Consider the following 57,671-nt stretch of genomic DNA (forward strand, 5'->3'; position numbering starts at 1 on the left):
CATATCCCTGCGGATCGGCATTGTCCCAGCCATTGGTGTTGCCCCAGCTGTGAATTTCCAATTTGCGGTGTAAGCCAAAGGGTATGAATAACTCTTCTACTGTATCAAACGGGCTGTTGTTGACATCATATACCTTTGGTGAGGGCTCCCAAGTGTCGATAACGCCCACTACCGTATAGGGTTCGTCGTTGAGTTTTATTGTCTTTCCAACGCTATTTTGACCAGAGAAAAGCTTGTCATTTGTCGGCTTGGAAAGCACAACTACTTGAGTAGGAGAGCTATCAGCAGACTTTTCCCAAGTGCCACCATAAATAAAGGGCACATCGAACAAAGCGAAAAAGTCTCGGGTAGTTACCCGGGTATGTGATTCAAAAGGTCTAATAGCAGAATTTTCAATCTCAACGGTAAAACCGTAGCGATGCATGGCAACTTGGCGGGTGGGAATATCTGAGCGCAATAACGCTTCGGCGTCCCGATAGGTCAGCTGCCAGGGTATTTCATTCTTACTTTTGTAAGCTTTATTAACATCCCAACTGTCTAGCTGTACGGCAAAGAGAACGTCGTCTTTGTGCTTTAAAGCATTCTGGGACATAGTGTAGTTCAGGGTCAGCACCGTCATAGAGGCGCCGACACCGACTGCAATAGCGGCAACCATTAAGCTGCTTAAAATCGGGGTTCCGCGCAAACTTCGTAGGGCCAGGGAAATATAGTATCCAAACATGGTGCAGTCTCCTTAAGCAGTAACGGCAGCAGGCTGCTCGGGGACCGCACGTAAATCGCAAACCTGTCCATCTACAATCTGGATGTTGCGGTGGGCACGGCGTGCGAGTTCTGGATCGTGGGTAACCATTACGATGGTGGTTCCCCACTCGTTAATAAACTCCAGTAGCTCCATTACCTGGCGGGCCATTAAGGAGTCGAGGTTACCGGTGGGCTCATCCGCAAGTAGAAAACGGGGTTCGCCAGCTAAAGCGCGGGCGATAGCGATACGTTGCTGCTGTCCACCGGAGAGCTGTGCCGGCAGGTGTTTAGCGCGTGCAGAAAGGCCTACCTGCTCGAGCACTTTTTCAATACGCTTGCGACGTTCTTTTGCATTGAAACCACGATAGCGCAGGGGAACGTCGATATTGTCGAATAAAGTTAGGTCGGGAATCAGGTTAAACCCCTGGAAAATAAAGCCTATTTTTTCGTTGCGCAGATGTGAGCGCTGGCGGTCATTGAGATTACTAACATTCTCACCGTCGAGCAGGTACTCTCCACTGGTGGGCGTTTCCAGTAGGCCGGCGATGTTGAGAAAGGTGGTTTTACCGGAGCCACTGGGGCCGGTCACAGAAACAAACTCACCCTCTTTAACTTCAAGGCTGAAATCGCGCAGCGCATGAGTTTCGATAGTATCGGTACGGAAACTTTTACGGATATTGTTCATTTTCAACATTGCGATATTCCCTTTTTCTTAAACTTTAAATTATTGATTGATTTACTAAAGAGCTTTACTGAGCTCCAATTTGAATTTGGGGTTAATCTGTCAGCGCAATTAGCTGGGCATTTTCGAGTTCCTCGGAAGAGGAGATAATGATTCTGTCTCCCTCTTGTAGACCTGAGATAATCTCTACCTGTTTTAAGCCAAAGGCGCCTATCTGGATGGAAACTCGCTCTGCCTGTTGTTCGCTGTTCAAACGAAAGGCATGGTTGCCACCGCTTTGATCGAGGAAGCCACCGCGTTTGACCAGTAGCACGTTATTGCGGTTTTCCAGCAGTATGCGGGCGGTGAGGCGGAGATTTTGTCGAAGCTTTTTCGGCTGCCCCTCAGTGAAACGAACCCGTGCGACCACCTGGCCGTTTATAACCTCGGGGGAGATTGCAGTAATTTCCCCTGGTAGCTCTTTTCCACCGAGTTTGATTACCACGGCCATGCTGATACCCAGGTCGTCGGCATAGTTTTCCGGCACTTTGGCCTCGAGTTCAAAACTGGTGAGATCGACAACTGTAATAAGTGGCGCATTGGCGCCCACGGCGCTGCGCTGTGCCACAGCTAAGCTACCGATGGTGCCGTTGACCGGTGAGATAATGTTCAGCTCGCGCACTCGGCGCTCAGTTTCTTCTACCTGAAGGCGTTGTTGTGAGACCTGGAGTTCCAGGTTCTGGGTTTCAAAGGTCAGTGATTCTTTTTCCAGTCCCGCATTTTGTACGGCTTGTTCGTACTCCAGCTGGGCGCGGGCCATATCGTCCTTGGTTTTTTCAAAATCCAGCCGCGAGATAATTTGCTTTTCCATCGACAACTCTGCTCGCCTCAATTCTCGTTTGGCAGCGGTGAGGTTGACTTTGGCCAGGTCGGCCTTTTGCTGGTTTTCCATATGCTGGCGTTTGGCCTGGATTTTTTGGCGCTGCAGGTTCACCGTCAGCTGGTTGAGTTGAGCGTTTTCCTGGGCCAGCTGATTGGATAGTTCCGGGCTGTCGACGGTGGCCAACAACTGCCCTTCGTCAACGGTATCCCCAGCTTTCACTGCAAACTTCACAATGCCCTGGGCAGGGCTGAAAAGTGTGGGGCTGTTTGCGGCGACCACTTGGCCCTGAACCACCAGATCTCGCACCAGGTCTCCTCGCTGGACCTGGGCGATATTGACTTGAGACAGGGAGAGGGTGCTGTCGACAGAGCTATTGCTGTGCCAGGAGCTAATACCCCAGGTCAGGAATGCCAATGTCAAACCGGCAAATACCGAGGCTTTGACGACCTTTTTGTTCTTCCAAACCGGCACGGCTTCTATCTTGGTATCTTGTCCGGAAGTATCTCTAATCATTGCGGCTTTCCGTTTCTCTTGCTGTTTTGCCTGTCATTGCTATTTGGATGCAGGCTTTTGGAAATTTGGATTCAGAGCTAAGAATCTGCTTGTTAGGAGGGGTATCGCAATAAGCATGCCAACAGTTAAATTTTATTTAACCTGTTGATATAAAAAGACTTTTTTAGTTTTTTGTGTTTTTTTGTTTTCTTAATGGTGTCCGCAAAAAGTGTCCGGTGTCCGCCTTGTCCGCGGTCGGACAGCTGTGGACAGTTCTGATATTTATCAGGGGAAAAGTGGGGAGAGGGAGGCTGCGCCATGCGGGGTTACTGCCGTTTATGTTAGAGTGCGCGGCCTTTTTTTGATCAATCTCAATTTAATTAGCTGTCTCCTATGTTTCCTTCGCTGCTCTCATCGACCAAAGCCGACTGGTTCGGCAACATACGTCGGGATGTTCTCGCCGGCCTGGTAGTGGCCCTGGCTTTGATACCCGAAGCCATCGCTTTCTCGATCATTGCGGGCGTTGACCCCAGGGTCGGGCTCTACGCCTCTTTCTGTATCGCTGTTGTGATTGCATTTGTCGGCGGTCGCCCGGGAATGATCTCCGCTGCCACCGGGGCCATGGCTCTGCTGATGGTGACTCTGGTGAAAGAACACGGGTTGCAGTATCTGCTTGCGGCAACCTTATTGACTGGGGTACTGCAGATTATTGCGGGTTACCTGAAGCTGGGGAGCTTAATGAGTTTTGTCTCCCGGGCTGTGGTGACAGGGTTCGTCAATGCCCTGGCAATATTGATATTCCTGGCGCAAATGCCGGAATTGATCGGCGGCACCTGGGAAGTCTATGCAATGACTGCGGCGGGTCTGGGGATTATTTACCTGTTCCCTTATATCCCCGTGATTGGCAAGGCTGTGCCATCACCGCTGGTGTGTATTCTGCTCCTCACCGCAGTGGCAGTGACGATGGGATTGGATATTCGCACTGTCGGCGATATGGGTGAGCTGCCGGATACTTTGCCTGTTTTCCTCTGGCCAGAAGTTCCGCTTAACTTTGAAACCTTACAGATTATCTTTCCCTACTCCGCAGGTCTGGCCGTCGTGGGCTTGCTGGAATCCCTGATGACCGCGACGATTGTCGACGACCTGACGGATACTACCAGTGACAAGAACCGCGAGTGTAAAGGTCAGGGTATTGCCAATATTGCTGCGGGTACCCTGGGTGGTATGGCTGGCTGTGCGATGATCGGCCAGTCTGTTATTAATGTGAAATCCGGTGGCCGCGGCCGTCTTTCCACTCTGGTGGCCGGTATCGGTCTGCTGACACTGGTAGTGTTTATCAGTGACTGGGTTGCTGTGATCCCCATGGCGGCGCTGGTGGCAGTCATGATTATGGTCTCTATCGGCACCTTTGACTGGGGCTCCATCCGCAACCTGAAGCACTACCCACTCTCTACAAATTTGGTCATGCTGGCCACTGTGGTTGTGGTAGTGTGGACTCACAACCTGGCCTATGGTGTATTTGTCGGTGTGCTGTTGGCATCGCTGTTCTTTGCCAACAAAGTCAGTCACTTTATGTATGTGAGCAGCTCCCTGGATGAAAAGCAGAGTCGCCGCACTTACAAGGTCATTGGGCAGGTATTTTTCAATTCAGCCGATAAGTTTACCGCTTCATTTGATTTCAAAGAGGTGGTGGATACGGTGGTGATCGACCTCAACCGCGCGCATTTCTGGGATGTTTCCGGGGTTAATGCGCTAGACAAGGTGGTGCTTAAGTTCCGCCGCGAGGGAGCACAAGTTGAGCTGGTAGGACTGAATGAGGCCAGTGAAACGATCGTCGACCGTTTTGGCGTACACGATAAGCCCGAGGAAATTGAGCGGGTTCTTGGAGGACATTGATGGCCGTAAGCAACAGCGAAAATAACAATGAGAACACAGGTAATGGCGGCAAAGCGCCATTGATACTCTCTTGTATCGATGGCTCTCATTACACTGGAGCGGTGTGTGATTACTCGGCCTGGCTGGCCAGGAGCCTGCAAGCACCGCTGAAGCTGTTGCACAACATCGAAAGAAGCAGTGTCCCTGCGGTAACCGATTTTACCGGCAGTATTGGCCTGGGAAGTCAGGAGGAGTTGCTGGAAGAGTTAACTGCGCTGGAGCAGCAGCGGGCGCAGTTAATGGTGCAGCAGGGCAAGCTGATGCTACAGGCCGCCCGCAGCCGCGCCGAAGATGCCGGTGTGCAAAATATCAAAGCCTGCCAGCGTCACGACAGCCTGACAGAATCAGTGGTGGAAATGGAAGACTCCATTCGCGCGCTGGTGTTGGGAATTCGCGGTGAAGAGCACGGGGATTCTGAGCGTGGACTTGGCGCTCACCTGGAGACAGTAGTGCGCTCACTGCACAAGCCGATTTTGGTGGTCAATCGGGACTTCACAGAGCCCAGCAGGGTGATGCTTGCCTACGATGGCAGTGAGGCCTCGTGCAAGGCATTGGCGATGGTTGCAGAGAGCCCATTATTTCGCGAACTCTCCTGTCACCTTGTCTATGTAGGGCCCGCTGAAACTGCGGAGAATTTGTTGGCTGAAGCCTCGGCCAAACTGGATTCTGCAGGACTCACTTGCACTGCCAGTAATCTCACCGGCAATACCGTTGAAGCTTTGGTGGCCTACCAAACCGAGCACCAGATTGACCTAACCGTGATGGGAGCTTTCAGTCACAACCGCCTGCACGACCTTCTGATGGGAAGCATCACCGTTAAAATGTTGTTGAAAGCCCGCCAGCCTCTGTTGCTGTTGCGGTAGAAGCCCCTTCGCTTCCCACTTAAAGTGCCAGTGCCGCTTCCCGGGGGCTGGCAAACCAGCGTAGGGGTTCTGCCTCATCGGGTAGTCTTAAATCGTAGAAATGGGCTTCGCGAGCAACTTTGCGAAGCTCTTTTTCTCCCATCATTAAATAGCTCTTAAGATCTAAGTTGCAACGGTTTTCCTGCTCTTGTTGCGTGTCTTTATCAGTAAATGTCAGCTGAGAAATATCAAGCGATGTCCTCATTTTCTTATCCTGATATCTCCATACGCCGGTGAGCGGGTCAAAACGGTAAAACGGCAACAATCTCCAGCCGTAGTTGGCGACCAGGGCCACTGCCTCCAATAAGTATTCGAAGACCTCCTCGCTGATAAAATAGTTAAAATTGAGTCTTATCCAACCGGGTCTCAGTACCTTCTGACCTTGCAGGATTTGTTCTTCCAGGGATTTACTGTGGGCCATATCGATGCCCAATAAAGCGTGTCCATAGGGACCGGCACAGGAGCAGCCTCCGCGAACCTGAATACCAAACAGGTCATTGAGCAATGCCACCACAAAACCGTAGTGAAGGTCCTTATTGTTCCATTTAATTCGCAGGGAGATGATGGATAGTCGTGCGGAGTCAGTATTGCCGAGTATCTCAATGGCCTCCTCCTCCGACCAGCGTTGCAGTGCCCGCTGTAAAAATTGGGTTTCGCGTCGACCAATCTCTTTTGCGCCCACCGTCTGTTGAAGTTTGAAAACCATACCGGCCCTGATCGACTCGATAATGGCTGGAGTGCCGCCCTCTTCACTGCGCTCGGCGTCTTCCAGATAGCGGTGATCCTCCGGTGTGACATAAAGGACGGTACCGCCTCCCGGTGTAGCAGGTACCGAGTTTTTCAGCAGGTCTTCGTGTACAACCAGAATACCTGGAGTGCCGGGTCCTCCGATGAATTTGTGCGGGGAGATAAATACGGCATCCTTTTGGTAGTGGCTATCCGGCGTTGCTGGCCCTTGCATATTAATTTGCACATAGGGTGCTGCGGCGGCGTAGTCCCAAAATGATAAAGCTCCATGTTTTTTAAGGAGTGCAGTCACTGCCTCTACATCTGTTTTGATTCCGGTTACGTTAGAGGCCGCAGAAAAACTGCCGATTTTAAATGGTCTATGGGCATGGGCGCGCAGTTCTGATTCCAGTACTTCAAGGTCAAGTTTGCCTCTTTTATCCAGTGGAATAGCGATTAAATCGGCAATGCTCTCTCGCCAGGGGAGTTCATTGGAATGGTGCTCGTATGGGCCGATAAATATTACCGGGCGATCATGTTCGGGAATTCTACTTAAGAGCTGGTGTTGCCTATCCAGGTCTGCGGGCAGGCGCAAGTTGAGAATATCGATCAATTTGTTGATCGCGGCTGTTGCACCAGAACCACAAAAAATCACTTTATGGTTATCACTGGCGTTGACTGCCTGACGAATTTCTTCACGGGCCTGCTCCCGTAGCGCGGTGGTATGGGCACCGGTATAGGAGCTCTCGCTGTGGGTATTGGCATAGAAGGGCAGTACCTGCTGGCGGATAGTCTCTTCGATAAATGTCAGCGCACGACCGGAAGCTGTGTAGTCGGCGTACACCAGAGGACGTTTTCCAAACGGCGTTACGATTGCTTGCATATCGCCGATTACTGAGTCGCGGATGTGCTTTATCAGGTCTGTCATGATTTCCTTTCCCCTGTTTTGTGGGGCTCACTTTAGTCCCGAATGCTTGAAACAATGTCTCTACTTGTATCCTTTATTGTGTGATTTATGAATGATTGTGCCGATAATAAGATTTAAATCGTAAAACTGTGCCATAAAGCGTTATTTTTGTGTGATTGGGCGAGGCGGGGACTGAGTGATGACTGAAGGATTAAGCAAATTGGATAGGGCAATACTCGAGCTGTTGCAGGCTGATGCGACCCTGTCAGTGGGGGAAATTGCCGAGCGGGTTGGGATGTCCAAGTCGGCATGTTGGCGCCGCATTCACCGTCTTGAGAATGAGGGGGTGATTTGCGACAGGGTTACCCTCCTCGATCAGCAAAAACTGAACTTGCCGCTGACGGTCTATATTTCAATTCGTACCAACCAGCATAATGATCAGTGGGCCGCCCGTTTTAGCGAATTGATACAGGGGGTGGCTGAAATTCTTGAGGTCCATCGTATGAGTGGAGATTTGGACTATCTGATCAAAGCGGTAGTCACCGATATGCCTGGCTACGATCGTCTCTACAAGGAACTAATCAAGGCCGACCTGTTTGATGTCAGCTCCAGTTTTGTGATGGAGACGATGAAGCAGACAACCCGTTTACCGCTAAATCATGCATTGTCGAAATAGGGGTGGATTCTAGCCGCGTCGATTACTCCACCAGTGGCGCAATCGGGTTTCTCCCAGGGCGCTGTCACCCGAGGGGGCCTTAAGGCTGTTGCGAATCTCACTCCAGGCGTTGGAGTTCAACCACAGGTTCAGGGCGAGTACCACCAGCATGGTGGTGATAGAGCCGAGCCCCGCCAGCAGCATGTCTTTCTGCGCGTCCCAGATATCTCCCTGGGAGCCGAGGAAGGCTGCGCCCAATTCTGGAGAGACAGCTTTTGCCGCTTGCCACTCAATGATTTCGTAGATTGATGAGAGCGCAAAAGTCACGTCTACCGGGAAGAAATAGGCCCAGAATCCACGCAGCTGAGCCAGGCGCACAAGAATCTCTCGCACCGGATAGGCCAGGAGAAGGCCAAAGCTGAAATGCACCAGGCGGTCGTACATATTGCGATCGGAGCCCAGCCATTCCTGCAAGGTGTAGCCAAAAGGCGTTTCGGCATAGGTGTAGTGAGAGCCGATCACATGAAGGCACATGAAGATGGTGATCAATGTATAGGAGATATTTGATAAGGGAAAACTCCGTGCACTGATCAAAATGATCGGTAGAGCGGCAAATACCAGATAGTTCTCAAGCAACCAGTCATCGGGGTGCAGGGGGTTCCAGGCAGACCAGGCCCAGGTAATGGCAAATGTGGTCAATAAGAACAGGTGGAACCAGTGTTGGCGAAGGAAAGTCTGCATATGTTTGGCGCCTCTACGTCGGGCTAGAGATTGGCGCCAGGATACACCATTGGAGGGGAATAGGAATTGCGTTGAATTACGGTCCGCTAATGCAATGCCGCGCGGTGTGGGAGTGCGGCAGTAATCGCGGCTTCCTCGTCGAGTAATTCAGATAGCCTCGCTTCCACTTTTTCGCGGGGAAAGTACTCCAGGGCGAGTTCGACAAATAGTTCGTGGTGGCGAGCTTCACTATCGGTGATGACCTGGTAGAAGGTTTTCAGGGGGCCAGCTGGCAGTGCCTCAGCCACCAGTCCAAAGCGCTCGCACCCCCGCGCTTCGATGATCGCTGCGGTGAGCAGGCGGTCCATCAAGTATTCATCTGGCCCCCGGCGAATCAGTTGGCGCAGGGCGTTGATATACGGATCTTTCTCATCCGGTGCCTGGTAGATCCCTCGATCATGCATAATCTTAATAACCTGGCGGAAGTGGTTCATTTCTTCCAGTGCCAGGTTGATCATGGCTTCCACTAAAACGGGCTTGTCGGGATAGTGGGAGAACATGGATACCGCCATGCCGGAGGCCTTTTTCTCTGCGGCAGCATGGTCCTGCAGGAATCGATCAAAGTCGGCGAGCACCACTTGAGCCCAGGGTTTGGGGGTGTGAAATCGCAGTTCAAACATAGTCGATGGCGGTTAGTGCAAAGCGTCAGTATACCGCCACCGTTTCACTGCTCTAGAGCGTTATTGCTCCGGGGTAGAGTCAGCTGGCAATTCTGCGTTCGCGAACCTCCCGCTCTTGTTGAGTAACAATTCGGGCCTGTTCCAGAGACATGCCGGCCTTTGCGTGAGGGGTGGGCTTGCCATTTGCGTCCAGCGCGACAAAAACAATTTGGTCCACTTGCACAATCAGCTGCTGCGACTGTTTGTTGCGAACCTCGCAGTGGACTGTGAGCGAGGTTTGGCCGATACCAACCACTTCGAATCCAAACTCCACCACATCACCGCAGCCAGCGGAGCTGACGAAGTCAATTTCCGACATCAGTTTGGTGACCAGCATTGGAGTACCCATCTGGCAGCCGGCAAAGATTGCTGCTTCCTCATCAATCCAGGACAGTAGCTGTCCGCCAAACAGGCGCTGGGCAGGATTGAGGTCTCCGGGTTTCACACAGTGTCGCGAATAGTATTTCACTCTGACCTTCCTAACTTACTACAGGTTTAACAACGCTCGAGCCATCCCTGGCTTGCTGTATGACAGCGAAAAGCTTCCTTCACTGGTGAGACTGCATACAGCGTGCCAAGCCAGAAAAAGCGCGGTTGATGAGTTTTCCTGTGGAAATATGTCAATTAGCCCTTTTGTGGCACCGGCTTGGCGCGACATTAATCACTGTAGCCCCTTTTATGTGCAGGAAAGTCAGGAAATATCGATTTCCTGTTTGGGTTTTGAACAGGATGTGGCGCTTTGGCCGGGATAGTAGATATTTTGGACGTCATCTATCGATTGTGGGAAATACCGCTATGGGACTCCTCGGCGACAGAGATTAGAATGGCCCACGAACCTGACCCAGGCGTCGCACTCACGACCTTGGGTTGATAGTTCTCCGGAGCGCCACCAGCGTATCTGTAATCAGGTAACAACGATTCCCAAAAGACGAAGGGAGAGACTGTAAGGATGATCATCCAGCCGAAAGTACGCGGTTTTATTTGTACCAATGCCCACCCGCAGGGCTGCGCTGCTAACGTACGCGAGCAGATTGAGTATATTCAGTCCCAGCCAGCGGTCGAAAATGGGCCCAAAAAGGTGCTGGTGATAGGTGCCTCCACAGGCTACGGCCTGGCATCACGAATTACAGCTGCTTTTGGTTGCGGCGCAAGCACCCTTGGTGTGTTTTTCGAGAAGCCGCCTACTGAAAAGCGCACGGCTTCTGCGGGTTATTACAATTCCGCAGCTTTTGAGCAGGAGGCCCACAAAGCGGGGCTTTACGCAAAGAGTATCAATGGCGATGCCTTTTCAGATGAGGTGAAAGCCCAGACTGTAGATATGATCAAAGAAGACCTCGGTCAGGTTGATCTCGTGGTTTACAGCTTGGCATCCCCGCGTCGCACAGATCCGAAAAGCGGTGAGCTGTATAGCTCTGTACTCAAGCCCATTAACAAATCTTACACTGCCAAGAATCTGAACACTGACAAGCTGGAGATCTCCGATATTACTTTGGAGCCGGCGAGCGACGAAGAGATCGCAAATACCGTCAAGGTTATGGGTGGTGAAGACTGGGAACTGTGGATGCAGGCCCTCGGTGATGCCGGGGTATTGGCTGATAACTGCAAGACTGTGGCTTATACCTATATCGGTGAAAAGTTGACCTGGCCGATTTATGGTCACGCGACTATCGGTAAAGCTAAAGAAGATCTTGATCGCGCGGCAAAAGCGATCACCGATAACGGTAAGGCTGCGGCTAACGTTGCCGTTTTGAAGGCGCTGGTGACCCAATCCAGCTCTGCTATTCCGGTGATGCCACTCTATATCTCTCTTGCGTACAAAATCATGAAAGAAGAGGGGACTCATGAGGGCTGTATCGAACAGCTATACCGCCTCTACACTGAGGGGCTCTATACCGATACTCCACGTCTCGATGATGTGAACCGTTTACGTATGGACGAGAAAGAGCTGCGCCCTGAGACCCAGGCGAAGATCGAAAAGTTGTGGCCAGAGGTAACTGCTGAGAACCTGTTCGACTTGACTGACTTCAAGGGCTATCAGGCGGATTTCCTCAAGCTGTTTGGATTTGGTGTTGATGGTATTGATTACGATGCCGACACCTCACCCATTGTAGATACCAAATTTGGCTGATTTTATGCGGGACTCCATTTGGGAGTCCCGTTTCCCCTTCCGTAACGCACTCCTACAACTCTTCCTAGCAAAGCTGCATAATCCGGTTTTTCGGTTTATGGGGGCTTTTCAATGGAGTATCGCCAACTCGGCACCACCAACCTTAAGGTAAGCCAGATTTGCCTGGGCACCATGACTTATGGTGAACAAAATAATGAAGCTGAATCCGCTGAGCAACTCGACTATGCAATATCTCAAGGGGTTAACTTCATTGATTGCGCGGAAATGTATCCCGTACCGCCACGGCCAGAAACCCAGGGCCGAACCGAGGAATATATCGGCAACTGGTTGGCTGCGCGAGGAGGCAGGCACCAGGTTGTTGTCGCAACTAAAGTGGCGGGCCGCAGTGCCGCCAATTCAGGTGTTGGCCATATTCGCTCGGGTCCCCGTCTGAACCGAGAGCAGATTTTGCAGGCCTGTGACGATTCCTTAAAACGTTTGCGCACTGACTACATTGACCTCTACCAGGTCCACTGGCCTGAAAGGCAAACTAATTTCTTCGGGCGCCTGGACTATACCCACGGCAGCGACGATGGTGTGTCTATAGCTGAAACATTGGGCGCACTCGAGGAGTTGGTTGAGCAGGGCAAGGTTCGTCATATCGGTGTTTCCAATGAGACCCCCTGGGGTATGTTTGAGTACCTGCAGCAGTCGATTGCCTACGGGAAGCCAAGGATTGTATCGATTCAAAACCCCTACAGTCTTTTAAACAGGGCTTTTGAAGTTGGCTGCGCTGAAATTGCTATTCGCGAGAGATGTGGCCTATTGGCGTACTCCCCCCTCGCATTTGGGGTTCTTTCGGGTAAGTATCTGGGGGGAAGGAAGCCTGAGGGTGCGCGACTTACCCGCTATGATCGCTTTCAGCGCTACGCCGGAGAGCGAACCCTGGCTGCGACCCAGGCCTATGTGGATTTGGCCCGGGAGTTTGGTCTGGACCCTGCGCAGATGGCACTGGCATTCGTGAATCAGCAGCCATTTGTCACTTCAAATATCATTGGCGCCACAACTATCGAGCAATTGCGTTCCAATATTTCCAGCGTTGAAATTACCCTGGACAGTGAGCAATTAGCGGCTATCGAAGCTATACACCAGGGGAATCCCAACCCGGCGCCCTAAAAGGGCAGAGTCTGAATTCTATTGATGAAAGCCTGTGATGCCTCTGAAAGCCCCGCAGGAATAATGCGGGATGAATCAGGGGCTGCCCAACTATAATTGGGGTAGTCGCCATGAAAATATGGCTGCCAGAATAGATAGCGGTAATCGTTATGGAAACTACTGGACATCACACACTGAAGGACCTGTTTTCCCAGTTGGGGCTGGCGTCTGAAGATGCACAGATCCATGAATTTCTGGTCACGCACTATTTGCACCGTCACGAGAAGCTTTCCTCCGCCTCCTTTTGGAGCGATGGGCAACGAGAGTTCCTGGAGAATGCCATCTTGGATGATTCGGATTGGTGTGTCGCAGTGGATGAGTTGGACACCCTGTTAAGGCACTGACCTCCTGTGGTTGTTACTCAGTCCCCGCTCTCCTCGCATAGGGTATACTACGTCGTTTTCAACCGACTTAGGTTGCGCCTCGGCGCCACACCCTGATATAGATCTGATGGAAAAACCCCGATTTCGCGCGGCATTGCTGCATCCTCGCTACTGGCTGACCTGGCTGCTTTTTGCACTATGGTTTTTGATCGCGCAACTGCCCTATCGCTGGCAGTTGGCCATGGGCCGTGCGTTTGGCCGCCTAATGCTAAGAGTAGCTACCAGTCGACGCACGATTGCTGAACGCAATCTTGCGCTGTGCTTCCCCGAGCTGGGGGAAGGTGAGCGAGCTGAACTTCTTAGGCGTAATTTTGAGTCCAGTGGAATCGCCTTAATGGAAACCGGCATGGCCTGGTTTCGCTCTGCCGTATGGTTACGAAAACGCTTTACCTTTGAAGGGCTGGAAGCCCTGCAGGCCATCCAGGCCCAAGGCCAGGGCGTTCTCCTGATGGCTATGCATTTCACTACCCTGGAAATCGGCGCCGCCATGATGGGGATGAGCATTACTCTCGATGGCATGTATCGGCCGCACAAAAATCCGGTTTATGACTACATGCAGCGCAAAGGGCGAGAGCGCCATACTGAGAATGGCAGTGTTTATCAGCGTAAAGATGTGCGCGGGGTATTGCGAGCCCTGCAGCGCGGGCGTGCGGTCTGGTATGCTCCGGATCAGGATTATGGGATTAAGCAGGGGATCTTTGCTCCTTTCTTCGATGTTCCGGCGGCGACTGTTACGGGAACCTCACGGTTCGCCAGGGTCGGCAAGGCCAAAGTGGTGCCCTATGTGGTGACACGACTGGATGATGGCTCAGGTTACCGTTTGAAGATTTACGATCCTATTGATCAGATCCCTTCGGGAGATGAGCTGCAAGATGCCATTTTGGTGAACCAGTTTATCGAAGCGCGTATTCGCGAGGCCCCAGAACAATACATGTGGGTGCATCGCCGTTTTAAGACCCGTCCTGAAGGGGCAGAAAATGTGTATCACGGGGTACGCAAAAAGAAAAAGAAACGCAAAAGAGTGGCGAGCTAGTCGCACTGGCGCAGATACCCTGGCCTAAGTAACATACTGAACTGACTCTGGCGGTGGTATTCCGGGTGGAGTGCAAAAAATAAGGAGTGAGGATGTTAACCGGTAGTATGGTGGCCCTGGCCACCCCAATGTACGCAGACGGAAGCCCGGATTGGGACAGTCTGCACAACCTCGTTGAGTGGCATATCGAGCAGGGGACCCGAGCACTGGTTGCTGTGGGGACTACCGGTGAATCTGCAACCTTGGACTTCAATGAGCATATTGAGGTTATTCGACGTGTTGTGGACCAAGTGGCAGGTCGAGTGCCAGTGATTGCTGGAACTGGCGCAAACTCTACTTCTGAAGCGATTGACCTTACAGAGAATGCCGCCCGATGTGGTGCAGATGCCTGCCTACTGGTTACACCTTATTACAATAAGCCCACCCAAGAAGGCCTCTACCAGCACTATCGTGCGGTGGCCAAAGCTGTCTCCATTCCCCAAATTCTCTACAATGTTCCCGGCCGCACAGCAGTAGATATGCTGCCAGAAACGGTACAGCGCCTGGCGTTGGTCGGCAATATCGTAGGCATTAAGGAGGCCACTGGTGACCTGGAGCGGGCTAAGGTTTTAATAGATACTCTGCCCGAAGGGTTTGCCGTTTACTCTGGCGACGATAGTACCGCGGTTGAACTAATGTTACTGGGTGGTCATGGAAATATTAGTGTAACCGCTAATGTGGCCCCCGCAGCAGTGGCCCAAATGTGTGAAGCGGCGCTGGCCGGTGATGCGGTGACTGCACGGACAATTGACCAGCGAATACAAATATTGCACAAAGTGCTGTTTTTGGAGTCCAACCCGATACCGGTGAAATGGGCTCTCCGGGAGATGGGTCGTGTCGACGGTGGAATACGCCTGCCTCTGACAAGTTTATCCCCTGAGCACCACGGAACAGTGCGCGAAGCTCTGCGCAGTGCCGGTGTACTCTAAACCCGCGAACTGAGAATTAACCAGGATAGCTTTAATGAAAAAATTGACCGTTGGAGCCGGGCTCTTTATCTCCAGTATTACACTGGCGGGGTGCGGTGTGTTCGGCAACGATGGCTATTTCCGCGATCGCAGTAATGATTACCAGCATGCCGATAGCCTGACGCCTCTGCGGATACCTGAAGGTGTTAATACCAAGCACCAGGAGGAACTCTATGAGATTCCGCAGATTGCAGGAGAGCAGCTGGCCCAGGGGGATTTTGAAGTTCCGCGTCCTCAAGCGCTTTCAGTGAATGCGGGTCTGGAGAGAGTAAAGATTCAAAAGCTCGGCGGAAATCGCTGGGTGCTGGTATCCCAGCCTCCTGAAGAGGTGTGGCCCCAGTTGCACCAATTCCTTCGCAGCTCAGGCTTGAATATAGAAATGTCAGATGCCAATGCGGGTGTGATGGAAACTGCCTGGATGGCCTTTAAAGAGAGTCCTGACACTAAAGATAAGTATCGCTTGCAGGTAGAAACCGGTGTGCAACCCGATACGACAGAGATTCATGTGCGCCACTTGTCTGTGCCTTCTGCAGCCCCGGTTGGCGGTAGCGTTAATTGGCCTGATCGCTCTTCGAGCCCTGAGCGTGAAGGGTGGATGATTGATGAAATGTCCACGGCACTGGCGTCAGAAACAGCTGCTGCTACAGCGTCTTTGGTTGCCCAGGCAATTGGTAGCAGCTCACTTAAGGTCCAGTTGAGGGAGCCTGCTGGTCACGAGCCCTATATTGCAATGGGGCTCGAAATGGATCGGGCCTGGGCTACTGTCGCTCATGCTGTGAATTCTGGTGCTTATCGCCTGCACCGTGAAGATTCCGATATTGGACTTTTTTACGTCACCTACGATGAAGACCGTGCACTTGCTTCTGATGAGGAAGATGGCGACGGAGGCTGGTTCTCCTGGGGTAGCAAGAGCGATGAAGATGAGCTGGCAGAGAGCGCTGATCAGGTAAGCCTACAGCAGATCTTGGCTGGAATTGATATGACTGAGGGGGCTGAACCTGCTCTCTTCAAGGAAATCAAAGGCCTGGGAGTAGGAACCGCTACAAGCGAGGCTTATCCCGGTTATCTGATTGTTATTCGTGGTAATGACGATGAGATTGAAGTGCGCGTGCGCGATACTCGCGGACAGCCGCTTTCAAAGAATGAAGCTTCCCAGCTGCTTCAATCTATCCAGCAGAACCTTATTTAATGGGCCTGCGCTTCGCCTCTTTGGGAAGCGGCAGTAAAGGCAATGGAACAGTGGTCGCCAGTGGCGACCACTTTCTTTTGGTTGACTGCGGTTTTACCATCAAGGAAACCGAACGCCGTATGGCGCGGCTCGGTATGTCTCCCGCTGATATCTCTGCGATTGTGGTTACCCACGAACACAGTGATCACCTCTCTGGTGTAGGTCCACTTGCGCGCAGATATGGCCTGCCTGTCTACCTGACGCCCGGTACTTTTAAGGCGCGTGATATTGGCAAGTTACCGGAGTTGCACTTAATTGAGGGGCACCAGCCTTTTGTTGTCGCTGATATTGAAATAACCCCGGTCGCGGTTCCCCACGATGCTCGTGAGGCGGCGCAGTTTGTGTTTCGCTGTCGCGGTAGCAGTCTGGGCTTGTTGACGGACTTGGGGACTATCACCCCTCATGTTGAAGCGCACTTTGGTGATTGTGATGCCTTGGTTCTAGAGGCAAATCACGACCCTCTGATGCTCGCTCAAGGGCCCTATCCACCTTCGTTGAAGCGACGCGTTGGAGGTGCCTATGGCCATCTGAGTAATCAGCAGGCTGCTGGCTTTCTACAGCGCGTTGGCTATGAACAGCTACAGCACCTGGTTGTAGCCCATATCAGTGAAAAAAATAACAGCCTTGCCCTGGCAAAGGAGGCCCTGGCAGAGGTTGCCGAAACAGTGGAGAGCTGTATTTTTGCCTGTCAGCAGGAAGGGTTTGACTGGCTTACAGTGGAAAGCCGAAGTTAAGGTCGCTATCTATCCCCAGCTTATATCTGTTTAAATGCGACAAAATTGTTTGTCGTATTTAAACGGGGTGGGCTATGGAAATACTACTGGTTTATTTGTTGGTCGGTGCCGCTGCTGGAACTATTGCCGGACTATTTGGCGTAGGTGGTGGCCTGATCATTGTCCCTGCCTTGGTTTTTGTTTACACCGCTATGGGGATATCCCCTGAAATCCTCACCCACATGGCTGTGGGTACCTCCCTAGCAACAATCATTGTCACATCAATAAGTTCAGTGCGCGCCCACAATAAGAAAAGGGCGGTGGACTGGAAGATCTTTGGGATTATGGTCCCCGGTATTTTGGTTGGCTCTTGGATCGGAGGCGCAACGGCTGAATTACTGCCTGGAGCCTGGTTGCAGTTGTTGATCGGCATTTTTGCGATTGTGATCGCGGTGCGCATGTGGCTGAGCGGTATTCGTCACGCCCAGGTAGCTGAAGGGGCTGGAAACCTGCCCGGTGCGCCCGCGCTGGTCTCTGCGAGTGGAGTGATAGGTTGGGCATCTGCGATTTTTGGTATTGGTGGCGGTTCATTGACGGTGCCATTTCTGTCCCACTGTCACGTACAAATGCAGCGGGCTGTCGCTACGTCTGCTGCGTGCGGGCTACCCATCGCCATCGCCGGCGCCCTCAGTTTTGTCTACCAGGGGTGGAATAACGAACTGCTGCCTGAGTGGAGCAGTGGCTATATTTACTGGCCGGCCTTTGTCGGTATTGTTATCACCAGTACCCTATTTGCCCGTTTCGGCGCAAACCTCGCCCACCGGCTTTCAGCGAAAATGCTGAAGCATTGTTTTGCGCTTTTACTGTGTGTGATCGGCCTGCGTTTTATCTGGTTGAATATGGGGCTGCTGCAAGGGTTGATTTAATCGCGCCTATAGGGGCTCAACAGTAGACCAATAAAAAAGGCCACTGCAATGCAGTGGCCTTTTGGGTTTTGCGTCATTGCCGCGATTAGCGGATACCGCACATTCCTTTTTTCAGGAACGGGGAGATGATAATCATCAGAGCACCCACACCGAGGCCCCACCACATCAGATACTCATACAAACTGGTATAAGTGGTCAGGGTTGAGGCCAGGTCTGTGGCTTCACCCTGTGGAACGGCAGCCATCTTACCGATTCGCGTTGCAACGGTTTCAGATAGGGCGGTCGCCAGGAACCAGGTACCCATGCTGACGCTGACCACTTTACCAATAGACAACTTGGTTACAGCAGACAGGCCAACAGGGGACAAGCACAGCTCACCGGAGGTGTGCAGCAGATAGGCCAATACCAGCCAGATCATTGCAACCTTGCCCGCCTCTGTGGGGAACTCCGCACCGAGAACCAGGGCGCCAAAGCCGAGGCCAGCCTGGATAATACCGAGGCCGAATTTTACCGGGGTGCTGGGTTCCCAGCCGCGCTTGCCGAGCCATACCCACAGGGCGGCGAATGGAATCGCCAGGAGCATGATAAAGCCAGCGTTCAAGGAGCCGAACATGGAAGCGCGAACTTCGCCATCGCCGATAGAGCGATCCAGTACGCGGTCTGCATAGAGAGTCATGGAGCCGGCAGACTGTTCGAACAGCGCCCAGAATACGATGGTGGAGGTAATCAGAACCATCAATACCACAGTGCGGGAGAACTCTTCGCTATAGTGGCGAACAAAGCCATAGCCAATAAAGCCAACCAGTGCCAGCAGCATTCCACCGAGCCAGATGTCATTGCCGCTAAACGCCCAAATTAGGCCGAGGGCAGCGGTGAGCGCAGCCATACCGATAGCAATAAAGTCTTTGCCTTTATTGTCTTTATACAGCATGGAGAACAGGATCAGGCCGACAATTGCCACGATAAGAAGGCTGTTTTGCGCAAGGTGAACGGCGGGCTCACTTTGTACGAGGTACCAGACCGCACCCAAAGACAGGATGGCGCCAAGGTACACTGCCCACTCTTTGTTGATAGGGCCGAGGGCTTTCTCTTTGAGCACTTCGGGGCGGCTTGGCTCTGCCAGGCCATCCAGGTACTTTTGTCCCCAGACGAAGGTGATCAGGCCGAATACCATGCCGATACCAGCGAGGCCAAAGCCATAGCCCCAGCCGTAGGTTTCCCCAAGCCAGCCGCACAGCAGGGTAGCGATAAAGGAACCGACGTTAATACCCATATAGAAAATGGTAAACCCGGCATCGCGGCGGGAGTCATTTTTGGGGTATAGCTGACCTACAATTGTCGAGATATTTGGCTTCAGGAAGCCCACACCAACGGTGATCAGGGCCAGAGCCATAAAGAAGACTTTGAGTGCAACAACATCCTGAATCACCACTTTTTCTGTGAGGGTGGTGCCCGCAGCGATGACCGTGCCATCATTTAATGTAATTGCCTCACTGAGAACAGTGCCGGCGGCGTAGGAAATCGCCTGGTGGCCTTCGACCGCCATCAACAAGTGCCCCAAGCAGAGCAAAATGCCGCCGAACAGGACAGCCTTTCTCATGCCCAGGTAGCGGTCAGCCAAAAGACCACCAATCAGGGGGAGCGCATAAACGAGGCCAGCGTAAGCCCCGAGGACATCATAGCCAGCACTGTCCGTAAAGAGGTGATACTTTGTGAGATAAAGTAGCAGTAAGTACTTCATCCCATAGAAAGAGAAGCGTTCCCACAGTTCTGTCGCAAAACAGATGTAGAGACCCTTGGGGTGCCCAAGCAACTCGCCTGAGCTAGGTGTGGCCGCCGTGGTGACGTCCGCGACATTAGAAGACATAGAGGTTCCTCTGTCTGTAATAGTTATTGGGGAACCTCAGGCAAGGCTAGTCATGCAAGGGGGGAGCAAGACTGGGCGTCCAGAGTTTCCAGTACAACGGGCAGAGTTTACCAGCTGTCTATTTAACAGGGGAACTGTTGTGAGGTTATTCATAAAAATGGCAATAGGGTACTTTGTGAGTCTGTAAATTAGAGTTAAATCCTATTGTGATCCTAATCTTGAGGGGAAATAACTGTGAAGCTTCTATTCGGACTTACTCTGGTTCTACTGGCCACTGGTTGCTCCCAGTCTCCAAGCCGTCATGTGGAAATTGCAGATAGCGATCTTGTCTTGAGTGGTAAAGCAGTTTTCGGCAGGCCAGTTGAGAAATTTGAGCTCCCAAGCGAGGGATTATTAGATCTTGATAACGATATAGAATCTTACCTCAGTACGATTTCTCCCGGCTCAGCTCCCGATGTGCGGTTAAAGGGGCTGCTTGGCGCCTTCCGTCAGGGAGATATGCAATTTGAATACGATGCCGATAGTACCCTTCCCGCAATAGAGGCTTATCACCGAAAGCGTGGCAATTGCCTGACATTTACCTTATTGATGGTAGCTATGGCTAGACAATTGGGTGCCCAAGCTTATTTTAATGAGGTAGATGTACCTCCAGTTTGGAACCAGGATGAGGCCGAAATCTTCGTTGTCTACCGCCATGTGAACATGGTGTCCGAGCATGCACGGGGCCGGCGGGTGATTGACTTCAACTTGGCTGCTTATGACCCTATCTACAAGCAGCAAAAGCTCGAGGATAGAGTTGCTTTTGCGCTCTATTACAGCAATCGGGGGGTTGAGTTGATGCGCGAGGGAGAAGAGAGGCAAGCATTTTTGTACCTGCGCAAAGCTATTCAGTTACACCCGAATAGGGCGGACCTATGGTCAAACCTAGGAGCTTTCTACAGCCACTTTAACCATCTTGACGAAGCTGAACAGAGTTATTTACAGGCGTTAAACCTGCAAAAGGGAAACCTTGTTGCGAATAGTAATTTAGAGCGTTTGTATCGTAGCACAGGTAGGGAAGTGCTGGCTGATGGCTACGCAGATAGGGTTCGCTATCATCGTGAGAGAAACCCTTATTACATTTACTATCAGGCGCGGAAAGCCTATGAAAATGGCAAGTTTAAGCTGGCTGAAAAGCGCCTTCGAAGGGCTATAAGAGCCGATAGCAGTGATCACCGGTTTCATTTTTTGTTGGGATTAACTCGATACCAGCTTGGGGATGTGGTGTCTTCCAGGGAGAGCTTTACGGAGGCATTTTCACTGGTAAATAATTTATCCGTTAAAAATAGATATATGAATAAGTTAGAGTTCTTAATGGGCGCTGGGGAGTAGTTAGTGTAAGAGCGGTTGTAACTTTATTTGCGAATACTTAACTAGAAAAAATAAGGGCGCCAAATAGCGCCCTTATCGATTTGACTTAGTAAAGTCAGTACTTAGAACTGGTAGCTAACACCAGCCCAGGCGTAGCGGCCTTGGAAGTCGTAAGTACCATTCCAGTCGCTACCAGAGGTAGTAGACGGTTCGCGATCGGTGACGTTGTCGATACCTGCAGTAAGACGCATGGAATCGTTAACATCCCAACCTGCTTTCAAGTTCAGGTAGGTGTGTGAAGGCATATCCATATAGGGGCTATGGCCATCACCGATATACTGAATGTCTGCTCCAAAGTCCCAGCTGTCGGCATACCAGGTTGCACTGGCCAGCCCGCGCCATTTGGTGTATGCGTCGCCAGTAGTGCCTATGTAGTCTACATAGTCAGTAGTTTGGTCAGTCTGGGTGTTGTACTCCTCATACTCAAGCAGGTGGGTCGCTTGAGCGCGCAGAGCCAGCTTACCAGCATCGTAGTAAAGGTTTTGAACTACGTCGATATCAATACCACTGGTATTAATTTCGCCAATATTCAGCAGAGAGCCTTCCAGGTAGTTAATTTGCCCACTGGTACCACGGCTAACAAGCTCACAGGCAGAGCTGATACCGTCTCTGTAGCAATCATCCAAAATCTGCTGGGTGTCGGCATCTGTGATGGCGTCTTTGATTTGGATATCGAAGTAGTCCAGGGTAATGGACAGGTCTTCTACAAAGCTAGGAGTCCAAACAATACCAGCGGTGAAACTTGTTGATTCTTCAGGCTGAAGATCTTCGTTACCACCGATGTTTGTCGGTACCTGGGAGCCGGCTTGGGTGAAGCCCGCGCTTACCATGTCGCAGTTTGCGCCCTGGCCAGCAGAGTTGTTGCTGCTAGTGTCACATGGGTCGATGAGATACTCGTAGCTCTGTGAAGAACCGCTGTAGAGCTCATAAATGCCTGGAGCACGGAATGCAGTAGACAAGCTGGTACGGAAGCGCAGGTTTTCAGTCGGCGCATAGACTGCACCGAGCTTGTAAGTCGCTTGGCCGCCAAATGTGTCGTAGTCGGAATAACGAACAGCGGCGTCAACAGACAGCTCATCCGCATACTTTAAGCCAGCCAGGATAGGCAGGTTAAACTCGGCAAATACTTCAGTTACAGCGAAGTCTCCGGATGTCGCATCTTGCTGGTTGCTAAATGTGGCACCGGATTGAGTTTCTTCACTGGGGTTAAATTCGCCAGACTCCTCTCGATATTCAAGACCAGCAGCAAACCCTAAGGCACCGCCTTGGAATTGAATCTGTTCGATGTCTCCAGTCAAGCTCGCGCCGACATTGAGCATGTCGTACTCGTTGTCTTCGCGATCGGTGTAGCTGATGTAGTCGATAACTTCATCGCTCATGCCACCGAGGAACTGAATATCCTCGTCAGCAATTCCACTTTCCCCATCCAGGATTTCCTGCAGCATTGTTTTGCTGATGGAATTTCCGACAGTGTTTTCACCTTCGTTTTTACCGTAGCTTACGAAAGCGTCCCAGCCCCAACCATTGGCAAGATCTCCGCGTAAGCCGCCGAGGATACGGTAGGTTTCAGTTTTCTGTTCGGAGTCACGAGTTCCACCGGCTACAGGGCGCAGGCGAACATCAGAGAGGCCGTCTGACCAGCTGTCCCCGTGGGTTGCAGTTGGTGCTGTAGGCTCAAGATCCTCAGGGCTACCTTGTGCTTCCCACTCTGCAACTGCAGCATTGTAAGCTGCAAGTTCAATCTGGTAAGCATCTTCAGCTACCTGCCATGCTTCTGCCAATTGCTCTTGAACTTCATCAGAGAGGTGGTCAGCGGTCAGGTTGAGGCCATTGCCAGCGTACATGGGCTGAGCGGCAAGCTGCTGATTGGTAGTTTTCAGGGTGTAAGAACCTTCCCCGTAAAACTCAATGTCGTCGGTAATGGAGTATGAGCCACTTCCGGTGAAGCTGGTGCGCTCCATGGAACCGGAAAGCCACATGTATTGGCCGATATCATAGCTGGAGTAATCACCCAAAGTGACACCGTCATCGGCAACGCTGAAGGAGCCGTAGTTGGTAAAGATATTACCGGTGGGAGACATTGAGCTTTGCAGGCCCGCCCAGTCGCGGTCGCTATAAGCGATTTCGTCGCGCTTACTGTGAGTCACGTTAGCGATAAACTGGCCACGGTCGAACTCTTTACCAAAAGTGACAGAAAGTTCGCCATTCTCACCACCGCCAGCTTCGGTTGCTCCCGCACGAGCATTTATACGAACGCCGTCGAAAGAGTCTTTCAGGACTACGTTAATTACGCCTGCAACCGCGTCGGAACCGTATACAGCAGACGCACCGTCGGTCAGTACTTCGATGCGGTCGATCATGTCTACAGGGATATTGTTCATATCTACTGCAGAGGCTACGCCAGAGCTGGACGATACGAAGCGACGACCGTTAACGAGAACCAGGGTACGTGCAGAACCTAGGTTGCGAAGATCTACAAATGAAAGACCAGCACCGCCGTTGTTGTCATTTGCATTGATGCCGGTGGTGCCCATAGAAGGAAGTTGGTTCAGCAGCTCATCAATAGTGCCTACACCAGAGCGTTGAATCGCTTCGGAATCAACCAGGGTGATTGGTCCGGTAGTGGACAGTGGGTCACGAGCAATGCGCGAGCCAGTAACAATTACTTCTTCTACCTCTGCGCCAACATCAGCAGATTCCTGAGCAAAAGCGCCAGTGCTGGCGATGGTGCCCAGAGCAGCGATGGCGATGCTCAATTTGGTCTTGATCATAGTGGAACCTTCTTATACTTAAGGTGCTTATTAGGCTTTATTCGATAAAAAGCTTTAAGTGACATGAGTGACTTTAATGCATATTTGCTTATTATGGAACTATTGTGACATTTCATGCACCCAATAATTTGGCCTAGAAGATAGATTAGGATTGGCTGATATTGGGTTAAACAGTATTTTTTTAGGTTTTTTGTCCTATTTACAGGTTTATGCCGTTAATTTATTGCGTAGCCGAGTCTTTTATTAATATAAAAATTTTTAGCGCTGAGGCTGGGGATTTGCCTGAGGAATAGTGGAAATTTCTTCCAGAAATAAAGGTGAGAGGAATAGTTAATGTAGTGAGGTGGGTATCAAGCTGGAGGTGTTTGGGGGAAAGTGTGCACTGTATGCAGCTTTGAGTTGCTTGCCTGCGAGGAGTTTTCACAGGCAGTAAGTGCAATCGTGAGAAATTGATATGATTTATTTGTCGTGAAACCAGCCGCTTATAGCGAGTCGTAACTTGGGTGCAAATGGAGCAACACAAGTTACGGAATGAATATGTTTGACATGAAATAAGCAAAGGCTGTTGTAAGTGGGAGACCAAGACTTAGTGGGAGTGCCATCATCTTTGTAAAACTGCAAGAGTCCCCCCCAGTCAGGATGCCAATTTTCGGATAAGTTATAAACAAAAGCCACTCTTCTTTTTTCTGCCGAAACATCGTCTCTATGGCGAGTTAAAAAATCCCCAGGAGCAAAAGCTGTTATTTGGGCGCTTGGGTATGCTAACGATGAAATTCCTGTAATAGTCCTAATATTCTTTATCATCTCTTCGCTAGAAAGCCAGCTGTAGATATTGGCTAGATGAGGGGTTGAGCTCTGACTCAACTCTTGCCTTCCATACCAAAAGCCAACTCCATCGCTAGCTAACTTATGTACGTTTTGTACTAGTGTGCGGCGATCATTAAGATCTAACTGTGCAAATTCATCTTTTGATATCTCAGAGTATTTCCCATTGGAAATATGTGCCTGCTTAAAACTCGCATATTTTAAGATTTCTTTTTTCAAAGTGTGGGCTGAATCGTTACTTAATAAGTTTGTAACTCGGCAGCTCAGGTCTTGATTAAACTCATTGCTCCAGTAAAGGGAGTCAAGTTCACGATTAATTATATATTGCATATCTCAACTTCCCGTATTAGATGTTTGATGCTTTAGGGCTCTTTTTGATTCGTTGTTTAAGGCTGCGAGGAGGTCTTCGGCAGCCTCAGAAAATTTGCTCCATTTCTTGGCTTCTGAAGGATCTATAGGTTTTCGTACTTGCAGCTCGCTAAACGTAAAATTGTTAGATTTTCCCCTCAGGGACAGTATGTTGTCGCTCCATCTAAGGCCTAAAAAGGAGTATAGTTTTTGGGCAGTTTCTTTTTGTGTGGATAGAAATTCATCAAAATTCAGGTTGAAAATACTCTTTGGGAAGGTTTTGCCCCAAAATTGCATTAGTCTCATTGATTGGTAGTAATAGTGAGCGACATCTTCTGCTTTGCACGCATATGTATGCCCTTCGGGAAAGGGCTTTGAAAGAATTGACATGCATACATCGAAAGGATTTCTGGCTACTTGAATAATGCGGGCATTGGGGAATAAAGATAAAATCAATCCAACGTTTAGTAGGTTGCTGGGCATTTTGTCCACAGTGTCTTTTTCTGCTTCCGTTTCGAGTTTCATGTAATGCTCAGCAAGCTGGTTCCAGTCGGTAGAGCTTAATTTGTGAATGTTCTCATAGGCTTTCCCCTGAAATTTCAATTGCAGCTGGGATACCGTTCTAGGTATTTCTTCACTTTCTCCGAGACTGTAAACACTATTGGAATTTTCTATAATTTTATTTATTAAAGTTGTTCCTGATCTTGGCATTCCCACTATAAATATAGGGCTGTTTTGGTTGGAACTCTTGTTGTGCGCATGCGATGATAGGCTGTATGTCTCTATTATTTTCGAGAACAATTCTTCTGTTTTTCGAGGGTCGTAGGTGTTATTTGCCCTTTTTAGTAGTTCAAGCTTGATTTTGTTGGCTATTCCAATTTGCTTGTAGGATTTTTGGTATTTGTTTTGTTTTATATAGATTTCTGAAAGTGCAAAGTTACATATTTCCGCATCGATCGATGGTTCTAATAGAGATTTAATGGCCGAATTTAGTTTGTTTACTAGAGCTTGGCTAATGTCACTTGGAGGGGTGAGTTCAGCAATAATTTGCCATCCAGCGCTGAGTTTGGGGTTCTTTGAAGTGGCTAGTGTTGCATGCTTAATTGAGTCGCTATAGTTCCCATTTAGTCTTTTTATTTTAGCCTTCAATAGATCAGCCTGAGCGGATGTTTCCCCCATGCTTATTGCTTTCTCGAGCTGGACTTGGCTTTCTTCAGTTTTTCTTGCCATTAGTAATAGATCTGCATACTTTAAACGGTCGGAGGCTGAGGGCGATACTAACTGAATATATCTAGAGTATGCAGTGATGGCGGTTTCATAATCCCGGAACTCCGCTGCGACCAATGATAGCTCGCGGGCAATAGCCAGATTGTTCTGTAAATGAGAAAATAATTTTTTATAGATTGGAAAAGCTTTCCCTATATTCCCTAACTTAAAGTGAGAAAGACCGAGCAAATGGAATGTTTGCCCATCCATTGGTTCAATTCTCTCAATTGCTGCGACTGCATAATGGTGTTTTTCTAGGGCTACATATTCTGTTGCTATAAATTTGAGATCAGCTGCTGTGATACCGTTTGTAGTTTCAGCTTCCTTTAGCTGGCTAAGTGCTTCGGACCTCTTTTTTAGCTGTCTTGACGTAAAGGCAAGCATCAACAATTTTTGAATTTGCCTGGAGGAGGTCGAGGTTGGCAGATTAAGAAGTTGTGTATGTGCAGAAGTATAATTTTTCTGTTTTAGATCAAGTTCAATTGAGGCAATAGAGGTCTCCCATTGAGAGGGTTTGGGGCTTTTGGGTGGGGTGTGATGCTTCATATGACAGATTTATCTCGGTATACTTCCCTAAGTGTTTTAAATTGCCGACCTTGAGTGAAATTTAATTGTCTTATAGGCATCTCTTCTGATCGATGCTTACTGGGAGTTGTAATGTATTGTATATCATCTGATCTCGATGTTGATAGGCTGCGGGAGGAGTTCTTAAGGTCATCAGTTGTACAGGTACCTAATTTTCTTCATAGTCAGTCGGCTAGTGATATTTTTTCTTTTTTGAGGGAGCAGAAGGAATGGAACCTGTCTTTCAATAAGCTTGGTGTTCATACGGATATTAGCTTTTCTGATTATTGTGGTTGGAGTGCTGATCAGAAAGGTATGTTGAACGATATCGTGTGGTCTCAGGCTGGGACAGAGTTTCAATACCTTTACAAGAGCATCCCTATATTTGATTTTTGTAGTCGTGGTAGTGGTCAGGATAAGCGGTTTATGTCTATTTTTCAGTTGGTTAACAGCGAGTCATTTTTATCCTTAATGCGCTCAGTTGTTGGGGACAATAGTATTGCTTTCGCCGACGTTCAAGCGACATGTTTTGACCGTGGGCATTTTCTAAAGGAGCATGATGATGGTGTTTCCGGGAAGAATAGAGTTGCAGCATATGTTATTAATTTAACCCCAAACTGGAATTTAGACTGGGGCGGAGTTTTGCATTTTTATGGGAAGGATGGAGGGGCAATCAAGGGACTGGTGCCAACATTTAATGCTGTAAACGTATTTAAAGTCCCTCAGAAGCATTCAGTTTCATATGTTGCTCCATTTGCGCCTGAGAGCCGCTATTCAATTACTGGCTGGTTAAGGCGTGGGGAAATGGCGTAATGCGTTCACAGTTAATTATTAATTGCTAGGGATTACATCAAACGGCGTGGTTACTCTCAGATGCGTGGATTCTTCTGGTAGGGGGATTGTTCCGTGCCAAGTGTATGAAGGAAATAAAACTAGTGATCCTTTAGAGGGCGTTATTTGCTTTTCCACAAAATCTCTCTCTCCAAGTTCATATGGAGACTTCCCGAAAAAGATGTCACCTGGATTTGTTGGGGCTCCTTCATTTTCTGGTGGTGGTAATTCTACATAAAAAGCGGAGCTAATCCAGCCTTGGGGATGCACATGGCTAACATGGTGTCCACCACCTTTTAGCATTACGGACCATGATCCAGAAAATTTAAAATTTGATGACGTTCTTCCTAAAAATGGGTGTTTCTCATCTTCAGGTGAGTTTGATATGTAATCGCTAATGACCTCTTTAAGGCTTTCCTTTAAGGAGCATATTACAGGATGACTTTTGTGAAGCAGTCTGCCAGGTGTTTGAACTCCAGAGCGTACCGATTGAAAAAGGGGGCGCTCCTTCAGTTTGTGCATGTCTAATAGATTTGCTTTTAACTCCAGAAGGAACTCGTTAAGGCTGGAATACCCATTTGGGGTTGGTATTACATACTCTTGAATATAGCTACTATTTTGAGTGAGCCATTGGTAGCGCTCATTCCCCATCATTTTCCAGCACGTCCCTTGAATAGCCCAAAGAAGTTGGTCATTTGGGGCTTGTTTTAAGGCCTGCTTAACAAGTTTATCAGCCACTTCGAATTCATAGTTTCTAACAAGGGTTATTAAGTACTGCTTTGTAATGCTGAGGTCAGGTTGCACTGAAAAAACAGTTTCATAGAATTTCAAGGCAAGCTTTAAATCTCCTTCCTCTTCGGCAATTTTGCCTCTGAGAAATAGAAGTTCGAAGCTTGTGTCAACATCTGGACGTGACTCAAGTACGCTTTGTGCCTCTTTAATTAACCCTGCTGCGATTAAGCTTTCAATATGAGCAATGGTGATTTCTCGATGATCTTTTGGGGATTGCGATAACTTGCGATAGCTTTCGCAAAATAGCCCTTTATTACCAAGCTGCCAATATGCTTCATTCAGGGTTTTGTGCGCCTCGGTATGAAGAGGTTCTGTAGTAATGAGTTTCTCAAGTGTTTCTATGGCTGTTTTATGGTAGCCAAGGTTTAGTTCGGCAAGTGCTTTGGCATAAAGTGCTTCGCTCATATCAGGTGCCAAGCTAAGAACTTCTTCAAGCAAAGCTAGCGCTTTTTCAGGCTCCTCAAGGTCAGAATAAGTTATGGCTAATCCATAAGTAGCCTTCAAATTCTTTGCATCTTGAGCCCTCGCTTTTTGAAAGAAATCCAAGGCATCTTGAAATTGGCTGTTTTTTCTGCAGATATTTCCAAGGAGGGTTAGTGAAGCAGGAGAGCTAGGCGTGAAGCTTGCGGCCTTTAAGGCATGTTCATAGGCTAGAGTTAGGTTGTTTGATTCAAACTCAAGTATTGCCAAATTTCGCCATGCGGCTGTAAATTTCGGATTGTAATGAATAGCTTGCTTGTAATGGTACCTTGCAAGATCTATCTGCTTTTGCGCTTTTAGAAAGTTAGCAAAATTATTATGTACCGGCGGTTGGTCATTTTTTGCTTTAAGTGATTTTTCAAAGAAATCTTTAGCTTCTCTTTTACTGTTGACTGCACCTAACGCGAGAGCGGAGAGGTGTAATACATTCGGCTCGTTCGGGAACTGCTGATTCAATTTTTGGATTGCAGGTAGCGCGTTCTGAGCATGTCCAGACTCCACCATTTTTCCAAGGCTCGCCAGGACTTGTTGAAGCGTTAAATTTCTCTTCATAGACATTTTCTAATTAAAGAAACGGCGAGCAATGCTCGCCGTTTCTTTGTGTCAAATGACAATCAGCTTACTTCTACTCAAAACGATAGCTTGCGCTCAGGAAGTAGCGCGGACCTAACAAGTCATAAGTAGATGGATAGGTATTAGCTTGCTCAGCAGAATCCCCCAAAGTGGTGGGTTCAGTATCTAGAACATTCTTAATACCAAAGTTGATGTCAAAGTTTTCATTGACTGCCCAGCCGGCGCTGAGGTCAAGGTAAAACTCATCATCAATAGACTCTACAACCAGTTGGTTGCGCTCATCGAATGGATTGGTGACAGTGTCTCCAACGGCGATGTTGGTGAAAGCAGAGCCCGCATCCATCAGATCATCGATGTTGTCAGCGGTAACTTCGATAGTGCGAGGTCCACTAACGGTCATCAACTGGTCATCTTTGGTTCCATCAAGATAGCGAACCAAGGCGGACAAGGTTAGTGGGCCACTCTGCCAGCTAACACGTGTATTCCAGTTGAATTCGCCTCTGGGTGCCTCACAGGTGTTTCCGTAATAGCCGGCACACTCATTCACAACACTTGGGAACTCAGCAACGGGAGTTACGTCGTACTGGAGCAGGTAGGTGCTGTTGAAAGTGACGCTCAGGTAGGAGGCACCATCAAAGCCGAAGTCCAGATCGGTACCGTAGTTAATGTTGAGGTCAACACCTCTGGTCTCAATCAGGCCGATGTTCGCATTAAACGCTTCTACGTAGTCAACGTTACCGTCGCTGCGGCGGTTAATTGCTTGGCAATATGGTGAGCTAGCATCTTGGAATTGGTTGTAGCAGAGATCCAGGATGTTATTTACACCACCGCCGTATACGTCGATCGCATCTTCGATTTCAATATCGTAGTAGTCGATAGCGATGTCGAGGCCATCCATCGGCTCAATTACTGCACCAAATGTGATCGTAGTTGAGGTTTCCTCTTGAAGCTCCTCATTGCCGCCGAAAACACCTTCAATCTGGGTATTCGCTTGAGTAAAGCTGCCTGCAGTTACGCCATCAGGCATGGTGGCGTTACAGGTATCGGTATCCCCTGAACCGCCTACAGCACATGGGTCGCTAGCGGGCGGGAAGCCTGCGGATTCACCTAGGTAAAGCTCGTAGACATTTGGAGCGCGAACAGACTGCTGAAAGCCTGCGCGGAACTTAACCATTTCAATTGGAGCGTAGTTTAAAGCAGTTGCGAAAGAGTTAACTCCGCCAATATTCGAGTAATCGGAATAGCGGTATGCACCCCACAGAGCTAGGCTCTCAACTCCAGGCTTGCCAGAAACCAGCGGTACGTTTACTTCGGCAAAAGCTTCCATTGCGGTATAACCACCAATGGTCTGCTGCCCGGCATTAAAGCCCAAAACGTCGCCTGTAGCGAGGTAGCTATCAGGGTGGAAGCTAGACTCATCATCGCGATGCTCTAAACCAAACACCACACCGATAGCTTCATCTGCAGAGGGAACAGTGCCCAGAAGGCCGGATACGCTTGCAGAGATTACTTCTTGTGTGATGCTGGTAATGTTTGTGGCATCGACAGTGATGAAGTTAATCGCTTCGTCACTGATATTGCCTGCGCCCCAAATATTTAATGGTACACAGCCATTGGAAGTATCTTGACATGCTGTGCCGTCATCTGTGACAAGGATAGCTTGCTTGAACTTGGAGGCCGCAACGTCGTTGTTTTGACGGTTGGTCTGATCGAGATTGGAGTAGCTGTAGTAAGTATCAAAAGACCAGTCGTCATTGATGTCGCCACGGAAGCCAGTCACGATGCGGAAAGCGTCACGAGTATCTATTGATTCGCGAGAACCATTTTCAACCATTCGACGTCCGATGAAAAGATCAACCGGATCATCTGCATTGTTGCCATTTGCAACATTCAGGTTTCTAAGAGTTTCTTGGTAAGCTTCATCGAAGAAAGGTGTATTTGGGTTTACTGAAACTGTAGTAAATGCAGGGGTGGGGGCCAGTTCCTGTGGAACTTGGTTGTGAGAGAACGCCATTTCACCATAAGCGGTGACTTTGTCATTCAGGTCGTAATGCGTAAACGCACTAATCAGGAAGCGCTCTTGCGGCAGCTGCAAATAGTTATCTGGAGCGTAGTTAAAGCGGTCTTCTGGGTCTTGGAAAGCGCGAGAAGTGCCATCTGGCTCAAAGGTTGTGCCAGTACTAAATACGTTTGTGCCAGGAATGCCACTGGAACCAGAGGTGGACAGGCTATCGTTGAAGCCGTCCCCGTCAGTGTCCGCTTCGCCCCAAGTGTTAGTACTGAAGTTGCGGTCAGCTTGGAAAACGGGGTCACGGTCAGTCCAAGATGCATATACGGTAGCATTACCGCGTCCATCGGCAAAGTTACCACCGATAGTCAGGTCGATATTGCGCTTGGTGCCATCACCTTCCTCTGTAACATCATAAAGGCTGGTAAGTTGAACCCCTTCGAAATCGTCTACTAACTGGAAGTTAACTACACCGGCGAGGGCATCGGAGCCGTATACCGCAGAAGCACCACCAGTAATTACATCAACACTCCGGATCAGGGTGCTGGGAATGGTGTTCAGGTCAACGATACCTTCTTGAGTAGAGGGAATATAGCGGCGGCCGTTGACAAGAACCACTGTACGATAGCTTCCGAGGCCGCGAAGGTCTACCTGGGCAGTACCGTCCCCAGGGTTGTTAGAGCTGGGACCAAAGCTGGGCCGAGTCTGAGGTAGTTCAGCGAGTTTCTGCTCAATATTGAGGTTACCGGAAATCTTGAACTCTTCTGCCCCAATAGAGGTTAATGGAGTAACAGATTCAAGGTCTTGGCGCTTGATACGAGAGCCAGTAACGATAACTTCTTCAACCATTTCCGCATCTTGCTGAGCGAAAGCAGGCATTGCAGGAACCATAATTGCGGCAGCGGTGAAGCCCAGGGCTCCCTTTACGGCTGCGGACAGGAGGTTCTTTTTCATTGTCAATCCTCTCTTGATCGTTGGATTTATAGTCTGTTGTCATTAATGACGATTGCTGGAAGTAGCTACCCCCAAGTGGCTACTTCCCTCCCAACACACCTATTAACGTTTGGCGGGCGGAACCCCTCAAAAGAATCGTGTTTTTTTCTGATACTACGTATTGTCAGGTTTGGTAGGTCAGCGCGTGCTCGCTCATCGATCTTTTTGTTTTATTTTTGGTCTGTCTGAGAGCGGTAAAAGGGGAGGCAGAAGAGGTTTGAGTAGAGAGGTGTAACTTAAAGGCTTAGGGAGAAGCTTCCGTAAAAGAATCGACCTGTTAGGTCATATGTAAGGTAGTCGTGGTTATTGCTCTCTGCGGTTGAAGCAAAAGGAGGTGAGCGATCTAGTAAATTATTGATACCGAACGCAAATCTCAGTCGAGAGCTCGGGGTGTAAGCAACCTGAATGTCATGTGATGACCAGTCGCTGATATTGCGGCTTTCGTTAGTGCCGTCCAGGGTGGTAAACGTTTCTTTAAGGCTGTCCACGTAATGGACGGTATAGCCGGCATTCCAAGGGCCTTTTTTTATGTATGCTCCAGCATTGGCTTTCCACTTTGGCAATGATCCTGGGCCGCCGGCTGAAATATCTGTGAAGGTGCCAGATAGATCTTCTTTGGTTGAGTTAGGTGAGCTTTGATTGAGGTAGTGAAGCATTCTGCTGATGTTTAAAGCCAAATGCAGCTCCTTATCACCCTCTAGCTGGAAGTGATAACGAAAAGCGGCGTCATATCCTCGAATTTCACGGCTTCCTTGATTTATACGAGAAGCATATATTTTGGTGATATCGCCACTTTGGTCGCGTTTGACTAAATCCGTATAAAGGTTGTAGTAGGCATTTTGATCCAATAAAAACTGGGGGTTAGTGCCGATCACTTGGTCTTCGTCGATGTCATAAAGGTCAAACTTAGCAATAAAGTCGGGAAGCCTGAGAGGTTCCCATGTCACTCCAAGAGAAATTGTTCGGGATGTTTCTGGAGCTAGATCTGGATTACCGCTAAATTCAGTTAAATATTGTATCCGTGAACTGTCTGACTGAAATTGGCAGCCAGGAAGGTCGCTTGCATTTGTGCTGGTACAGGGGTCGAATAGAAATTCTTGTGTTTGGTAGCCCTGTTGATTCATGTCTGTAAGAGTTGGGGCTCTGAACCCAGTGGTATAGCTGCTTCGTACAAGAAGGGAGGGAGCTGGTTTCCATCTTAGAGCCAGTTTGGGATTACTAGTATCCCCAAAGTCGTCGTAGTGAGAGCTTCTAATGGCACCATCTAGCCACAGCTTTTCTGAAATAAGCGGGATGGACACCTCAGCAAAAGCTTCTTTGACAAGCCGGGTTCCTTCTGTAGATCCAGGGGCGTGCCCACCAATAAAGGACATTCCAAAATTATCATTGGAGTGAAGATTTACGCTTTCCCGTCTGAACTCAATTCCTGCTGCTGCAAGAATATTTCCTGCTGATATCTTTTTGATAATGCCGTCAGTTATGAATGTGAAAGATGTCATTCGGGAGTTGCTAGTGGTTACACTTTTGCCGCGAATGAACTCTAGCTGTTCCGCATCAATACTTCCGCTGGGGCCAAGAAGGTTTACAGCCACACAGGAGGTCGTGATATTGCAGACATCTGGTCCTTTTAGCCCCAGGGAGAGCGCAAAGGGATCTATTACATTGTTTAGTGTTTCTTTCTTAGAGGTTCTGTGAATTGAGGCACCTAGTTCCCATTGCCACTCATTCCAGAAGCCTTTAATTCCGGTATTGAGTCTCCAGGTGTTTGTTCGGTTGTTTTGTGTCCTTGGGCCAAGCTCGATAACGCGTCTGCGGACATCATAAATTTCTTCGTTAAAAGTATTGTAAATATTATCAGCCGCTATCGTTAGGTCCCCGTTGTCAAAGCGTGTAAATACAGGGGTGGGAGCAGAGGTTGATACTCCGATAGATCGGACTCCCATAATTTCAGAAAAAGCTTGCGTGCTTTCGCCGATATCCAGGTTGCCGGCTATGTATATTGAGTCACTTTGGGTGGGGGTAATTGCTGAGGTGTAGTCGCTGTAGTTAAATTTCTCTTCCGGCGACCAGCTCTGATAGGTTCCGGGGGAGAGGTTGGTTAACACCTCATTTCTCTCGAGGGCGATAAAGCCATCTGGGATGGCGGATGATCTCTGGTCTGTCCCCCCAATTGCGCGACTATCCGCTGAGCTGGAGAGATCTCGGTCCCGGCTCATTACTTTTCCCTGGCGATTTTGGGCCAGGTTTAACATTAAGTGAGACCGGTCCCCCCTCCATCCCCAGGTTAAATGGTGGGATTCACTCTGTCGATCACCTTGTGAAGCTTGTCCGTAATAGCTCTTCACTGTGAGCCCTTCAAAGTCAGTTTGCAGGATAATATTCACAACTCCTGCGATAGCATCGGAGCCATAAACAGCCGAAGCCCCGTCTTTTAGAATTTCGACTCTTTCAACAAGAGCTAGAGGGATAGTGTTTAAGTCGGTTGCTTCTCCATTAAACCCATCGCTGATGATTCGTCTCCCATTGAGGAGAACAAGAGTGCTATTGGCTGGTAGGCCGCGCAGGGAGACTGCTGCAGTACCATCGCTCTCCTGGCTAACTGAAGTGCTTGTGGAGTTGCCGGAGATAGCAGGTAAAAACTTTAGCAAATCGGCAATAGTCTGAGCGCCGGTCATTTCCAGCTGGTCTCGCGAAAGACGGTCTACCGGCAGGTATCCTTCTGATTGGAAGTGGCGCAAGTGACTTCCCGTTAGGCTCTGACCCGTAACCGTTACTTCTTCAGTTTGTAAAATACCTGTTGCTATTTGCGGGCTAGTATTAGCCTGGGGTGATTCAATAACTGCTACTGATGATGGGCCTACTTTTTTGAAGGATAGCGGCACTCCTTCTAATAGTTGCTTTAAAGCGGGCTCAAATTGGCCGTCGGGGCTAAGTAGTGTCCGCCTGTTAACTTGAAATTTTGCAGCTGATGAGGCTCTAACCAGCAGTGATATTTTACATTGTTGGCCCAGTGATATCAGAGCTTGAGAGAGGCTCCCTTTGGGGATTTCGATTCCCGATTCAGGGCATAGGGCGTAGGTAGCGCTAGGGGAGCAAAGCGCTAACACAAGGGATATTGTTATCCAGTACCTAAGTGTCAATGAGGTGCCCATTCAAATACATGCAGCATGTCAAAATGCAGCAAATTGATAGTTTTTCTTAGTTTTTGGGCGGGCTTATTTTGCTTGTGTAATATATAACCGCCGTATCGACGGTTATAACCTAGTTATGTGCGGGAGACAAGATAGTCAGGTTGGAGTCGCTGTGGTCTTCATGTAAATCGAGCGCAGTAGCGATTGCTTTCAAGGTGCTATCTGGGTCGGAAATCTCAAAGGTTCCTGAAACCAACTTGTCCTCTACTTGGGGGGAGGCGGCAACTGGAACAGCTAAATAACGGTTTAACTCGGTTAAAGCGTCCTTAAGTGGGGTTTTTTCAAAGACTAGCAGTCCTTTTGTCCAGTCGGTAGCTTCTTCCGGTGATGTTTGGCCAATTGGACTGAGTCCTCTTTCAGAAACGCTGACTTTCTCGTTCTTGACCAATTGTACTGATTCAGGCTCCAAGCCGGGAGCGCTATCGGTTTCGCTGACTGAGACTGTGCCCTCAGTTACAGATACTCTTGTGCTCTGTGGGTTGAGTTCAACGTTAAATTCGGTTCCCAATACGCGGATATTGGCGCTGCCGGCAGTAACAGTAAAGGGGCGAGAAGTTTGCCTTGCCACTTCGAAGAAGGCTTCACCTCGAACTAACTCAGTGCGGCGCTCATTGCGGTTATAGATCACCCGCAGTTCACTATTGGAGTTCAGCTTTACTTCTGAGCCATCGGACAGGTTTATTGTCTGTATTTGTCCGCGTTCAGTCGCATATATTTGAGCCTTGAGTTCGCCGCCCATACCCTGATATCCAACCCACAGGGCAACTATTGCTCCGCAGGTTGCTAGACCGCCGCCCATAAGCCACTGCGGCAATGTCCATTGCTTTGAGCTTTGTTGCCCCTGTGCGTTATCGGTGGATGCGGAGCAAATCGCAGTTCTATTTTGCGGAGAGGGGATGCTTTCAGGGAACAATGTATCTACCGGTAGGTGAGATAAAGCACCCAGGTCTCCCCAGAGTTCAGTGATTTCGGCAAAAGCCAGCTGATTCTCCTCTTGGGAAATCCACTTCTTGAACTGGTGACGGTCGCTAGATGTAATCGAGTCAGAGCGCAAACGAGCAACCCAAGCGCAAGCCTGGTCAAGGCTTTCTTCACTTATTGCTTGCTTAGGGTTAGTCATCATGGTTGCTCTAGCATCTTGGGTTTACGAAGTGTTACTTTAGTACTTTGATATTCAGGGCGGCATATTACTCAAAGTTTCTGGATTTGTGCGACCTCTACCGCGCATACCGTCGAATAAAAATGTCATTCCAACGAGTTTTTACTGAATTGCAGTAAAATGTTCTGTTGTATGTAGAGTATTTAGGTTTACTCAATTCGGTCCTTCGAAGCTGAGACGACTGAACAGCTTCCCCCCTCAAATAATTTTGTGGAGTTGTTGTTAAGGTGTGAATACTGGTGGTTCATTTTTTTATCGTTATTTTAAGGATATATGTCACAAGTGGCGCAACTGACTGAAGGTCACCTTTCAGGAGTCACCTTCTTACGACACGCTTTCAAAGCCTGCAAAATATACTTTTCCACACTACTCACGGAGATATTCATCTCCTTAGCTATCTCGCTATAGGAGAGGCCCCGGGTCCTATGCAATAGAAAGGCCTGGCGACACTTAAGGGGCAGCTTGTCCATGGTTTCGTAGATGGACTGTAGTTGCTGGCGGGCTGCCAGCAACCTTTCTGGTGACTGATGGTCCGCATGGTCGTCGGTGTAGGGCTCACCCTCCATGGGGATCTGCTGGCTCACATACTCTACATGAAGCTTGCCCCGACGCAGCTGGTCCACAGCAAGGTTATTGGCAATCTGGTAGAGGTAGGCCCGTGGATTCTCAAGTTCCTTCTCATCGCTGAGTTTTTGCAGGCGTAGATAGGCATGTTGGGCGATATCCTCGGCATCGTCAGGGCTTTTTACAATGCGAGAGACAAAGCGTACCAAGGCCTGTCCGTGTTCGGTAAACAGCCTTTCAAGAAGCGTCTTCCTGGCCTTATTCATTACTGATCGTGATCCCCGTACCCTGCTCGCTGTAGTTATGGACTGATTGTTCTTAGTGCGAGCTGGCGCACAGTTATATCACAAGCATTGGTTTCGCTACGAGAGGTACGATAGAACTTGACTGGTCACACTCTTCGATTCTCTATGCCTGGCGATGGATGCCGGTATAATGGCGGCCGCGCCACAGGCGCAGACAATAAGACCTTGCAGAGGTGTGTCGAGCACCGGAGATTGAATGAGTTATCAAGTACTGGCACGGAAGTGGCGGCCGAAGCTGTTTCGCGAGATGGTGGGACAGGAGCATGTTCTCCAGGCGTTGATCAACGCCCTGGATAATGGCCGCTTGCACCACGCCTACCTCTTTGCCGGTACCCGTGGTGTGGGTAAAACCACGATCGCACGAATCCTGGCCAAGTGTCTGAATTGTGAAGAGGGAGTTAGTTCTGAACCCTGTGGCCAGTGCCACACTTGCAATGAGATTGCCGATGGCCGTTTTGTCGACTTGATCGAAGTGGATGCAGCCTCGCGTACCAAGGTCGAAGATACTCGTGAACTGCTTGAGAACGTGCAGTACGCACCGACCCGGGGTCGCTTCAAGGTTTACCTGATCGACGAAGTCCATATGTTGTCGAACAGCTCGTTTAACGCGCTGTTAAAAACCCTCGAAGAACCGCCTCCCCATGTGAAGTTTCTACTGGCAACGACTGATCCGCAGAAGTTGCCGGTTACCGTGCTGTCCCGCTGTCTCCAGTTCAAGCTGAAGAATATGAGCCCCGAGCGGGTTGTGGGGCACTTGAAGTTTGTGTTGGAGCAAGAACAGGTTCCGTTTGAAGAAGGGGCCCTGTGGCATCTCGGTCGCGCCGCAGATGGCAGTATGCGAGATGGGATGAGTCTTACTGACCAGGCCATCGCATTTGGTGGGGGGCAAATTACCGAGGCAGAAGTGCGCGGTATGCTGGGCAGTATCGATACCGGTTTGGTGTGGAAGCTGCTGCAAGCCTTGTCTGAAGAGGACGCACAGGCTTTATTTGCCACAGTTGCTGAGTTGTCTCAGCAGGCCCCTGATTACAGTGCTGCGCTGGCAGAACTCGCCGATAACCTGCACCGTATCGCAGTGGCTCAGGTGTTGCCGCAATCTATCGATAATTCCCTGGGTGATGGTGAGCGACTGAGAAATTTAGCTGGGCGTATCGCCCCGGAAAATGTGCAGCTGTATTACCAGATGGCCCTGCTGGCCCGGCGTGACTTGCCCTTGGCCCCGGATCAGCGCAGTGGCTTTGAAATGGCTCTACTGCGGATGCTGGCCTTCCGTCCTCAGGGAGTTGCGGATATTCCCCGTTCTCCACTGCCATCGGCTTCCGAATCCGTTTCACCAGCACCAGCTCTAGAAGCGCTACAGCCACAGGCCCCTGTAGCGCCAGAAGTACCGGAGGTCAGTCCGGCAAAAAAGCCTGAAGCGGCACAGCCGCAGGCTGTTACAAAGGTTGATGTGGCTCCCCCGCAGGCAGTGCAGGGCCTGCAGCCGTTGCAGAATCAGGCAGAGCAAAGGGAGGTAGAGCCTGCAGCCCCAGCTGAAATGATCAGTGAGCCAGCGACGGAGGCTCAGCCGGAGCAAATTACAAGCCCGCCTCCTGTCCAGGGAGTGGCAGAAGAGCGTCCCCAGCGTAAAGATGTCCTGGCCGAGCTTCGCCAGCGAGTTGCGGAAGTGGAGTCGGCGCCGGCATCACAGCAACCAGTACCACAAAATACGGTGAATACCTCGCGGGAGGCTCCGGTAGAAAGCCGCAGTCAGGAAGTGCCAAAAGGGCGTTTGGAAGCATTAACGCCTGGCAGTTGGCCGGTAATGTATGGACAGCTGGGTATTACCGGTATTTTGCACTCTATTGCCCAGCACTTGGAGATGGTGGGCAGGCAGGACAATATACTCTCGTTCACCCTGGATGAATCTTACAGCAGCCTCTACGACGAAGTTCACCAGCGGCGTCTGGGGGACTCTCTGGCTGACTTCTTCCAACAGCCTGTGGTAGCGCAGATACAAGTAGGGCAGGTACATGGGAGTACCCCCGCCCGATTAGTCGCAGCTACCCGCCAAGCGCGGCTAGAAGCTGCCCAGGATGCACTGGTCGCTGACCCACTGGTTCAAGAATTACAGGCAGAATTGAGTGCGGAACTGGTGCCGGGCTCCGTAGAATCACTAGTAGTAGAAGATTAATGACAATTAGGGCCCGGTTTATTCCGGGGCCACATGCACAAGATAGAGGTTACCTATGAAAGGTTTGGGCGATTTGATGCAGCAGGCCCAGAAAATGCAGGCCGATATGCAGGAAAAAATGCAGAAGATGCAGCAGGACCTGACTGAGCTTCGCATCTGCGGTGAGTCTGGGGCGGGTATGGTCAAGGTGACGATGAATGGTCGCCACGATGTGACATCTGTGGAAATTGACCCCTCCCTGATGACTGAGGAGAAGGAAATGCTGGAAGACCTGCTGGCCGCTGCGGTCAACGACGCTGTGCGCCGTGTAGAGGAAAAAACACAGGAACTGCAAAAGCAGGGGATGGGAGACCTGACTTCAGGTATCAATTTGCCTGAAGGCTTTAAGTTCCCCTTTTAAGAAGTGGCCATCCACTGGTTTTGAGTTTGTATGTTTAGTCCCCTGATTGAAGAGCTGATCCGCGCGCTCCGCTGTCTGCCCAGTGTGGGCCCCAAGTCCGCGCAGCGCATGGCGATGTACCTGTTGGAAAAAGACCGGGAAGCTGCCTCCCTGCTGGCCCAGAGTTTGGCACGAGCGGTGGAACAAGTCGGGCGCTGTGGGCAGTGTCGCACCCTGACAGAGGAGCCCGTTTGCTCATTGTGTAGCAATAGCCGGCGCGAGCAGGACTCACTGTGCGTGGTTGAGACGCCCGCTGATGTTCTGGCTATTGAGCAGGCCGGTAATTACCACGGTCGCTACTTTGTCCTGCATGGGCATCTCTCGCCCATCGATGGTATTGGCCCGGGGGACCTGGGGATCGACTTGCTGGAGCAGAGGCTCGCTACTGAGCAGTTGCGCGAACTTATTGTCGCCACTAACCCTACGGTAGAAGGTGAAGCTACCGCGCAGTACATCGCGGAGAGAGCTCGTGCCCAGGGGGTGACGGTGAGCCGGATTGCCCACGGTGTGCCCATCGGCGGAGAGCTGGAATATATCGATGGCGGCACTCTCGCCCACGCCTTTAATAGTCGAACCGCATTTTTTTCCGGCAGTTGAGTGATATCAATGACAGAAATAGATACCACTCCACGCTGGGTCGACAGTTACGAGCAGCTGGTAGAGTTGTGTGCAGAATGGCGCAAGCAGAGTGCGGTAGCCCTGGATACCGAGTTCATGCGCAGCCGTACTTTTTATCCCCAACCGGCCCTGGTCCAGGTAGGTGATGGAAAACACTGCTATCTGATCGACAATTTGGCGATTGAGGAGTTACAGCCGCTTCGCGACCTCTTGCTCGATACCGCTGTCACTAAAATCATGCACAGTTGTAGTGAGGACCTGGAAACCCTGGAGCGCTTGCTGGGGGTGATCCCCGAGCCCATTTTTGATACCCAAATTGCCGCTGCGATCTGTGGCATGGGAGCGGGCTTAGGTTATGCGGCGACAGTTAACCAGCTACTGCATATTGAATTGCCCAAGAGTGAAACCCGCTCGGACTGGCTGCAGAGACCTCTCAGTGATGCACAGAAAACCTATGCCGCCCTCGATGTCGCTTGGTTGCCGGTACTCTACGGCGTACTGGTAAAGGACCTCAATGGGAAGGGGCGCCTGGAGTGGTTGCAGGAAGACTGTGCATCATTGGTGGTCACGGCTCGAAACCCGAACCCGCCTGAGATTTACTACCAAAAAGTGAAAGGTGCCTGGCGCCTGCGCAGTAAACAACTGGCAGTGCTACAGGATGTGTGTGCCTGGCGCGAAAAGCAGGCCAGGGCGCTGAATATGCCGCGCAATCACTTGTTGAAAGAGAATATCTGTCTCGGCCTGGCCCAACAGTTGCCTCGACATAGAGGTGCCTTGAGCCAACTGGGTATGGAAGGGTGGGCTTTGCGTGAGCACGGAGAGGCCCTGTTAAAAATCGTTGCCCAAGCCTGCGAGAGAAGCGATCCTCCTGCGCGAATGCAGCAGCCTCTCAACCGGCAGCAGGGAGAGATCCTCAAGCAACTGCGGCTTGAGATGGTGTCTATTGCCGAGCGGGCCGGGTTGCCTGCCGAAATATTAATTCGCAAAAAAGAGCTGGAAGCCTTGGTCCAGGCCCGTCGACCCGAGTTAGAGGGGCGGCTCACAGGGTGGCGGGCCGATGTGATTGGCCACCCTTTGCTCGAAGCTCTGAAACAATTGCGTAAAGAGGAATTGAAGTGAAAGTTTTATGCGATATTTATCGCAGTCCAAATAAAGACGAAATGTATCTGTACGTGGATAAGCGCGAAGGCACTACGAGGGTTCCCAAAAATCTACTGGAGCTTTTCGGCAAGCCGCAGCACGTCACTACGATGTTGGTGACGCCGGACAAAAAGCTGGCCCGTGCAGAGGCGGACAAGTTGCTCAAAGAGGTGCTCACTCGCGGCTATTACTTACAGATGCCGCCAATAGCCGATTCCGAAATGAGTGAAATCGCGCTGAAGAACAGCAAGTTGCAACGCTGAGTCGAGCTAAATGGCACAGGAGCCTTTTTGGCGGCGGAAAACGCTGGAGCAAATGAGTCGATCCGAGTGGGAGCAGCTTTGTGACGGTTGTGGTCGCTGCTGTCTGCACAGCTTGGAGGATGAGGATACGGGTGAGGTCTACCTCACTAATGTGGCCTGCCGCCTGTTGGATACCCATTCCTGCCAGTGCAGTGAGTACAGCCAGCGCAAAGCCCATGTTCCCGGATGTATTCAGTTGCGTATAGAGGATATTGCCGAATTCGATTGGTTGCCGCTCACCTGCGCATACCGCAGTCTTGCGGAAGGGCGCCCTCTTGCGGACTGGCACCCACTGGTGTCGGGGGACCCGGAATCCGTACATCGGGCGGGGATATCGGTGCGTGGGCGCGTTGTCAGTGAAGAGTCGGTTCATTCAGACGATATGGAGGATCATATTGTCTCTTGGGTTGAACAAGGTTGATCGCAAACGGGAACTGCGACCTGTGAACGCCTTTGAATATTGCGCATAATTAAATCATTCTTCGGATCGATTTATGGCTGGCAGTGCTTGTCTGCGAAGCGGCGTAAATATGCCGGTTCCGAGCGAGTGACGATGTAAAGGACCCTGGCATATTTGCCCGATATTAAATCGGTGTGCCAGAAAGTAGAGTGAGAGAATGACAGAAGATTTCCAATTTGCCTGGATGGTATACGCCGCTTCAACACTGGTTATGCTGTTGGCGGGCTGGTGGTTTATGCGCAATTGGCGATGGAGTTGGGTGCGCCAGACTCTACTGTTAGTGGCTGCGGCGGTGTTGCTGGCGCCGGCAAAGACCTCTGTAGCGGAGTCAGTTGCTGTGCCGGTGTTGCCGCTATTTGTTTATCAAACGCTGTTTGAAGAAAATGGAGCGGCGCCAGAGGTCACTACCAATTTGATATTCGCTTCGGGTGGAGCCCTGGCGATCATGGTTGTTTGGGGGATTGTCAGCTTGCTGATGAGGTTTCGCCGGGACAGGCGTCGTCGCTTTGATGAAGATCCCTACTTTAACGAACAATAACCCAAGATATGGCTGTCATGCCTGAGGGCAGGGTAGCCATTCCCCCAGTATTTTTTGTTGCACTTTAATTCACTTGCGCAGCCATCGTCCCTCCTCGACGCCTATATCCAGGCCTTCACTCGGTTGCTCGTATCAAAGGCGCTAAAACCCTTTAGACCGACAACCCCAGTCAATGACAGCTGCTATATCTATTAAGCTGGTTCCCGCTGTGGCGCAATGCAAAACAATGTAAAAGCAGTGTCACTTTTCTGCCAGGTATCCAGTAACAACAAGAGGCGGCTGTATCCGGCATGTGGGAAATACCTCGCACCTAATAGGGGAAGAGGGCAAGGGCAGTCGTGAATAGAGTGAAATATTCAGTTCAATACCCACTTGCCCGGATTGGCAGTGAGAGCCGAATGGCTGAGGAATACTGATGCTCGATCACCTGCTTATATTGACTGCAGTAATGCTGGTTTCGGGCATTTTGGGTGGGTTGGTCAATTACTATCAAATGCTGTTTACCGAAGAAGATCCAGCGGGGCTCGCACGTTGCCTGATTATGGGGCTGTGTGGCGCCTTGATGGTACCGATATTCCTTAAATTCACCCAGAGTGACTTGTTGATAGAAATCCAGGGTGACCCCTCGCGTTTATTGATTTTTACCGGTTACTGCCTGCTCGCTGCAATTGCATCACGTATGTTCGTGTTTAACGCCGCGCGGCGCCAGTTGCGAGACGCCAGTATTGCCCGCGCCCGAGTAGAGAATATGGAGCAGGAACTGCGCACCATGCAGTTGGAAATGATGCCCCTATTGGAGCATGAAATTGAGGGCGACCCCGAGCAGGGGCCGACCATCGATTTCAATCAGATCCGTAAATTGGATGACAATGCCCTACAGGTGCTGCATTTGTTAAATACCGGGGAGTGTGTATTTCGGTCTCTTTCCGGCATGGTGCAGGACAGCGGTATGGAAACCAATTCTATAGCCCGCGCCTTGAATAGCTTGCTGGTGCTGGAGATGGTCGGGAAAATTCACAGTCACCTGGGCATCCGCTGGTATATCACCGGCAAAGGTCGCCAGGTTGTACACCGCCGCAGTACCCAGATGGCCTAGGCTGCTTCGGTAAGCCCACGCGTACTTTCAAGGCTCGCCCTGCGGGACTGGCAAATTCCCCCAGCGCAAGCTGGTCATCCAAATTGAGCGTTACCGCCTCGCCCCCAACCTGTTGTTCAATTATCATTCGCTAAAAGAGATAGTTAGCCTCGACGACAGGATTGGAGCAGTTATGAAGTTTACCGGTACCGAAAGCTATGTAGCGACCGAAGACTTGCAGATGGCGGTGAATGCGGCCGTTACCCTGCAGCGCCCACTATTGATCAAGGGTGAGCCCGGCACCGGCAAAACACTGCTCGCCGAGCAGGTAGCAGAGAGCCTCGGACTAAAGCTGATCCAGTGGCATATTAAATCCACCACCAAAGCCCAGCAGGGCCTGTACGAGTACGACGCGGTATCCCGCCTGCGGGACTCCCAACTGGGGGTGGATAAGGTTCACGATATTGGCAACTACATTAAGCGCGGCAAGCTTTGGGAGGCCTTTGCGGCAGAAGAGCGCGTGGTGCTGCTGATCGATGAAATCGATAAAGCGGATATCGAATTCCCCAACGACCTGCTGGTTGAACTGGATCGTATGGAGTTCTTTGTCTATGAGACTGGCGAAACCATCAAGGCCAAGCAGCGCCCCATCGTAATTATCACTTCCAATAATGAGAAAGAGTTGCCGGACGCCTTTTTACGCCGTTGCTTTTTCCATTACATCAGCTTCCCCGATCGTGACACCATGCGCAAAATTGTCGATGTGCACTACCCAGGGATCAAAGGGCAGCTGGTGGCCGAGGCAATGGATATTTTCTTCCAGCTGCGCGAGGTTCCAGGCCTGAAGAAAAAGCCTTCGACCTCCGAACTGATCGATTGGCTCAAGCTGTTGATGGCTGATGATATTCCCGAGGAGATCCTGAAAAACAGCGATAGCAGCAATGCCATTCCGCCGCTCTACGGTGCCCTGCTGAAAAACGAGCAGGATGTCCATATGCTGGAGCGCCTGGCGTTTATGGCCCGTCGCGATAATCGCTAAACTGTGTTGGTTAATGTCACCGAGGGCTTAGGTTGTCCTCGGTGATTTCGGCCCGGTTTAACCGGGTGTTATTTTTTCCCTGTGCTGACTGCGAATTATTATGCTGATTGGCTTTTTCCAGAATTTACGCCGCTATAAATTACCGGTAACCATCACCGAACTGCTGGCCCTGCTTGAGGCATTACAGCAGCGCCTGGTGTTTGCCGACCTTGAGGAATTTTACTTCCTTGCCCGCGTTTGCCTCGTCAAGGACGAGAAGCACTTCGATAAATTTGATCGCGCTTTCGACTCCTATTTTAAGGACCTTGAGACCCTCGACGACATTGTCGAGCAAATGGTTCCCGAGGACTGGCTGCGTGCAGAATTTATGAAGCAGCTGACCGAAGAGGAAAAGGCCCAGGTGCAAAGCCTCGGTGGCTTGGAAAAACTACTGGAGGAATTTAAAAAGCGTCTAGAGGAGCAGAAGAAGCGTCACAGCGGTGGTAATCGCTGGATTGGTACTGGCGGCACCAGCCCGTTTGGCAATAGTGGTTATCATCCCGGCGGTATCCGTGTGGGTGGTAAGGGACGCAATCGCTCGGCGTCAAAGGTTTGGGAGAAGCGCCAGTTTAAAAATCTGGATGACAGTATCAGTCTGGGCACCCGCAATATCCAGGTGGCTCTGCGCAAGCTGCGCAAATTTGCCCGCACCGGTGCCGCAGAGGAACTGGATCTGGATAACACCATTTCCTCTACTGCACGCAACGCCGGGTTACTGGATATTCAAATGGTGCCGGAGCGACATAATGCGATTAAGGTGCTGATCTTCTTCGATGTAGGGGGCTCTATGGACCCCTATGTGCGCGTCTGTGAAGAACTGTTCTCCGCCTGTCGCTCCGAGTTCAAGCATCTCGAATATTTTTATTTCCACAATTTTGTTTACGAGCATGTGTGGAAAGACAACCAGCGGCGCTATAGCGAAAATACCTCGCTGCTGGAAATACTGCGCACCTATGGCAAGGACTACAAAGTAATTTTTGTCGGCGATGCGTCTATGGCGCCCTACGAAATTACCAGTCGTTTCGGCAGTGTCGAACATATGAATGAAGAGCCCGGTGCGGCCTGGATGGAGCGTGTTACCGATACCTACAGTAACCTGATCTGGTTGAACCCTGTAGGAGAGGAGTACTGGCAATATACTCCCAGTATCGGTATGACCCAGAGACTGGTGGACGGGCATATGTATCCGATGACCCTGGAGGGGTTGGATCGAGCCATCGCTTATTTGGTTAAAGGGCGTTAAAAAGCTGATCGCTTTTTCAGGTAGCACCTTAGGTGCTACCTGCTATTCGTGGGGTTTCGTTAGTTGCTCAACTAGAGAGAGAAGCGAAAAATCGCTTCGTGGAGTCATTATCAATGAGAAGCCACTGGGTTTCTCTATCTCTTTTCCCCCAGTATTAATCTCATTTTCTACGATAGAAAACAACGGCAGATGACATTGGGGGGTGCCCCAAAGCCCTGCAATAGCGGTTAAACCCAATAGTCGCTGGCGATTTGTTTGTACTTTACTGGGTTCACTATCGGTCCCTTTCTTAATTGCGGTTGTGGGGGTGGTTGGTACTAGTAAAACGCTACTGTTGTCCGGTAGTAATGTTTCCATCAACTTGCACCACTGTTGTCGTTTTTCGTTGGCCCAGGATATCTCATCATCGGTAATTGATAGGGCCATAGTAATTCTTGTGGCGATGTCCTCTGAAAATACCGGCCGGTATTTTCGCAACCAGTCTCCGTGAGTATTGGCGATGGCGCGGCCCTGCAAAATTCTGAATACATCCGCCAGTTCGCCCAGTAATTCAATGTCAGACAGGTGTTTAATCTCGCAGATAGAAAATTGATTATTTAATGTAGGAATAAATTCCTGGATTGCTGATTGAATAGGCGTATCTGCCAGTTGACTTATCTCGGGGCAAGTAACCAGGCGGGTTACTTTATTTGCGGATAAGTGCTGTGACGGGATTAGAATTTTGCCGACGTCTACAAGTAATGAAGGAGTTTGACTAAACCAACCGACAGTATCAAAGCAGGGTGCTAAACCGATAACACCGTCGGTAGGAATAAGTGAGTGACTGGTTCGAATGCCGAATAAACCACAATAGCTTGCAGGTACCCTCACCGATCCGCCGGTGTCGGTGCCTAAGCCAATATCGGCTGTTCCTGAGGCCACGGCGGCGGCCGATCCCATAGAGGAACCCCCACAAAAATAGCCGGGCAGTTTAGGGTTGTCGGCAGAACCGTAGTGTAAATTACTCCCCTGCATGCTGTAGGCGAGTTCATCAAGGTGGGTAAACCCAGTAAAGGTTGAGCCGGCCTCCAGTAATTGCTGCAAGCTAAGTGCGGTTTTATTGGCAGGAGGGTGAGTATTAAACCACTCGGGGCTGCCTGCCGTATTTTTCTCCCCTTTCAATTGAAAGAGATCTTTGACCGCTAAACGCACGCCTGTTAGCGGCCCGGAATCTGATAACGTTAAAGAGCGAGGTCCGTGCTGGCAAAATACGCCTTTTATGGGTTGGCTCCCTTATTTGTCATTGCCGCTAAAATGCTTCGGCGGTACACCGTCGTGATCGGCGGTGATGCTCAGTTCCTCCTTGGTGGTTTCGCCCACCTTTACATGAACCTCTTCTGCACCGTGCATCCAGTCCACCAGTTTCTCGCGAATAAAGTACAGGATAATTCCGGCAATAATTGCGGCCAGGGCTACTCCGCCAAAGGTTGCGAGTGGACCGGATACACCAACGAGTTTACCGATCTCTGCGGCTCCTTTGTTGGCAATACCAATAAAGGCAAACCAAAGCCCCATCATCAGGGATAAATAGCGCAGCGGAGATAATTTAGTTACGACAGAGAGCCCAATTGGCGATAGGCAAAGTTCGCCAATGGTGTGGAAAATATAGGCAAATACCAGCCACCAAATACTCGCTTTAATGGTCTCTGAATCGCCAATTTGTAGGGCGGCACCGCACATGGATAAGAATCCCACGCCGAGAAAAACCAGCCCCAAACTGAATTTGGCCGGTGAGCTGGGCTCCCGATCCCCCATGCCTACCCAGATACTGGCCATAATTGGCGCGAGGATAATAATAAACAGAGGGTTTACCATCTGCAGCCAACTGGCTGGAATCTCCCACCCCAGTACATTCAGGTCGGTTCGATATTTGGCGAATAAGTTCATTGAGCCGGCAGCCTGCTCAAAGCCGGCCCAAAAAATCACGATAAACACGCCCAAAACCAAAATAACTTTGATGCGGTCTCGCTCCTCCTGAGTCAACGGGCGGCGCTTATCGACGTCCTCATCTTTCTTGTCTTTCAGTTCCAGGTGCGCAGAAGGTTCTACACCGATTTCTCCCAGGTAGCGCTTGGCTTGGGTCATCTGCAGGATTAGGCCGGCTAACATGCCAAGGCCAGCGACGATAAAGGCCAGCTGGTAATCCACCTTTTCCCCAATCCAGCCCACCAGCAGGTAACCGAGGATTGAGCCCAGGTTGATGCCCATATAAAAAATGGTAAAAGCGGTATCCCGGCGGTGATCACCTTCTTCATAGAGGTCCCCGACCATGGTAGAGATATTTGGCTTGAAGAAACCGTTGCCGATAATCAGTAAGGCTAACCCGATCCACAGCATGTAAATTTGGCTGCCATTTGGCAGCCAACCGTGGGGAAATCCCAGGGCGAACTGTCCCAGCATCATCAAGGTGCCGCCGAACATAATACAGCGGCGCTGGCCCCAGCGATTATCTGCCATCCAACCGCCAATAATGGGGGTCAGGTAGACCAGCATTGCATACCAGCCCAGGTAGCTGAGGGCTTTGGATTGCAACTCGGTATCGGTCAGTTGTTCCCAGCCGAAGACTGCGGCAGTCGCTGTAGAGGTCAGGTAGAAGACAAAAATACCACGCATGCCGTAGTAGCTGAGACGTTCCCACATCTCAGTACCAAACAACAGGAAGAGTCCCTTGGGGTGGCCAAACAGCTGGCCTGCGCTGGCGGGGGGCTTGGGCTTGATCTCTTGCATAGTACTGCTCGCAAGGTATGACCCTGAGGAATTGCACCAGCAGTAAAGGCCGTGCCCCTCAGAAGAAGTGCTATTCGCACCAGTATAGATGAGCGCCACAATAAGGTTTGATAGCCCTGCGGTGCTCAGGGGGTATAATCCCGCGTTTGCCATTGCTGTACGAATTATGAGTCACACCGAAGCAGAAAAAGTACTGGGGGCGCTGCAGGCCCGAATCTCCGCGACCATGGGGCGTGACCGCTATGGGTTGCGCAGGACCGTCAAAAATGTACGTCGGCGCCAGAAAGAGGGCAAGCCGGTAGATCGCATGTTGGCCCAATTGGAGCAGCAGCTCCAAGCGTCTGAGACCCTGGTGGAGGAGCGTCGGCGCAAGTTGCCGGAAGTGCAGTGGCCGGAGTCTTTGCCAGTGGTAGCGCGGCGGGAGGAAATCGCCGAGCAGATCGAGAAAAATCAGGTTGTAGTGATTGCCGGTGAAACCGGTTCTGGTAAAACCACTCAGTTGCCAAAAATTTGCCTGTCACTGGGCCGGGGAATTTACGGCCAGATTGGCCACACCCAGCCGCGCAGGATTGCCGCGCGCACTGTAGCCAACCGAATTGCTGAGGAGCTGGGGCAGCCCCTGGGAGAGTCCGTCGGTTACCAGGTACGCTTTACCGATCACAGCAACGAGCATACCCACGTCAAACTGATGACGGACGGTATCCTACTGGCTGAAATTCAGCGCGATCCCCTGTTAAATAAATACGATACGTTGATCATCGATGAGGCCCATGAGCGCAGCCTTAATATTGATTTTCTGTTGGGCTATTTGAAAACCATACTGCCCAAGCGCCCTGACCTGAAACTGATAATTACCTCGGCCACCATCGACCTGGAAAAATTTTCCCGGCACTTTGGCGATGCGCCGATTATCGAGGTTTCCGGTCGTACCTACCCGGTGGAAGTTCACTATCGCCCCGCAGCGGATACGGATGCAGATCTCAACGAGCAGGTGGTCACTGCTGTGGAGGAATTGCTGCACGAGGAAAAGTCCAGCAGTCGGCGCGGTGGGGATATCCTGGTATTTATGAGCGGCGAGCGGGAAATCCGCGAGTGCGCCAAGGCTTTGCGCGATGCACAGATAGCGCAATTGGAAGTGCTGCCCTTGTATGCCCGCTTGAGCCTTGCGGAGCAAGCCAAAGTTTTCCACGGCCATAAAGGCCGTCGCATTGTACTCGCTACCAATGTGGCAGAGACCTCTATTACGGTGCCCGGTATCCGCTATGTGATCGACCCGGGTACTGCACGAGTGAGCCGCTACAGTTACCGCAGTAAAATTCAGCGGCTGCCTATAGAGCCGGTTTCCCAGGCCAGCGCCAACCAGCGTGCCGGTCGCTGCGGCCGTGTCAGCGCTGGTGTTTGTGTGCGCTTGTATGAAGAGCGGGATTTTGAGCAGCGCCCGGAATTTACCGATGCGGAAATTCTGCGCACAAATCTGGCCGCAGTCATTCTGCAAATGTTGCAGTTGCGTATCGGTGATATCCGCGAGTTTCCATTTGTCGATCCGCCGGACCCACGACTGATTAATGACGGCTATAAATTGCTGCAGGAATTACAGGCGGTAGATGAGCAGGGCCGGGTCACTAAATTGGGGCGATCCCTATCAAGGTTGCCTTTGGACCCGCGCTTGAGCCGCATGTTATTGGCGGGGGCAGAGAATGGCAGTGCGCGGGAGCTCTTGATTATTGTCGCCGCTCTGGCCGTGCAGGACCCGCGCGAGCGCCCGGCAGAAAAACGCCAGGCTGCGGATGAAAAACATCGCCAGTGGCAGCATGAACAATCGGATTTTTTATCCTTCGTTCAGCTATGGGATGCCTTTGAAGTCCAGCGTCAGGAACTGAGTCAAAATCAGTTGCGCAAGTGGTGCCAGAAAAACTTCCTGTCCTGGCTGCGTATGCGCGAGTGGAGAGATATCCACCACCAGCTGCGCGTGGCCTGTCGCGATCTCGAAGTTAAAGAAAACAAAGAGCCGGCGGAATACGAAGCGATACACCGAGCCATCGTGGTGGGATTGCTGGGCAATATTGGCGCGCGGGATGAAAACAAGGAGTTTAACGGCTGCCGCAATCGTCGTTTCCATATTTTCCCAGGCTCTGGCCAATTTAAAAAACCTCCCCGCTGGGTGGTGTCTGCCCAGTTACTGGAGACCAGCCGCCTATTCGCCCATACCGTAGCTAAGGTCGAGCCCGAGTGGATATTGGCCGCCGCGCAGCACCTGGTTAAGTGCAATTATTTTGAACCCCATTTTGACGCTCGCTCCGGGCAGGTGATGGCCTTTGAGAAGGTCTCCCTTTACGGTTTGGTGCTGGTGGAAAAACGCCGAATTCCCTACGGCAAACTGGACCCGCAAACTTCTCGGGAAGTGTTTATTCGCCAGGCGCTGGTGGAGCAACGCTATCGCGGTAAGGGCCGGTTTTATAAGCACTATCTCGACCTGTTGAAGTCCCTGGAAGAGCTGGAAGCCAAATCCCGTCGCCGGGATATTCTGGTGGATGATGAAGTGGTGTACCGTTTCTTTGATGAGCGTATCCCGGCGGATATCGTCAACCTGGCTGGATTTGAGCACTGGCGCAAGAAAGCGGAATCCAGCGATACACAGCTGCTGTTTATTCCCCGCGACTTATTGATGCAGCAGAGTGCCGATCATGTGGGAGAGGCCCAATTCCCCAATGAGTTGCAGGCGGGCGGTATTGTCTATCCGCTCAGCTATCACTTTGAGCCTGGCAGTGTGGATGATGGCGTCAGTATCCAGGTGCCGGTTGCAGCGCTGCACCAGGTGCCGGCAGCTCGCCTCTCCTGGTTGGTGCCGGGCATCTTGCGGGACAAGTGCATCGCTCTGGTAAAAGCCCTGCCCAAGCAGTGGCGCAAGTATTTTGTGCCAGTGCCGGCTGCGATAGATAAGGCTTTGCCCCGACTGCGTGCAGACAATACCCCGTTGTGGCAGTCGTTGGCTCTGGAGCTGAAACGCCAGACAGCACAGCAGTTGCCAGATGAGGTATGGGAGTCTGCGGAACAGGCCTTGGAAGATTATTACCGTTTCAATATCCAGGTGATGGATGAAGCCGGCAAATTGCTGGATCAAGATCGGGATTTGGCCCTATTGCAGGCGCGCTACCGGGATCGGGTACAGCAGGGGTTGGCAACGGCTGGCGACAGTTTTGAGCGGGAGGGTATTTCCCGCTGGGACTTCGGTGATCTTCCAGAGACTCATACCCTCAACCAGGGCGGGCTCAAGGTGCGGGCTTACCCCGCGCTGGTTGAAGGAAAAGACAGTGTCTCCCTGAAGCTACTGGATAACCCCAGTGAGGCTCGCAGGCTTACTCGCGCGGGTATTTGCCGTTTGGCTCTGTTGCACTTGCCGGAGAAGGTGAAGTATCTGCGCAAAGAGCTGTTGCGAGGCAAGGAGCTGGGGCTTTCTGCAGCGGATCTGGGGCGTCGTGAGGAGGTAGCTGACGACATCCTGATGGCAGCCGTGCGCGAAGTTTTCTGGCCTAAAGAGGAGTTGCCGCGCACCGAAGCTGAATTCCTGGCCGCTTTGGAAAATGACGGTGACTTGGTGGGGGTGGCCCAGGAGATTGGTGATCTGTTGGTCAAGGCCCTGGCTCAGCTGGTGCCACTGCGCAAACAAATCAAACAGCAGAAAAACCTGGCGGTCGCAATGGCGGTGGGGGATATCCAGCAGCAACTGGGTGGACTCTTCTACCGAGGCTGCTTGTTTGATACTCCGCTGTCATGGCTGCGCCAGTACGGCCGCTATCTGAAGGCGATCGCAATGCGCTTGGAAAAGGCCGCTCTCGACCCTAACCGTGACCGAAAACTGCAAGTTGAATACCAGAAGGCGGCGGAGCCTTACTTGGCGCAAGTGGAGAAATATTCACCCAGAGAACTCTCTGCAGAGGCAGAATTGCGTGAGTTTCGCTGGATGTTGGAGGAATTTCGTGTTTCCTTATTCGCGCAGACTCTAAAAACCCTGATGCCGGTGTCATCCAAGCGCTTAAGCAAGTCATGGGCAGAAATTGATGGGAAAGGTTTGCTTGGTTGATTTTCTCTATGGAAAAGAGATCACAAAAAAAATTTTGATCAAGTGTAAGAATTTGATGGAGAGCCCGACAGAAGTACTGAAAGCAGGCCTGGAGCCCAGAATGACCCCTTGATACCGGTTATTTTGTGGCGGGTTCTATTCAATGACTGATTTTTGTTTCGCAGCATTATACTTCTGCGGAGTGGAAAAAAGTCTCTTGTACTTTTTATTGCTAAGGACACCTAGTTAGGAGATTCACTATGAACAAGAAGCACCTTTCCCCTGTAGCCGCCGCAGTTGGCGCAGCGTTTATCGCCACTGCCGCTATGAATGTATCTGCTGCCAACAGCAATGCTAACCCCTTTGCCGCAGCAGACCTGAGCTCAGGCTACAACGTGGCGCTGGCTGATCACGATGGTGATGATAAAAAGAAAGAGGGTAAGTGCGGCGAAGGCAAGTGCGGCGAAGGTAAGAAAAAAGAAGGCAAGTGCGGCGAAGGTAAGTGCGGCGAAGGTAAGAAAAAAGAAGGTAAGTGCGGCGAAGGTAAGTGTGGCGGGTAATTTTTCGCTGTACTTAAAGAGGGTGGATACGCTTTAGCGATCCACCCTGTTTTTTATTGATCGCTGAAAAAAGTGAGACCTGAAAGTGTTGCGCGAGTTTTCCGTAGAAGGCGCTGGGTTTGGATTGCGCCGCTCAATGATGGGTGAAAACCTTGATACAGATGCCGTAGATTTTCTGGAGGTAGCACCTGAGAATTGGATTGGTGTTGGCGGTCGCTATGGGCGCTGGTTCAAGGAATATACAGAGCGTTTTCCCTTTTTACTTCACGGTTTATCTCTCTCGATTGGTGCACCAGAACCATTGGATATGGAATTGGTTGCAGCCATTAAAAAATTTATCAAGCAACACAATATTCGCGGTTACAGTGAGCACTTGAGTTATTGCTCAGATCACGGCCATCTGTACGATTTATTGCCCATTCCCTTTACGCAAGAAGCGGTGATGTATGTTGCCGAGCGAATCCGTATGGTTCAGGACGCACTGGAAGAACGGATTGCAATGGAGAATGTCTCCTACTATGCGGCGCCGGGCCAGGAGATGACTGAACTGGCTTTTTTAAATGCGGTGCTGGAAGAGGCCGATTGTGATTTGCTTCTGGACGTGAACAATATTTATGTAAACTCGATTAACCACCGCTACGATGCGCTGGACTTTCTATCTGCACTACCTACTGAAAGAATTCGCTACGTACATATTGCCGGGCACTATGATGAGGCAGAGGATTTAAAGGTGGATACCCATGGTGCACCGGTTATTGATCCTGTGTGGGAACTACTCGACCGCGCCTACGATATTCACGGTGTGATGCCGACGCTACTTGAGCGGGATTTTAATATTCCGCCGATTCCCAAATTACTCGAAGAAGTAGGACATATTAAAACCATTCAGGCCAGTCACCAGGTGGAAGAGAATTATGTCCTCAGTCGTCGATAAGCGCGAGACATTCAAAAGTGTGCAGCGGGACTTTGCTGCCCATTTGCGCGCACCGGATCAAGTTGCGCCGCCGGCAGAAATTGAGGACCGGCGTGTCGCTATTTATCGAGATTTGATTTACAACAATATTGAATCCTTTGTTGCCAGTGGATTCCCGGTATTGCGCAGTCTTTATAGCGACGAAAACTGGCATCAAATGGTGCGTGATTTTGTCCACAAACACACATCCGTTAGCCCGTATTTTTTGCAGATCAGTGAAGAGTTTCTCTCATATTTACAGAATGAACGGGGAGAACAACCACAAGATCCCCCCTTTTTGTTGGAACTTGCCCACTACGAGTGGGTAGAGTTGGCTTTAGATGTCAGTGATGTGGAATTACCGAAAGGGCTGGCGATAGAGGGGGACGTTTTACAGCAAGTTCCTGTAGTTTCCCCTCTCGTCTGGAGCCTCAGTTACCGCTACCCAGTGCATCGCTTGGGGCCGGATTTTCAGCCCCAAGAGCCGCCGGAGGTACCGACGTTCCTTTTCGTTTACCGGGATCGTTCCGACAAAGTGAATTTTATGGAGATCAATGCCGTCACCGCCAGATTGTTACAGTTGGTCTCTGCGGGCGATTACACCGGCTTACAAATATTGGAACAGATGGCTCAGGAATTACCCAATATTAGTCGTGACTCCTTATTTGATTTTGGTGCCGATTTATTAGAAAAACTACTGAATAAAGGGGTTATTGCCGGTTTAAAGGCTTAGCCTGTGATTGCCTGAAACTCCTTTATCTTTGGCAAATCCCAGCTGCTATGCTGCCGAGGGTAGCTTACGAATTATTAGGGCGTTAGAATCCTTGGTCTCACTAGTTTGATATAAGAGGAGCAGGGTTGTGCTTGGAAGCAAAACTTTATCGCCCTGGTTAATGGCAACTCTGATAGCTGTTACTCCAGTAGGGGCGCTAGCGCAACAAGATCCGTTTGGTGGTGCAGCTCAAAACCCGGCTGCGGTAGATACCAGCGGAGCAGAGGATGCCAGTGCCGATGACGGGGGCCTGTCTCTCGAGGATGAGTACGGCTTTGATCCTGCCGATGAATTTGGTGGTGCTGAGGGCGAAGATTTATCACTTCGCGACCCCTGGGAAGGTTTTAATCGGGCCATATTCTCCTTCAACGATGGTGCAGATCGCTATGTGTTGAAGCCCGCCGCTGTCAGCTATCGCCAAATTACCCCGATTTTCGTGCAGCACGGTGTCAGCAACTTTTTCGACAATCTGCGCGAAGTTACCAATACTTTTAATGATGTTCTGCAGGGTAAATGGGGCCAAGCGGGCAATGACGCCGGTCGTTTCCTGGTGAATTCCACGGTAGGTATTGTCGGTATTCTGGATGTTGCCCAGCATATGGGTCTCGAGCAGGGTGATGGCGAGGACTTTGGCCAGACTTTGGCTGTTTGGGGTGTGCCTTCTGGCCCCTACCTGGTTTTGCCGCTACTGGGTCCATCCACTGTACGGGATACTCCTGCCAGAGTAGTGGATTACTACACCAACCCCTTGACCTATGTAAATGACGACGCGACCAAATATGCATTGAAGGGTACAGATATCATTCAGAGCCGTGCCAGCCTGCTGCAAGCGGAGTCCCTGTTGCATGGTGATCGCTATGTACTCTTGCGGGATGCTTACCTGCAGCGCCGCGACTATTTGATTGTCGATGGTGAAATGGATGTTCAAACCGAAGAAGAGGCCGCAGAGGCAATTGATCAGGGTGAAGTGGAAGAGGCTTCCGACTACTGATTTGTCACCTAGGGCAGATAACTTTTTAGAGCCTTTATATGGCCGGCCCCAGTAGCCTGGTGCTTACCGACGATGAGCGCTCCCGCAATTTTTTGCGAGGGGCGCTTTCGCGTTTTGGCTTCCAGGTAAGTGTTGCCAACAACGGGGAAGATGGCATCGGCCAGTTCAGCCCCGGTGCTTTCCATATCGTATTGATTGATCGCTATTTGCCGGATATGAGTGGGCTGGAAGTGTTGCGGCGGATAAAGCGCATAGCCCCAGAAGTGGCCGCAGTAATTATTGCCTCAGATAGTGCTGCCGATGATGTACTCCAAGCGATGCGCCTTGGAGCCAAAGACTACTTGGTTAAACCCCTGGAAGAAGCAGCGGCTATTGATCGTATGATCTGCCGTATCAGCGGTGAAGAAAACCTGGCGAAGCAGAATCGCGAATATAAAGTGACCTTGGAGCGTCGCAACAGTGAACTGCGGGATCATGTTGAGCTGCTGCGCAGGGACCAGGAAGCTGGCCGTTTACTGCAACAGCATTTACTTCCCCGTACCCCCTATCACTACCCCAGTGGCGTGGAAGCATCCTACCGGCTGGTTCCCTCCCTGTATCTGAG

At 50.6% G+C, this 57,671-nt stretch carries 47 protein-coding genes (2 of these 47 cut by a window edge); 29 read left to right on the forward strand and 18 right to left on the reverse strand.

Going from position 1 to position 57,671, the window contains the following annotated elements:
* The 3 genes from ACG1BZ_RS03830 to ACG1BZ_RS03840 all read right to left on the reverse strand — a co-directional run.
* Positions 1 to 721, reverse strand: partial view of an ABC transporter permease gene (locus ACG1BZ_RS03830; protein WP_413664445.1) — the 5' portion only. Its footprint begins 593 nt before the window's first position; 721 of the gene's 1,314 nt are visible here — the first part of the coding sequence; its start codon is at positions 719 to 721; the stop codon falls past the left edge of the window.
* Between the two features lie 12 nt (positions 722 to 733).
* A complete protein-coding gene (locus tag ACG1BZ_RS03835) occupies positions 734 to 1,435 on the reverse strand; it encodes an ABC transporter ATP-binding protein (protein ID WP_108731860.1) in 702 nt (233 codons plus the stop codon).
* A gap of 82 nt (positions 1,436 to 1,517) precedes the next feature.
* Positions 1,518 to 2,798, reverse strand: a complete 1,281-nt coding sequence (locus ACG1BZ_RS03840) for an efflux RND transporter periplasmic adaptor subunit (RefSeq protein WP_413664446.1) — start codon at positions 2,796 to 2,798, stop codon at positions 1,518 to 1,520.
* 372 nt (positions 2,799 to 3,170) lie between these two features.
* On the opposite strand from ACG1BZ_RS03840, the gene ACG1BZ_RS03845 reads away from it, so the two are divergent.
* On the forward strand, positions 3,171 to 4,673 hold the full coding sequence (locus tag ACG1BZ_RS03845) for a SulP family inorganic anion transporter (RefSeq protein ID WP_413664447.1): 1,503 nt from the start codon (positions 3,171 to 3,173) through the stop codon (positions 4,671 to 4,673).
* Positions 4,673 to 5,575 carry a universal stress protein gene (locus ACG1BZ_RS03850; protein ID WP_413664448.1) on the forward strand — a complete coding sequence of 301 codons (903 nt, stop codon included), beginning with the start codon at positions 4,673 to 4,675 and terminating at the stop codon, positions 5,573 to 5,575. The genes ACG1BZ_RS03845 and ACG1BZ_RS03850 overlap by 1 nt, the downstream gene beginning before the upstream one ends.
* A gap of 19 nt (positions 5,576 to 5,594) precedes the next feature.
* On the opposite strand, the gene ACG1BZ_RS03855 is transcribed toward ACG1BZ_RS03850, so the two are convergent.
* A complete protein-coding gene (locus tag ACG1BZ_RS03855) occupies positions 5,595 to 7,268 on the reverse strand; it encodes an aminotransferase class V-fold PLP-dependent enzyme (RefSeq protein WP_413664449.1) in 1,674 nt (557 codons plus the stop codon).
* A gap of 178 nt (positions 7,269 to 7,446) precedes the next feature.
* Here ACG1BZ_RS03855 and ACG1BZ_RS03860 point away from each other — a divergent pair, with 178 nt between their 5' ends.
* Positions 7,447 to 7,923 (forward strand): Lrp/AsnC family transcriptional regulator, encoded by a 477-nt coding sequence (locus ACG1BZ_RS03860; RefSeq protein WP_413664450.1) that lies wholly within the window; start codon positions 7,447 to 7,449, stop codon positions 7,921 to 7,923.
* Positions 7,924 to 7,932: 9 nt separating this feature from the next.
* On the opposite strand, the gene ACG1BZ_RS03865 is transcribed toward ACG1BZ_RS03860, so the two are convergent.
* From ACG1BZ_RS03865 to ACG1BZ_RS03875, 3 genes are all read right to left on the reverse strand, one after another.
* Positions 7,933 to 8,643: a DUF2238 domain-containing protein gene (locus ACG1BZ_RS03865; RefSeq protein WP_413664451.1), complete on the reverse strand. Its 711-nt coding sequence runs from the start codon at positions 8,641 to 8,643 to the stop codon at positions 7,933 to 7,935.
* A gap of 86 nt (positions 8,644 to 8,729) precedes the next feature.
* Complete coding sequence (locus tag ACG1BZ_RS03870) at positions 8,730 to 9,302, reverse strand: tRNA-(ms[2]io[6]A)-hydroxylase (protein WP_413664452.1); 573 nt, start codon at positions 9,300 to 9,302, stop codon at positions 8,730 to 8,732.
* A 79-nt stretch (positions 9,303 to 9,381) separates the two neighbouring features.
* On the reverse strand, positions 9,382 to 9,810 hold the full coding sequence (locus tag ACG1BZ_RS03875) for an acyl-CoA thioesterase (protein WP_413664453.1): 429 nt from the start codon (positions 9,808 to 9,810) through the stop codon (positions 9,382 to 9,384).
* 480 nt (positions 9,811 to 10,290) lie between these two features.
* Here ACG1BZ_RS03875 and fabV point away from each other — a divergent pair, with 480 nt between their 5' ends.
* The 8 genes from fabV (at position 10,291) to ACG1BZ_RS03915 (ending at position 17,953) form a co-directional block, all read left to right on the forward strand.
* On the forward strand, positions 10,291 to 11,469 hold the full coding sequence (fabV, locus tag ACG1BZ_RS03880; RefSeq protein ID WP_413664454.1) for an enoyl-ACP reductase FabV: 1,179 nt from the start codon (positions 10,291 to 10,293) through the stop codon (positions 11,467 to 11,469).
* A 111-nt stretch (positions 11,470 to 11,580) separates the two neighbouring features.
* Complete coding sequence (locus ACG1BZ_RS03885; RefSeq protein ID WP_413664455.1) at positions 11,581 to 12,624, forward strand: NADP(H)-dependent aldo-keto reductase; 1,044 nt, start codon at positions 11,581 to 11,583, stop codon at positions 12,622 to 12,624.
* Between the two features lie 149 nt (positions 12,625 to 12,773).
* Positions 12,774 to 13,007: a DUF2789 family protein gene (locus ACG1BZ_RS03890; RefSeq protein ID WP_413664456.1), complete on the forward strand. Its 234-nt coding sequence runs from the start codon at positions 12,774 to 12,776 to the stop codon at positions 13,005 to 13,007.
* A gap of 106 nt (positions 13,008 to 13,113) precedes the next feature.
* Positions 13,114 to 14,079: an LpxL/LpxP family Kdo(2)-lipid IV(A) lauroyl/palmitoleoyl acyltransferase gene (lpxL, locus tag ACG1BZ_RS03895; protein WP_413664457.1), complete on the forward strand. Its 966-nt coding sequence runs from the start codon at positions 13,114 to 13,116 to the stop codon at positions 14,077 to 14,079.
* Positions 14,080 to 14,171: 92 nt separating this feature from the next.
* Entirely contained in the window at positions 14,172 to 15,047 is an 876-nt protein-coding gene (dapA, locus tag ACG1BZ_RS03900) for a 4-hydroxy-tetrahydrodipicolinate synthase (protein WP_282934185.1), read from the forward strand.
* A gap of 34 nt (positions 15,048 to 15,081) precedes the next feature.
* Positions 15,082 to 16,275, forward strand: a complete 1,194-nt coding sequence (bamC, locus tag ACG1BZ_RS03905; protein ID WP_413664458.1) for an outer membrane protein assembly factor BamC — start codon at positions 15,082 to 15,084, stop codon at positions 16,273 to 16,275.
* Positions 16,275 to 17,048 carry an MBL fold metallo-hydrolase gene (locus ACG1BZ_RS03910; protein WP_413664459.1) on the forward strand — a complete coding sequence of 258 codons (774 nt, stop codon included), beginning with the start codon at positions 16,275 to 16,277 and terminating at the stop codon, positions 17,046 to 17,048. The genes bamC and ACG1BZ_RS03910 overlap by 1 nt, the downstream gene beginning before the upstream one ends.
* Positions 17,049 to 17,122: 74 nt before the next feature.
* A complete protein-coding gene (locus ACG1BZ_RS03915; RefSeq protein WP_413664460.1) occupies positions 17,123 to 17,953 on the forward strand; it encodes a sulfite exporter TauE/SafE family protein in 831 nt (276 codons plus the stop codon).
* 85 nt (positions 17,954 to 18,038) lie between these two features.
* Here ACG1BZ_RS03915 and ACG1BZ_RS03920 read toward each other — a convergent pair whose 3' ends face one another.
* Positions 18,039 to 19,820 (reverse strand): peptide MFS transporter, encoded by a 1,782-nt coding sequence (locus tag ACG1BZ_RS03920; RefSeq protein WP_413664461.1) that lies wholly within the window; start codon positions 19,818 to 19,820, stop codon positions 18,039 to 18,041.
* A 234-nt stretch (positions 19,821 to 20,054) separates the two neighbouring features.
* Between ACG1BZ_RS03920 and ACG1BZ_RS03925 the strand changes: the two genes are divergently transcribed.
* Entirely contained in the window at positions 20,055 to 21,191 is a 1,137-nt protein-coding gene (locus tag ACG1BZ_RS03925; RefSeq protein WP_413664462.1) for a tetratricopeptide repeat protein, read from the forward strand.
* Between the two features lie 101 nt (positions 21,192 to 21,292).
* On the opposite strand, the gene ACG1BZ_RS03930 is transcribed toward ACG1BZ_RS03925, so the two are convergent.
* The 3 genes from ACG1BZ_RS03930 to ACG1BZ_RS03940 form a co-directional block, all read right to left on the reverse strand.
* Entirely contained in the window at positions 21,293 to 24,001 is a 2,709-nt protein-coding gene (locus ACG1BZ_RS03930; RefSeq protein ID WP_413664463.1) for a TonB-dependent receptor plug domain-containing protein, read from the reverse strand.
* A 459-nt stretch (positions 24,002 to 24,460) separates the two neighbouring features.
* On the reverse strand, positions 24,461 to 25,156 hold the full coding sequence (locus ACG1BZ_RS03935; RefSeq protein ID WP_413664464.1) for a 2OG-Fe(II) oxygenase family protein: 696 nt from the start codon (positions 25,154 to 25,156) through the stop codon (positions 24,461 to 24,463).
* 3 nt (positions 25,157 to 25,159) lie between these two features.
* Positions 25,160 to 26,986, reverse strand: coding sequence for a tetratricopeptide repeat-containing sulfotransferase family protein (locus ACG1BZ_RS03940; protein WP_413664465.1), 1,827 nt, complete (start codon positions 26,984 to 26,986; stop codon positions 25,160 to 25,162).
* A 111-nt stretch (positions 26,987 to 27,097) separates the two neighbouring features.
* On the opposite strand from ACG1BZ_RS03940, the gene ACG1BZ_RS03945 reads away from it, so the two are divergent.
* Positions 27,098 to 27,817 carry a 2OG-Fe(II) oxygenase gene (locus tag ACG1BZ_RS03945; protein ID WP_413664466.1) on the forward strand — a complete coding sequence of 240 codons (720 nt, stop codon included), beginning with the start codon at positions 27,098 to 27,100 and terminating at the stop codon, positions 27,815 to 27,817.
* 18 nt (positions 27,818 to 27,835) lie between these two features.
* On the opposite strand, the gene ACG1BZ_RS03950 is transcribed toward ACG1BZ_RS03945, so the two are convergent.
* From ACG1BZ_RS03950 to ACG1BZ_RS03970, 5 genes are all read right to left on the reverse strand, one after another.
* Positions 27,836 to 29,659 (reverse strand): tetratricopeptide repeat protein, encoded by a 1,824-nt coding sequence (locus ACG1BZ_RS03950; protein ID WP_413664467.1) that lies wholly within the window; start codon positions 29,657 to 29,659, stop codon positions 27,836 to 27,838.
* A gap of 73 nt (positions 29,660 to 29,732) precedes the next feature.
* Positions 29,733 to 32,642, reverse strand: a complete 2,910-nt coding sequence (locus tag ACG1BZ_RS03955; protein ID WP_413664468.1) for a TonB-dependent receptor plug domain-containing protein — start codon at positions 32,640 to 32,642, stop codon at positions 29,733 to 29,735.
* Between the two features lie 275 nt (positions 32,643 to 32,917).
* On the reverse strand, positions 32,918 to 35,419 hold the full coding sequence (locus ACG1BZ_RS03960) for a TonB-dependent receptor (RefSeq protein WP_413664469.1): 2,502 nt from the start codon (positions 35,417 to 35,419) through the stop codon (positions 32,918 to 32,920).
* Between the two features lie 523 nt (positions 35,420 to 35,942).
* A complete protein-coding gene (locus tag ACG1BZ_RS03965) occupies positions 35,943 to 36,995 on the reverse strand; it encodes a FecR family protein (protein ID WP_413664470.1) in 1,053 nt (350 codons plus the stop codon).
* Between the two features lie 338 nt (positions 36,996 to 37,333).
* Complete coding sequence (locus tag ACG1BZ_RS03970; protein ID WP_413664471.1) at positions 37,334 to 37,861, reverse strand: RNA polymerase sigma factor; 528 nt, start codon at positions 37,859 to 37,861, stop codon at positions 37,334 to 37,336.
* Between the two features lie 235 nt (positions 37,862 to 38,096).
* On the opposite strand from ACG1BZ_RS03970, the gene dnaX reads away from it, so the two are divergent.
* From dnaX to ACG1BZ_RS04020, 10 genes are all read left to right on the forward strand, one after another.
* A complete protein-coding gene (dnaX, locus tag ACG1BZ_RS03975) occupies positions 38,097 to 40,073 on the forward strand; it encodes a DNA polymerase III subunit gamma/tau (protein WP_413664472.1) in 1,977 nt (658 codons plus the stop codon).
* A 55-nt stretch (positions 40,074 to 40,128) separates the two neighbouring features.
* Positions 40,129 to 40,473 (forward strand): YbaB/EbfC family nucleoid-associated protein, encoded by a 345-nt coding sequence (locus ACG1BZ_RS03980; RefSeq protein ID WP_413664473.1) that lies wholly within the window; start codon positions 40,129 to 40,131, stop codon positions 40,471 to 40,473.
* A gap of 30 nt (positions 40,474 to 40,503) precedes the next feature.
* Complete coding sequence (recR, locus tag ACG1BZ_RS03985) at positions 40,504 to 41,109, forward strand: recombination mediator RecR (RefSeq protein ID WP_282934172.1); 606 nt, start codon at positions 40,504 to 40,506, stop codon at positions 41,107 to 41,109.
* Between the two features lie 9 nt (positions 41,110 to 41,118).
* On the forward strand, positions 41,119 to 42,249 hold the full coding sequence (gene rnd / locus ACG1BZ_RS03990; RefSeq protein ID WP_413664474.1) for a ribonuclease D: 1,131 nt from the start codon (positions 41,119 to 41,121) through the stop codon (positions 42,247 to 42,249).
* Positions 42,246 to 42,533, forward strand: a complete 288-nt coding sequence (locus ACG1BZ_RS03995; RefSeq protein ID WP_413664475.1) for a YcgL domain-containing protein — start codon at positions 42,246 to 42,248, stop codon at positions 42,531 to 42,533. The genes rnd and ACG1BZ_RS03995 overlap by 4 nt, the downstream gene beginning before the upstream one ends.
* Before the next feature lie 52 nt (positions 42,534 to 42,585).
* Positions 42,586 to 42,993 carry a YcgN family cysteine cluster protein gene (locus ACG1BZ_RS04000; RefSeq protein WP_413664476.1) on the forward strand — a complete coding sequence of 136 codons (408 nt, stop codon included), beginning with the start codon at positions 42,586 to 42,588 and terminating at the stop codon, positions 42,991 to 42,993.
* Between the two features lie 196 nt (positions 42,994 to 43,189).
* Positions 43,190 to 43,570, forward strand: a complete 381-nt coding sequence (locus ACG1BZ_RS04005) for a hypothetical protein (RefSeq protein ID WP_282934168.1) — start codon at positions 43,190 to 43,192, stop codon at positions 43,568 to 43,570.
* A gap of 415 nt (positions 43,571 to 43,985) precedes the next feature.
* Positions 43,986 to 44,666, forward strand: a complete 681-nt coding sequence (locus ACG1BZ_RS04010) for a YEATS-associated helix-containing protein (protein ID WP_108731891.1) — start codon at positions 43,986 to 43,988, stop codon at positions 44,664 to 44,666.
* 172 nt (positions 44,667 to 44,838) lie between these two features.
* Entirely contained in the window at positions 44,839 to 45,684 is an 846-nt protein-coding gene (locus tag ACG1BZ_RS04015) for an AAA family ATPase (protein WP_413664477.1), read from the forward strand.
* A gap of 100 nt (positions 45,685 to 45,784) precedes the next feature.
* Positions 45,785 to 46,966, forward strand: a complete 1,182-nt coding sequence (locus tag ACG1BZ_RS04020; protein ID WP_413664478.1) for a vWA domain-containing protein — start codon at positions 45,785 to 45,787, stop codon at positions 46,964 to 46,966.
* A gap of 42 nt (positions 46,967 to 47,008) precedes the next feature.
* Here ACG1BZ_RS04020 and ACG1BZ_RS04025 read toward each other — a convergent pair whose 3' ends face one another.
* Both ACG1BZ_RS04025 and ACG1BZ_RS04030 read right to left on the reverse strand, forming a co-directional pair.
* Positions 47,009 to 48,127, reverse strand: a complete 1,119-nt coding sequence (locus tag ACG1BZ_RS04025; RefSeq protein WP_413664479.1) for an amidase family protein — start codon at positions 48,125 to 48,127, stop codon at positions 47,009 to 47,011.
* A 111-nt stretch (positions 48,128 to 48,238) separates the two neighbouring features.
* The gene (locus ACG1BZ_RS04030; RefSeq protein WP_413664480.1) at positions 48,239 to 49,732 is read right to left on the reverse strand and encodes a peptide MFS transporter; all 1,494 of its coding nucleotides are present in this window, start codon (positions 49,730 to 49,732) and stop codon (positions 48,239 to 48,241) included.
* Positions 49,733 to 49,898: 166 nt separating this feature from the next.
* On the opposite strand from ACG1BZ_RS04030, the gene hrpA reads away from it, so the two are divergent.
* The 6 genes from hrpA to ACG1BZ_RS04060 form a co-directional block, all read left to right on the forward strand.
* Positions 49,899 to 53,813, forward strand: a complete 3,915-nt coding sequence (gene hrpA / locus ACG1BZ_RS04035; protein ID WP_413664481.1) for an ATP-dependent RNA helicase HrpA — start codon at positions 49,899 to 49,901, stop codon at positions 53,811 to 53,813.
* 239 nt (positions 53,814 to 54,052) lie between these two features.
* A complete protein-coding gene (locus tag ACG1BZ_RS04040) occupies positions 54,053 to 54,352 on the forward strand; it encodes a hypothetical protein (RefSeq protein ID WP_108731896.1) in 300 nt (99 codons plus the stop codon).
* Between the two features lie 136 nt (positions 54,353 to 54,488).
* A complete protein-coding gene (locus tag ACG1BZ_RS04045; RefSeq protein WP_413665843.1) occupies positions 54,489 to 55,286 on the forward strand; it encodes a DUF692 domain-containing protein in 798 nt (265 codons plus the stop codon).
* Positions 55,267 to 56,037: a DUF2063 domain-containing protein gene (locus ACG1BZ_RS04050; RefSeq protein ID WP_413664482.1), complete on the forward strand. Its 771-nt coding sequence runs from the start codon at positions 55,267 to 55,269 to the stop codon at positions 56,035 to 56,037. The genes ACG1BZ_RS04045 and ACG1BZ_RS04050 overlap by 20 nt, the downstream gene beginning before the upstream one ends.
* Positions 56,038 to 56,164: 127 nt before the next feature.
* Positions 56,165 to 57,067: a VacJ family lipoprotein gene (locus tag ACG1BZ_RS04055; protein WP_413664483.1), complete on the forward strand. Its 903-nt coding sequence runs from the start codon at positions 56,165 to 56,167 to the stop codon at positions 57,065 to 57,067.
* A 38-nt stretch (positions 57,068 to 57,105) separates the two neighbouring features.
* Positions 57,106 to 57,671: the 5' end (the start) of a PP2C family protein-serine/threonine phosphatase gene (locus tag ACG1BZ_RS04060; RefSeq protein WP_413664484.1), read on the forward strand. Its footprint extends 613 nt past the window's final position; the window shows 566 of its 1,179 coding nt (coding positions 1–566); it begins with the start codon at positions 57,106 to 57,108; its stop codon lies off the right edge, out of view.

The organism is Microbulbifer sp. CNSA002 (assembly GCF_047324085.1).
Lineage (GTDB): Bacteria > Pseudomonadota > Gammaproteobacteria > Pseudomonadales > Cellvibrionaceae > Microbulbifer.

Excerpts from the sequence above, each read along its gene's own strand:
- ACG1BZ_RS03890 (WP_413664456.1), top strand. The coding sequence starts at position 12,774 with ATGGAAACTACTGGACATCACACACTGAAGGACCTGTTTTCCCAGTTG.
- ACG1BZ_RS03860 (WP_413664450.1), top strand. The coding sequence starts at position 7,447 with ATGACTGAAGGATTAAGCAAATTGGATAGGGCAATACTCGAGCTGTTG.
- rnd (WP_413664474.1), top strand. The coding sequence starts at position 41,119 with ATGACAGAAATAGATACCACTCCACGCTGGGTCGACAGTTACGAGCAG.
- ACG1BZ_RS04010 (WP_108731891.1), top strand. The coding sequence starts at position 43,986 with ATGCTCGATCACCTGCTTATATTGACTGCAGTAATGCTGGTTTCGGGC.
- ACG1BZ_RS04005 (WP_282934168.1), top strand. The coding sequence starts at position 43,190 with ATGACAGAAGATTTCCAATTTGCCTGGATGGTATACGCCGCTTCAACA.
- ACG1BZ_RS03865 (WP_413664451.1), bottom strand. The coding sequence starts at position 8,643 with ATGCAGACTTTCCTTCGCCAACACTGGTTCCACCTGTTCTTATTGACC.
- ACG1BZ_RS04050 (WP_413664482.1), top strand. The coding sequence starts at position 55,267 with ATGTCCTCAGTCGTCGATAAGCGCGAGACATTCAAAAGTGTGCAGCGG.
- ACG1BZ_RS03840 (WP_413664446.1), bottom strand. The coding sequence starts at position 2,798 with ATGATTAGAGATACTTCCGGACAAGATACCAAGATAGAAGCCGTGCCG.
- ACG1BZ_RS03930 (WP_413664463.1), bottom strand. The coding sequence starts at position 24,001 with ATGATCAAGACCAAATTGAGCATCGCCATCGCTGCTCTGGGCACCATC.
- ACG1BZ_RS04040 (WP_108731896.1), top strand. The coding sequence starts at position 54,053 with ATGAACAAGAAGCACCTTTCCCCTGTAGCCGCCGCAGTTGGCGCAGCG.
- recR (WP_282934172.1), top strand. The coding sequence starts at position 40,504 with ATGTTTAGTCCCCTGATTGAAGAGCTGATCCGCGCGCTCCGCTGTCTG.
- ACG1BZ_RS03970 (WP_413664471.1), bottom strand. The coding sequence starts at position 37,861 with ATGAATAAGGCCAGGAAGACGCTTCTTGAAAGGCTGTTTACCGAACAC.
- lpxL (WP_413664457.1), top strand. The coding sequence starts at position 13,114 with ATGGAAAAACCCCGATTTCGCGCGGCATTGCTGCATCCTCGCTACTGG.
- ACG1BZ_RS03980 (WP_413664473.1), top strand. The coding sequence starts at position 40,129 with ATGAAAGGTTTGGGCGATTTGATGCAGCAGGCCCAGAAAATGCAGGCC.
- ACG1BZ_RS03955 (WP_413664468.1), bottom strand. The coding sequence starts at position 32,642 with ATGAAAAAGAACCTCCTGTCCGCAGCCGTAAAGGGAGCCCTGGGCTTC.
- ACG1BZ_RS04030 (WP_413664480.1), bottom strand. The coding sequence starts at position 49,732 with ATGCAAGAGATCAAGCCCAAGCCCCCCGCCAGCGCAGGCCAGCTGTTT.
- ACG1BZ_RS04020 (WP_413664478.1), top strand. The coding sequence starts at position 45,785 with ATGCTGATTGGCTTTTTCCAGAATTTACGCCGCTATAAATTACCGGTA.
- ACG1BZ_RS03850 (WP_413664448.1), top strand. The coding sequence starts at position 4,673 with ATGGCCGTAAGCAACAGCGAAAATAACAATGAGAACACAGGTAATGGC.
- dapA (WP_282934185.1), top strand. The coding sequence starts at position 14,172 with ATGTTAACCGGTAGTATGGTGGCCCTGGCCACCCCAATGTACGCAGAC.
- ACG1BZ_RS03885 (WP_413664455.1), top strand. The coding sequence starts at position 11,581 with ATGGAGTATCGCCAACTCGGCACCACCAACCTTAAGGTAAGCCAGATT.
- ACG1BZ_RS04015 (WP_413664477.1), top strand. The coding sequence starts at position 44,839 with ATGAAGTTTACCGGTACCGAAAGCTATGTAGCGACCGAAGACTTGCAG.
- dnaX (WP_413664472.1), top strand. The coding sequence starts at position 38,097 with ATGAGTTATCAAGTACTGGCACGGAAGTGGCGGCCGAAGCTGTTTCGC.
- ACG1BZ_RS03965 (WP_413664470.1), bottom strand. The coding sequence starts at position 36,995 with ATGATGACTAACCCTAAGCAAGCAATAAGTGAAGAAAGCCTTGACCAG.
- ACG1BZ_RS04045 (WP_413665843.1), top strand. The coding sequence starts at position 54,489 with ATGATGGGTGAAAACCTTGATACAGATGCCGTAGATTTTCTGGAGGTA.
- fabV (WP_413664454.1), top strand. The coding sequence starts at position 10,291 with ATGATCATCCAGCCGAAAGTACGCGGTTTTATTTGTACCAATGCCCAC.
- ACG1BZ_RS03845 (WP_413664447.1), top strand. The coding sequence starts at position 3,171 with ATGTTTCCTTCGCTGCTCTCATCGACCAAAGCCGACTGGTTCGGCAAC.
- ACG1BZ_RS03945 (WP_413664466.1), top strand. The coding sequence starts at position 27,098 with ATGTATTGTATATCATCTGATCTCGATGTTGATAGGCTGCGGGAGGAG.
- ACG1BZ_RS04000 (WP_413664476.1), top strand. The coding sequence starts at position 42,586 with ATGAGTCGATCCGAGTGGGAGCAGCTTTGTGACGGTTGTGGTCGCTGC.
- ACG1BZ_RS03910 (WP_413664459.1), top strand. The coding sequence starts at position 16,275 with ATGGGCCTGCGCTTCGCCTCTTTGGGAAGCGGCAGTAAAGGCAATGGA.
- ACG1BZ_RS03950 (WP_413664467.1), bottom strand. The coding sequence starts at position 29,659 with ATGAAGAGAAATTTAACGCTTCAACAAGTCCTGGCGAGCCTTGGAAAA.
- ACG1BZ_RS03835 (WP_108731860.1), bottom strand. The coding sequence starts at position 1,435 with ATGTTGAAAATGAACAATATCCGTAAAAGTTTCCGTACCGATACTATC.
- ACG1BZ_RS03870 (WP_413664452.1), bottom strand. The coding sequence starts at position 9,302 with ATGTTTGAACTGCGATTTCACACCCCCAAACCCTGGGCTCAAGTGGTG.
- ACG1BZ_RS03935 (WP_413664464.1), bottom strand. The coding sequence starts at position 25,156 with ATGCAATATATAATTAATCGTGAACTTGACTCCCTTTACTGGAGCAAT.
- ACG1BZ_RS03920 (WP_413664461.1), bottom strand. The coding sequence starts at position 19,820 with ATGTCTTCTAATGTCGCGGACGTCACCACGGCGGCCACACCTAGCTCA.
- bamC (WP_413664458.1), top strand. The coding sequence starts at position 15,082 with ATGAAAAAATTGACCGTTGGAGCCGGGCTCTTTATCTCCAGTATTACA.
- hrpA (WP_413664481.1), top strand. The coding sequence starts at position 49,899 with ATGAGTCACACCGAAGCAGAAAAAGTACTGGGGGCGCTGCAGGCCCGA.
- ACG1BZ_RS03915 (WP_413664460.1), top strand. The coding sequence starts at position 17,123 with ATGGAAATACTACTGGTTTATTTGTTGGTCGGTGCCGCTGCTGGAACT.
- ACG1BZ_RS03855 (WP_413664449.1), bottom strand. The coding sequence starts at position 7,268 with ATGACAGACCTGATAAAGCACATCCGCGACTCAGTAATCGGCGATATG.
- ACG1BZ_RS03940 (WP_413664465.1), bottom strand. The coding sequence starts at position 26,986 with ATGAAGCATCACACCCCACCCAAAAGCCCCAAACCCTCTCAATGGGAG.